Annotated in this window: 54 protein-coding genes and 2 pseudogenes (1 of these 56 cut by a window edge); 31 read left to right on the forward strand and 25 right to left on the reverse strand. The window is 63.7% G+C overall.

Going from position 1 to position 55,399, the window contains the following annotated elements:
* Positions 1-338 precede the first annotated feature (338 nt).
* Positions 339-1,256: a LysR substrate-binding domain-containing protein gene (locus tag NKJ91_RS19250; protein ID WP_352456841.1), complete on the reverse strand. Its 918-nt coding sequence runs from the start codon at positions 1,254-1,256 to the stop codon at positions 339-341.
* A gap of 120 nt (positions 1,257-1,376) precedes the next feature.
* On the opposite strand from NKJ91_RS19250, the gene NKJ91_RS19255 reads away from it, so the two are divergent.
* The 7 genes from NKJ91_RS19255 (at position 1,377) to NKJ91_RS19285 (ending at position 6,923) form a co-directional block, all read left to right on the forward strand.
* Positions 1,377-2,696 (forward strand): MFS transporter, encoded by a 1,320-nt coding sequence (locus tag NKJ91_RS19255; RefSeq protein WP_352456842.1) that lies wholly within the window; start codon positions 1,377-1,379, stop codon positions 2,694-2,696.
* A gap of 107 nt (positions 2,697-2,803) precedes the next feature.
* Positions 2,804-3,988 (forward strand): cell wall hydrolase, encoded by a 1,185-nt coding sequence (locus NKJ91_RS19260; RefSeq protein WP_352456843.1) that lies wholly within the window; start codon positions 2,804-2,806, stop codon positions 3,986-3,988.
* Between the two features lie 255 nt (positions 3,989-4,243).
* Complete coding sequence (locus tag NKJ91_RS19265) at positions 4,244-4,642, forward strand: AtpZ/AtpI family protein (RefSeq protein ID WP_352456844.1); 399 nt, start codon at positions 4,244-4,246, stop codon at positions 4,640-4,642.
* Between the two features lie 70 nt (positions 4,643-4,712).
* Complete coding sequence (locus NKJ91_RS19270; protein ID WP_352456845.1) at positions 4,713-5,471, forward strand: F0F1 ATP synthase subunit A; 759 nt, start codon at positions 4,713-4,715, stop codon at positions 5,469-5,471.
* A 68-nt stretch (positions 5,472-5,539) separates the two neighbouring features.
* Entirely contained in the window at positions 5,540-5,764 is a 225-nt protein-coding gene (locus tag NKJ91_RS19275) for a F0F1 ATP synthase subunit C (RefSeq protein ID WP_006206606.1), read from the forward strand.
* Positions 5,765-5,845: 81 nt separating this feature from the next.
* Entirely contained in the window at positions 5,846-6,421 is a 576-nt protein-coding gene (locus NKJ91_RS19280) for a F0F1 ATP synthase subunit B (protein ID WP_352456846.1), read from the forward strand.
* A gap of 10 nt (positions 6,422-6,431) precedes the next feature.
* Complete coding sequence (locus tag NKJ91_RS19285; protein ID WP_023674071.1) at positions 6,432-6,923, forward strand: F0F1 ATP synthase subunit B; 492 nt, start codon at positions 6,432-6,434, stop codon at positions 6,921-6,923.
* Between the two features lie 253 nt (positions 6,924-7,176).
* Here the strand turns inward: NKJ91_RS19285 and rnhB are convergent, their stop codons facing one another.
* Together rnhB and NKJ91_RS19295 are read right to left on the reverse strand one after the other, a co-directional pair.
* The gene (gene rnhB, locus NKJ91_RS19290; protein ID WP_352456847.1) at positions 7,177-7,872 is read right to left on the reverse strand and encodes a ribonuclease HII; all 696 of its coding nucleotides are present in this window, start codon (positions 7,870-7,872) and stop codon (positions 7,177-7,179) included.
* Positions 7,873-8,037: 165 nt separating this feature from the next.
* Positions 8,038-9,192, reverse strand: a complete 1,155-nt coding sequence (locus tag NKJ91_RS19295; protein WP_254818651.1) for a PA0069 family radical SAM protein — start codon at positions 9,190-9,192, stop codon at positions 8,038-8,040.
* Between the two features lie 151 nt (positions 9,193-9,343).
* On the opposite strand from NKJ91_RS19295, the gene NKJ91_RS19300 reads away from it, so the two are divergent.
* Together NKJ91_RS19300 and NKJ91_RS19305 are read left to right on the forward strand one after the other, a co-directional pair.
* Complete coding sequence (locus NKJ91_RS19300) at positions 9,344-9,847, forward strand: glycosyltransferase (RefSeq protein WP_292664385.1); 504 nt, start codon at positions 9,344-9,346, stop codon at positions 9,845-9,847.
* A 185-nt stretch (positions 9,848-10,032) separates the two neighbouring features.
* Positions 10,033-11,007 (forward strand): phytanoyl-CoA dioxygenase family protein, encoded by a 975-nt coding sequence (locus NKJ91_RS19305; protein WP_352456848.1) that lies wholly within the window; start codon positions 10,033-10,035, stop codon positions 11,005-11,007.
* 33 nt (positions 11,008-11,040) lie between these two features.
* Here NKJ91_RS19305 and moaB read toward each other — a convergent pair whose 3' ends face one another.
* From moaB to NKJ91_RS19335, 6 genes are all read right to left on the reverse strand, one after another.
* Entirely contained in the window at positions 11,041-11,583 is a 543-nt protein-coding gene (moaB, locus tag NKJ91_RS19310; protein WP_352456849.1) for a molybdenum cofactor biosynthesis protein B, read from the reverse strand.
* Complete coding sequence (locus NKJ91_RS19315; protein ID WP_352456901.1) at positions 11,570-12,472, reverse strand: 4-(cytidine 5'-diphospho)-2-C-methyl-D-erythritol kinase; 903 nt, start codon at positions 12,470-12,472, stop codon at positions 11,570-11,572. The genes moaB and NKJ91_RS19315 overlap by 14 nt, the downstream gene beginning before the upstream one ends.
* A 26-nt stretch (positions 12,473-12,498) precedes the next feature.
* Entirely contained in the window at positions 12,499-12,684 is a 186-nt protein-coding gene (locus NKJ91_RS19320; RefSeq protein ID WP_023674078.1) for a membrane protein, read from the reverse strand.
* Between the two features lie 81 nt (positions 12,685-12,765).
* Complete coding sequence (locus NKJ91_RS19325) at positions 12,766-13,623, reverse strand: S49 family peptidase (RefSeq protein ID WP_352456850.1); 858 nt, start codon at positions 13,621-13,623, stop codon at positions 12,766-12,768.
* Positions 13,624-13,710: 87 nt separating this feature from the next.
* Positions 13,711-14,511, reverse strand: coding sequence for a tRNA1(Val) (adenine(37)-N6)-methyltransferase (locus tag NKJ91_RS19330; RefSeq protein WP_352456851.1), 801 nt, complete (start codon positions 14,509-14,511; stop codon positions 13,711-13,713).
* On the reverse strand, positions 14,511-14,735 hold the full coding sequence (locus NKJ91_RS19335) for a putative signal transducing protein (protein WP_023674082.1): 225 nt from the start codon (positions 14,733-14,735) through the stop codon (positions 14,511-14,513). The genes NKJ91_RS19330 and NKJ91_RS19335 overlap by 1 nt, the downstream gene beginning before the upstream one ends.
* A gap of 323 nt (positions 14,736-15,058) precedes the next feature.
* On the opposite strand from NKJ91_RS19335, the gene NKJ91_RS19340 reads away from it, so the two are divergent.
* On the forward strand, positions 15,059-16,075 hold the full coding sequence (locus tag NKJ91_RS19340) for a polyprenyl synthetase family protein (RefSeq protein ID WP_254818409.1): 1,017 nt from the start codon (positions 15,059-15,061) through the stop codon (positions 16,073-16,075).
* Between the two features lie 26 nt (positions 16,076-16,101).
* Here NKJ91_RS19340 and NKJ91_RS19345 read toward each other — a convergent pair whose 3' ends face one another.
* Entirely contained in the window at positions 16,102-17,535 is a 1,434-nt protein-coding gene (locus tag NKJ91_RS19345; protein ID WP_352456852.1) for an MFS transporter, read from the reverse strand.
* 53 nt (positions 17,536-17,588) lie between these two features.
* On the opposite strand from NKJ91_RS19345, the gene NKJ91_RS19350 reads away from it, so the two are divergent.
* A complete protein-coding gene (locus NKJ91_RS19350; RefSeq protein ID WP_352456853.1) occupies positions 17,589-18,194 on the forward strand; it encodes a TetR/AcrR family transcriptional regulator in 606 nt (201 codons plus the stop codon).
* A gap of 19 nt (positions 18,195-18,213) precedes the next feature.
* Here the strand turns inward: NKJ91_RS19350 and NKJ91_RS19355 are convergent, their stop codons facing one another.
* From NKJ91_RS19355 to NKJ91_RS19365, 3 genes are all read right to left on the reverse strand, one after another.
* A complete protein-coding gene (locus NKJ91_RS19355; RefSeq protein ID WP_352456854.1) occupies positions 18,214-18,804 on the reverse strand; it encodes a hypothetical protein in 591 nt (196 codons plus the stop codon).
* Positions 18,805-18,856: 52 nt separating this feature from the next.
* Complete coding sequence (locus NKJ91_RS19360; protein ID WP_352456855.1) at positions 18,857-19,795, reverse strand: YadA-like family protein; 939 nt, start codon at positions 19,793-19,795, stop codon at positions 18,857-18,859.
* A 412-nt stretch (positions 19,796-20,207) separates the two neighbouring features.
* Positions 20,208-21,302, reverse strand: a complete 1,095-nt coding sequence (locus NKJ91_RS19365; RefSeq protein ID WP_352456856.1) for a helix-turn-helix transcriptional regulator — start codon at positions 21,300-21,302, stop codon at positions 20,208-20,210.
* 322 nt (positions 21,303-21,624) lie between these two features.
* Between NKJ91_RS19365 and NKJ91_RS19370 the strand changes: the two genes are divergently transcribed.
* From NKJ91_RS19370 to NKJ91_RS19380, 3 genes and pseudogenes are all read left to right on the forward strand, one after another.
* Positions 21,625-23,400, forward strand: a complete 1,776-nt coding sequence (locus tag NKJ91_RS19370) for a tetratricopeptide repeat protein (RefSeq protein WP_352456902.1) — start codon at positions 21,625-21,627, stop codon at positions 23,398-23,400.
* A 275-nt stretch (positions 23,401-23,675) separates the two neighbouring features.
* Positions 23,676-24,389 (forward strand): annotated as a pseudogene (locus NKJ91_RS19375) (glycine--tRNA ligase subunit alpha); the annotation flags it as partial.
* 147 nt (positions 24,390-24,536) lie between these two features.
* Positions 24,537-24,719: pseudogene (locus NKJ91_RS19380) on the forward strand (glycine--tRNA ligase subunit alpha); the annotation flags it as partial.
* Here NKJ91_RS19380 and NKJ91_RS19385 read toward each other — a convergent pair.
* The gene (locus tag NKJ91_RS19385; protein WP_352456857.1) at positions 24,716-24,889 is read right to left on the reverse strand and encodes a hypothetical protein; all 174 of its coding nucleotides are present in this window, start codon (positions 24,887-24,889) and stop codon (positions 24,716-24,718) included. The pseudogene NKJ91_RS19380 and the gene NKJ91_RS19385 overlap by 4 nt on opposite strands.
* Positions 24,890-25,166: 277 nt before the next feature.
* Between NKJ91_RS19385 and NKJ91_RS19390 the strand changes: the two genes are divergently transcribed.
* Positions 25,167-27,923 carry a glycine--tRNA ligase subunit beta gene (locus NKJ91_RS19390; RefSeq protein ID WP_352456858.1) on the forward strand — a complete coding sequence of 919 codons (2,757 nt, stop codon included), beginning with the start codon at positions 25,167-25,169 and terminating at the stop codon, positions 27,921-27,923.
* Positions 27,924-27,952: 29 nt separating this feature from the next.
* Here the strand turns inward: NKJ91_RS19390 and NKJ91_RS19395 are convergent, their stop codons facing one another.
* Positions 27,953-28,384 (reverse strand): hypothetical protein, encoded by a 432-nt coding sequence (locus NKJ91_RS19395; protein ID WP_352456859.1) that lies wholly within the window; start codon positions 28,382-28,384, stop codon positions 27,953-27,955.
* A 159-nt stretch (positions 28,385-28,543) separates the two neighbouring features.
* On the opposite strand from NKJ91_RS19395, the gene NKJ91_RS19400 reads away from it, so the two are divergent.
* The 3 genes from NKJ91_RS19400 to NKJ91_RS19410 all read left to right on the forward strand — a co-directional run bounded on the left by NKJ91_RS19400 (position 28,544) and on the right by NKJ91_RS19410 (position 31,726).
* Complete coding sequence (locus NKJ91_RS19400; RefSeq protein ID WP_352456860.1) at positions 28,544-29,524, forward strand: L-threonylcarbamoyladenylate synthase; 981 nt, start codon at positions 28,544-28,546, stop codon at positions 29,522-29,524.
* An 18-nt stretch (positions 29,525-29,542) separates the two neighbouring features.
* The gene (locus NKJ91_RS19405; protein WP_352456861.1) at positions 29,543-30,973 is read left to right on the forward strand and encodes an FAD-binding oxidoreductase; all 1,431 of its coding nucleotides are present in this window, start codon (positions 29,543-29,545) and stop codon (positions 30,971-30,973) included.
* A 186-nt stretch (positions 30,974-31,159) separates the two neighbouring features.
* Positions 31,160-31,726 carry a DUF6101 family protein gene (locus NKJ91_RS19410; protein ID WP_352456862.1) on the forward strand — a complete coding sequence of 189 codons (567 nt, stop codon included), beginning with the start codon at positions 31,160-31,162 and terminating at the stop codon, positions 31,724-31,726.
* Between the two features lie 190 nt (positions 31,727-31,916).
* Here NKJ91_RS19410 and ubiA read toward each other — a convergent pair whose 3' ends face one another.
* A complete protein-coding gene (ubiA, locus tag NKJ91_RS19415; protein ID WP_352456863.1) occupies positions 31,917-32,900 on the reverse strand; it encodes a 4-hydroxybenzoate octaprenyltransferase in 984 nt (327 codons plus the stop codon).
* Between the two features lie 156 nt (positions 32,901-33,056).
* On the opposite strand from ubiA, the gene purD reads away from it, so the two are divergent.
* The gene (gene purD, locus NKJ91_RS19420; RefSeq protein WP_352456864.1) at positions 33,057-34,334 is read left to right on the forward strand and encodes a phosphoribosylamine--glycine ligase; all 1,278 of its coding nucleotides are present in this window, start codon (positions 33,057-33,059) and stop codon (positions 34,332-34,334) included.
* Positions 34,335-34,355: 21 nt separating this feature from the next.
* Here purD and NKJ91_RS19425 read toward each other — a convergent pair whose 3' ends face one another.
* The 3 genes from NKJ91_RS19425 to NKJ91_RS19435 form a co-directional block, all read right to left on the reverse strand.
* Positions 34,356-35,513 carry a glycoside hydrolase family 25 protein gene (locus tag NKJ91_RS19425; protein WP_502903611.1) on the reverse strand — a complete coding sequence of 386 codons (1,158 nt, stop codon included), beginning with the start codon at positions 35,511-35,513 and terminating at the stop codon, positions 34,356-34,358.
* Positions 35,514-35,651: 138 nt separating this feature from the next.
* Positions 35,652-36,155: a GNAT family N-acetyltransferase gene (locus NKJ91_RS19430; protein ID WP_352456865.1), complete on the reverse strand. Its 504-nt coding sequence runs from the start codon at positions 36,153-36,155 to the stop codon at positions 35,652-35,654.
* Positions 36,152-36,529 (reverse strand): type II toxin-antitoxin system TacA family antitoxin, encoded by a 378-nt coding sequence (locus NKJ91_RS19435; protein ID WP_352456866.1) that lies wholly within the window; start codon positions 36,527-36,529, stop codon positions 36,152-36,154. Before NKJ91_RS19435 ends, NKJ91_RS19430 begins: the two co-directional genes overlap by 4 nt.
* Before the next feature lie 159 nt (positions 36,530-36,688).
* On the opposite strand from NKJ91_RS19435, the gene NKJ91_RS19440 reads away from it, so the two are divergent.
* A complete protein-coding gene (locus NKJ91_RS19440) occupies positions 36,689-38,452 on the forward strand; it encodes an acyl-CoA dehydrogenase family protein (RefSeq protein WP_352456867.1) in 1,764 nt (587 codons plus the stop codon).
* Between the two features lie 53 nt (positions 38,453-38,505).
* A complete protein-coding gene (locus NKJ91_RS19445; RefSeq protein WP_352456868.1) occupies positions 38,506-39,258 on the forward strand; it encodes a crotonase/enoyl-CoA hydratase family protein in 753 nt (250 codons plus the stop codon).
* A gap of 72 nt (positions 39,259-39,330) precedes the next feature.
* Here the strand turns inward: NKJ91_RS19445 and NKJ91_RS19450 are convergent, their stop codons facing one another.
* Both NKJ91_RS19450 and pdxH read right to left on the reverse strand, forming a co-directional pair.
* On the reverse strand, positions 39,331-39,606 hold the full coding sequence (locus NKJ91_RS19450; protein WP_023674100.1) for a hypothetical protein: 276 nt from the start codon (positions 39,604-39,606) through the stop codon (positions 39,331-39,333).
* A gap of 258 nt (positions 39,607-39,864) precedes the next feature.
* Positions 39,865-40,482: a pyridoxamine 5'-phosphate oxidase gene (pdxH, locus tag NKJ91_RS19455; RefSeq protein WP_292663882.1), complete on the reverse strand. Its 618-nt coding sequence runs from the start codon at positions 40,480-40,482 to the stop codon at positions 39,865-39,867.
* 39 nt (positions 40,483-40,521) lie between these two features.
* Between pdxH and NKJ91_RS19460 the strand changes: the two genes are divergently transcribed.
* Positions 40,522-40,980 carry an RT0821/Lpp0805 family surface protein gene (locus NKJ91_RS19460; protein WP_352456869.1) on the forward strand — a complete coding sequence of 153 codons (459 nt, stop codon included), beginning with the start codon at positions 40,522-40,524 and terminating at the stop codon, positions 40,978-40,980.
* A 100-nt stretch (positions 40,981-41,080) separates the two neighbouring features.
* Positions 41,081-42,010 carry a DnaJ C-terminal domain-containing protein gene (locus NKJ91_RS19465; protein WP_352456870.1) on the forward strand — a complete coding sequence of 310 codons (930 nt, stop codon included), beginning with the start codon at positions 41,081-41,083 and terminating at the stop codon, positions 42,008-42,010.
* A 76-nt stretch (positions 42,011-42,086) separates the two neighbouring features.
* On the opposite strand, the gene NKJ91_RS19470 is transcribed toward NKJ91_RS19465, so the two are convergent.
* Positions 42,087-43,262, reverse strand: coding sequence for a YcaO-like family protein (locus NKJ91_RS19470; protein ID WP_352456871.1), 1,176 nt, complete (start codon positions 43,260-43,262; stop codon positions 42,087-42,089).
* Positions 43,263-43,494: 232 nt separating this feature from the next.
* Between NKJ91_RS19470 and NKJ91_RS19475 the strand changes: the two genes are divergently transcribed.
* A complete protein-coding gene (locus NKJ91_RS19475) occupies positions 43,495-45,225 on the forward strand; it encodes an adenylate/guanylate cyclase domain-containing protein (protein ID WP_352456872.1) in 1,731 nt (576 codons plus the stop codon).
* 10 nt (positions 45,226-45,235) lie between these two features.
* Here the strand turns inward: NKJ91_RS19475 and NKJ91_RS19480 are convergent, their stop codons facing one another.
* Positions 45,236-45,814: a hypothetical protein gene (locus tag NKJ91_RS19480; protein WP_352456873.1), complete on the reverse strand. Its 579-nt coding sequence runs from the start codon at positions 45,812-45,814 to the stop codon at positions 45,236-45,238.
* A gap of 173 nt (positions 45,815-45,987) precedes the next feature.
* Here NKJ91_RS19480 and NKJ91_RS19485 point away from each other — a divergent pair, with 173 nt between their 5' ends.
* The 4 genes from NKJ91_RS19485 to NKJ91_RS19500 all read left to right on the forward strand — a co-directional run bounded on the left by NKJ91_RS19485 (position 45,988) and on the right by NKJ91_RS19500 (position 50,462).
* Positions 45,988-47,355 (forward strand): S8 family serine peptidase, encoded by a 1,368-nt coding sequence (locus tag NKJ91_RS19485; RefSeq protein WP_352456874.1) that lies wholly within the window; start codon positions 45,988-45,990, stop codon positions 47,353-47,355.
* Complete coding sequence (locus tag NKJ91_RS19490) at positions 47,346-48,503, forward strand: DUF1501 domain-containing protein (RefSeq protein WP_352456875.1); 1,158 nt, start codon at positions 47,346-47,348, stop codon at positions 48,501-48,503. The genes NKJ91_RS19485 and NKJ91_RS19490 overlap by 10 nt, the downstream gene beginning before the upstream one ends.
* A gap of 521 nt (positions 48,504-49,024) precedes the next feature.
* Positions 49,025-49,843: an enoyl-ACP reductase FabI gene (fabI, locus tag NKJ91_RS19495; RefSeq protein ID WP_031211054.1), complete on the forward strand. Its 819-nt coding sequence runs from the start codon at positions 49,025-49,027 to the stop codon at positions 49,841-49,843.
* Positions 49,844-49,874: 31 nt separating this feature from the next.
* The gene (locus NKJ91_RS19500; protein ID WP_352456876.1) at positions 49,875-50,462 is read left to right on the forward strand and encodes a histidine phosphatase family protein; all 588 of its coding nucleotides are present in this window, start codon (positions 49,875-49,877) and stop codon (positions 50,460-50,462) included.
* 63 nt (positions 50,463-50,525) lie between these two features.
* Here the strand turns inward: NKJ91_RS19500 and NKJ91_RS19505 are convergent, their stop codons facing one another.
* Positions 50,526-50,789, reverse strand: coding sequence for a DUF1344 domain-containing protein (locus NKJ91_RS19505; RefSeq protein WP_023716902.1), 264 nt, complete (start codon positions 50,787-50,789; stop codon positions 50,526-50,528).
* Between the two features lie 275 nt (positions 50,790-51,064).
* Here NKJ91_RS19505 and aroC point away from each other — a divergent pair, with 275 nt between their 5' ends.
* On the forward strand, positions 51,065-52,174 hold the full coding sequence (gene aroC, locus NKJ91_RS19510) for a chorismate synthase (protein WP_352456877.1): 1,110 nt from the start codon (positions 51,065-51,067) through the stop codon (positions 52,172-52,174).
* 100 nt (positions 52,175-52,274) lie between these two features.
* Positions 52,275-53,375, forward strand: a complete 1,101-nt coding sequence (ribB, locus tag NKJ91_RS19515) for a 3,4-dihydroxy-2-butanone-4-phosphate synthase (protein ID WP_023674113.1) — start codon at positions 52,275-52,277, stop codon at positions 53,373-53,375.
* Positions 53,376-53,434: 59 nt separating this feature from the next.
* Here ribB and NKJ91_RS19520 read toward each other — a convergent pair whose 3' ends face one another.
* Complete coding sequence (locus tag NKJ91_RS19520; protein WP_352456878.1) at positions 53,435-54,658, reverse strand: MFS transporter; 1,224 nt, start codon at positions 54,656-54,658, stop codon at positions 53,435-53,437.
* Between the two features lie 118 nt (positions 54,659-54,776).
* On the opposite strand from NKJ91_RS19520, the gene NKJ91_RS19525 reads away from it, so the two are divergent.
* Positions 54,777-55,399: the 5' portion of a TetR/AcrR family transcriptional regulator gene (locus NKJ91_RS19525; RefSeq protein ID WP_352456879.1), read on the forward strand. Its footprint extends 31 nt past the window's final position; the window shows 623 of its 654 coding nt (coding positions 1-623); the start codon lies at positions 54,777-54,779; the stop codon falls past the right edge of the window.

The following is a 55,399-nucleotide window of genomic DNA, read 5'->3' on the forward strand; positions in this document are numbered from 1 at the left end:
TCATTCGTCACGTCTGCGACCCACCAAGACGGCGCAAAAACCAATCCGCCGCAGCAAGGATAGCTGCCATGCCCTAAGTTAGCGCTTATGGGACAGCGCCCCCTCTGCCCTGCCGGGCATCTCCCCCACTTGGGGAGAGATTGGCCGTCCTCTCCGCTTTCGCCAATCTCCAACACTGAAAGAGGGGCGGGACGGGCGAACCTGCCAATCTCCCCCCTCGTGGGGGAGATGTCCGGCAGGACAGAGGGGGGCGCGAAGGATCGCGGCGCTCGTTCTGCGTTTCTGGATTCTTCAACTGACGAAGCTACGAGGCTTGCGGTCATTTCGGCTCATCGGCCTTAAGCCACCTTCCTCAGACCATTCGCATCGCCGGTTCCGGGCAGCGCCGCCAACGCTGCCTGCAGCAGGATGTCGCCAAGCCGCGCTGCAACGGGGTCGGGCTCGGCCTCCTTGCGATGCAGGAATAGCGCCATCTTGGGCAAGGCGGGCAGCCCGGCGATCTCCGGCGTCATCGCCCTGACGGTGGCCGGCAGGCCGATATCGGTGCGGATCGTCAGTCCGAGCCCGGCGGCGACAGCTGCCCAGATGCCGCCAAGGCTCGGGCTGGAGAAGGCCATCCGCCATGCCAGGCCGGCGCGGTCGAGCGTTTCGGTCGCCACGCTGCGCAGCAGGCACGGCGCTTCGAGCGCCACCAGCGGCAACGCCTCGCCATCGCGCAGGCTGGTCTCGATCTGTTTTGCCGGGCCGATCCAGCGCATCTGGACGTCGGCGACATGCCGGCTGTAGGGCAGCGTCGCGCCATTGTGCCAGGCAAGCGCGATATCGAGGCTGCCCGAAATGATCCGTTCGGCAAGCTCATGGCTGCGTGCGATCCTGGCCTCGATCTTGACCTTGGGATGGGCGCGGGCGAAGCGCCCGAGCACCTCCGGCAGCACCGCCTCGCCGAAATCCTCCTGTAGCCCAAGCCGCACCCAACCCTCCAGCTCGACATCGTGGATCGCTGAGGCGGCCTCGTCATTGAGCTCGATCAGCCGCCGCGCGTAGCCGAGCATGGTCTCGCCCGCGTCCGTCAGCGCCAGGCCACGTCCAGATTTGCGGAAGATCGGCGTCGCCGCCTGGTCCTCCAGCTTCTTCAATTGCGCACTGATTGCCGAGGTCGAGCGGCCGAGCCGGTCGGCGGCCTTGGCGAAGCTGCCCAGCTCCATGCCGGTAACGAAGCTGCGCAGGACGTCGAGATCGAATGTCACGCGTCGCATGCCATTAATCCTGATATTCGGGACATTACGTCAAAAACTTCCTGATATTCAGTACGAAGCTATGGCGGTAGAGAGAGCGCGTCAAGACCGAATGCAGCCGACCCATGCAGGAGCTGAACCATGTCCGCTGTCGCCACACGAGCAGAATGCAAACCGCTTCGCACGGCCGCCGTTACCACCCCGTCAGAGGCGGCGGCACTTCGAGCCAATCATCGCTGGAAGGTGCTGGGCATCGGCGTCGCCGCCAATGCCTGCTTTTCTGCGACCTTCTCCGGCATTCCGGCGACGGCGGTGTTCCTGCGCTCGGGCTACCATCTCTCCAATGGCGAGCTCGGCCTGGCGCTTGGCCTTCTCGGCCTGGGCGTGGCGCTGAGCGAATTGCCGTGGGGGCTGCTGACCGATCGCTGGGGCGACCGCCGCGTGCTGCTGACGGGGCTCGGCGCAACCGCGGTTTGGCTGCTTGTCATGGCTGCGCTGGTCGTGCCGTCACCGGCCCATATTCCCGGCATCGCGCTTCTCGCCGCTGCCCTGCTGGTCACCGGATTGCTCGGCGGCAGCGTCAACGGCTCCAGCGGCCGCGCCATCATGGCCTGGTTCGGCGAAGGCGAGCGCGGCTTTGCCATGAGCATCAGGCAGACGGCGGTGCCGCTTGGCGGCGGGCTTGGCGCGCTCGTGCTGCCATCGCTCGCTTCAGCCCATGGCTTCACGGCAGTCTTCGGACTTCTGGCGGCTGCATCCGCGGTCTCGACCTCGCTCGCCTGGCGCTGGCTGCATCAGCCGCCGGCGCATGACGATGCCAATTCGGGCAGCATGGCATTGTCGGCCGGCCCGGCGCCGCTGCGCAACCCGGCCGTCTGGCGCATCGCAACAGCCATCGGCCTGCTTTGCTTTCCGCAGGTGGCGGTGCTCACCTTTGCTTCCGTGTTTCTGCATGATTTCGCCGGCATGGGAACAGCCGTGGTCAGCGCTAGCCTGGCTGCCGTGCAGGTCGGCGCCATGGCCATGCGCGTCTGGAGCGGCCGCTACACCGACCGTCACGGCAACCGCCGGTCGTTCCTGCGTCTGTGCAGCATGCTGAGCGTGGCCGCCTTCACCGTGCTTGCGGCGCTCGTCTTGTTTTCGGCCCAATTCTTGTCAGGCCAAGCGCCGATGCTGTCGCCGGCGATCGTCGCGATGCTGGTCGTGGCCGGCATCTGCGTCTCCTCCTGGCATGGGGTCGCCTACACCGAGCTTGCGACGCTGGCCGGCGCCAGCCAGGCCGGAACGGCGCTCGGCCTCGCCAACAGTCTGGTCTTCATTGCCTTCTTCCTGGTGCCGATCGCCATTCCCGGGCTTCTCGTGCTCTGCTCGTGGGCAGGCGTCTGGCTGGGTGCGGCTATTTGCGCGCTGATCGCGTGGCCGATCTTTCTTCCGCCAACGGATAGCCGCAAAAGCGCCTGACTTCGACACGAGATGGGAAAACAACGTTCTAAGCTGTTAACGCCCCATCAAGGTTAATGCATCATTGTAGCTCTCCAGTGGGGTCCGTTGCGTTTCTGGAGAGTTCCGTGCATCGACGTGTTTTGACGCGGCTTGTCGCCGCCGCCGGTGAGAAAAAGCGTTCCTTCCTGTCTCCGTTCATTATTGGCCTTGGCATCTGGATCGGCTTTCCGACGGTCGCTGCCTATCAGGACATGACAAGCCTGGTCTCCGGTCTTGAGGCGCCGAGCGTCCGCTGGAACGCCTATGTCGAGAAATCCGTCGCCGGCTCCGTTCACGCAGCCGAAATGCCCTTCCTCGATTCCAGCAGCACCGGCTCGCTCTCCGGCTCCGGTGTCCAGTTGCCGGGCGTCGGCGCCGTCTCCTTTCGCGGCAAGGGCGGCATCGCCGGCACGACGCCGGACGAGAACCGCATCACGCGTGCCGAAAAGAAGGGCCGCATCATCCAGGTCTCGCCCGTCTCGCCGCCGAAGAACTTCAACGCCGGCTCTATCTTCGAGCGCACCTCTTCGCTGCTCCGCCCAAGCATGGATAGCGGCTTGAGGATGGCCTTCGCCAAGCCCGAGATCAAAGGCAAGGAAATCCAGATCGCCGCCGCCTTCCACACGCGCGTCGACAAGAAGCCGGATCCCGGCGTGCCGGCGATGCTTGCCGCGCTGGTCAACAATGATCATCCTGACGTGCTGGCGACCGCCTACGCCTCGTCCGCTCCCGATTATGCACAGGCGTCGCCTTTCGAGGCCTTGCTGCAGGACGAGGACCCGAACGATGGCCGCTTCATTCCGCCGCTGAGCAAGGGCGATCATTCTTGGATGCAGACGCCGCTGCCAGCGAGCGTCTTTTCCAAACCGGAGCAGGCCTGTCTCGCCAACGGCATCTATTTCGAGGCGCGCGGCGAAGCCGTGCGTGGCCAGGCCGCCGTTGCCCAGGTCATCCTCAACCGCGTCCGCAACCCCGCCTATCCGAACTCGATCTGCGGCGTCGTCTACCAGAACGACAACTGGTTCAACCGCTGCCAATTTTCCTTTGCCTGCGACGGCAGGAAGAAGCGCATCGACAACGCCGCCGCCTACAAGACCGCCCAGGATGTCGCCATGGCCGTCACAGCCGGCAAGATCTTCATTCCGGAAGTCGGCTCGTCGACCCATTATTACGCCAACTACGTCCATCCGGGCTGGGCGCGGACGATGCAGAAAATGACCAGGATCGGCCTGCACATCTTCTACCGCACCTATGGCGGCGGCTGGAGCTGAGTGCTCGGGCAGCCCTTGCATCTTTCGCGCGAGAGCGGCCGATCGAAGGCCCGTCGCCGTAGGGATTCGGCCGCAGCCCGCCAGAGGCCGCGTCGGGCACGATGTCGCACCCGAGCAAGTAGCTGATTTATAACAAAAAAATACTTGAGCTTGAACGTCCGCCCGTGGCTTGACGGGCGCGGACCCTCTAACTATGTTGCCGGCGACTTTAAGAAGCGGACGGACGGTGACGGTCTGACCGGGCAGGGGGGTTGCGTGGCCGACAAGAATGGGCCAGACGGAACCGGAAAAACCGGCCGCGGCAAGCAGCATGAAGCCGATATCCGCGACGAGGATCTTGAGCGCCGCCGGCGCGACCTTGAAGCATCGCTTGCGGCAAGGCGGCCGGACCGGCTCGAGGGGAAAGACGACGCGAAAGCGGGCAGTGCGGCCGGGTACGGCCAGGCGCTCAAGCTGTCCAGCGAGTTCATCGCCGGGATAGTGGTCGGTGCGGCTCTCGGCTGGTTTATCGATCGCGTGGCGGGGACAACGCCATGGGGTCTGATAGTCGGGCTGCTGCTGGGTTTTGGCGCCGGCGTGCTCAATGTCCTGCGTTCAGCCGGGCTTGTGTCGGAATTCGGAACGGGCGACAAGCCGCGCGATCCGAAAGAATGAATTGAGGCGCCGCATGCCGGCGCATTGAACAGGATACTGAAGCCGTCTGCGGCTTTGATGGGGATTTAAAGTGGCTGCTGACAAGGTCGATCCGATCCACCAATTCCAGATCCATCCGATCATTCCGATTCACATCGGCGGCTACGACCTGTCTTTCACCAATTCGGCTCTGTTCATGCTTGCGACGGTTGCTGTCGCATCGGCGTTTCTCTACCTCAGCACGTCGAGCCGCAGCCTCGTCCCGGGCCGCCTTCAGTCGGTCTCGGAAATGGCCTATGAATTTGTCGGCAATATGCTGAGGGACGCCGCGGGAACGCAAGGCATGAAGTTCTTCCCCTTCGTGTTCTCGCTGTTCATGTTCGTGCTTGTCGCCAACCTGCTTGGCCTGTTCCCGTATTTCTTCACCATCACCAGCCACATCATCGTCACTTTCGGCCTTGCGGCGCTGGTGATCGGAACCGTGATCGTCTACGGCTTCATGAAACATGGCCTTGGCTTCCTGAAGCTGTTCGTGCCGAAGGGCGTGCCGATCGTCATGATGTTGCTGGTCGTTCCGATCGAGGTGATTTCCTTCGTCTCGCGTCCGGTCAGCCTCTCGGTTCGTCTGTTCGCCAACATGCTCGCCGGTCACATCACGCTGAAGGTGTTCTCGGGCTTTGTCGTCAGCCTGAGCGCGCTCGGCGCGGTCGGCGTGGCGGGCTCGGTTCTGCCGCTGGCGATGGCCGTGGCGCTGACGGCGCTGGAGCTGCTGGTCGCGTTCCTGCAGGCCTATGTCTTTGCCGTGCTGACCTGCATGTATCTCAACGACGCCCTGCATCCCGGGCACTGACAAGGTTTTCCGGCATTGCCGCCGGATCGAATTTGCAACCGAATTTTAGATCCAAAGGAGTTGAACAAATGGACGCAGAAGCAGCAAAGTACATCGGCGCCGGCATCGCATGCCTCGGCATGGGCGGCGCGGGCATTGGCCTCGGCAACATTTTCGGCAGCTATCTGGCGGGCGCGCTGCGCAACCCGTCGGCCGCCGACGGCCAGTTCGGCCGCCTGATTTTCGGCTTCGCCGTGACCGAAGCGCTGGGTATTTTCTCGCTTCTCATCGCGCTTCTCGCTCTGTTCGGCTGAATGCTTGTTCGGCTGAACATTGGGAAGAATTGAACAGGCCGGCCGCGATCCTGCGGCGGGCCTGAATTTCGGGGATAGCCCATGTTCGTGACATCTGCCTTTGCGCAAGAGTCCGCGCCCGCCGTCGAAGGCGGCAGCGCTGGGACCGGCGTGCCTGCCGAAGCGCACGGCACGTTCCCGCCCTTCAATCCGGCGACGTACCCGTCACAGCTGGTGTGGCTGGCAATCACTTTCGGGCTGTTCTACCTCTTCTTGAAACGGGTCGTGATGCCGCGCGTCGGCGGTATCATCGACGTGCGCAACGACCGCATCACGCAGGATCTCGATCATGCTGCCCGGCTGAAAAGCGAGGCCGACGCCGCCGTTGCCGCCTATGAGCAGGAATTGGCGGAAGCCAAGGGCAAGGCCAATGCGATCGGCCAGCAGGCCAACGATGCGGCCAAGGCGGAAGCCGAAGCTGCCCGCAAGACGATCGAGGCAGCGCTTGACCAGAAGCTTGGCGAGGCCGAGGCGCGCATATCTTCCATCAAGGCCAATGCCATGAAGGAAGTCGGCACGATCGCCGAGGACACCGCTTCGGCCATCGTCGAGGCGCTTGTCGGCGGCAAGGCCAGCAAGGCCGAAATCGCGGCCGCGGTCAAATCCGTGGCCGGGTGAGGAGCGCATCATGGACGCCACATCTCTCGCGACGCTTTGGGCAACGGTTGCCCTCGTAATCTTCCTCGGCATCGCCATCTACATCAAGGTGCCGGGCATGATCGCCAAGGCGCTCGATGCGCGTGCCGACAAGATCAGCTCCGAGCTCGAGGAGGCGCGCCGGTTGCGCGAAGAGGCCCAGCAGTTGCTTGGCCAATACCAGCGCAAGCGCAAGGAAGCCGAGCAGGAGGCGGCGGCCATCGTTGCCGCCGCCAAGCGTGAAGCCGACATGCTTGCCGCCGAGGCGCACAAGAAGACCGAGGACTATGTCGCCCGGCGTACCGCTTTGGCCGAGCAGAAGATCGGCCAGGCCGAGCGCGAAGCAATCGGCGAAGTGCGTGCCAGCGCCGTCGATATCGCGGTGGAAGCCGCGCGCGCGCTGCTGGCCGGCAAGATCGACGCCAAGGCCGGCGCCGACCTGTTCAATGCCTCACTGCAGGATTTGAAGTCGAAGCTGAACTGAACGGCTGCATCTACAAGTCATCGAGGCCGCCCGGGAAACCTGGCGGCTTTTTTGTTAGCGAAAGCGGCAGAGCGCGTAATCTCCCCCCTCGAGGGGGAGATGGCCGGCAGGCCAGAGGGGGTCGCCGCGCGTGAAGCGCCAGCCTTCTCTTTCGTCCCGCATGGCGTCGCGCCAGGACGTACCGACCCCCTCTGTCGCCTTTGGCGACATCTCCCCCTCGAGGGGGGAGATTACGCCTAGCCGACAGGGTCGCTCAATCCAAACCCGAAAAACCCTCTTCCTCCAGCACCTCGGTGCCGCCGAACCGGAACGGCGCGAAGGAGGCGCGGTGCAGCCGTGCCACTGGCCCGTGCAGATCGATCGCCGTGCGATGGCGGACAGTGGCGTAGCCCATATGCAGTTCGAAGCCGTAATGCGCATGATGGCTGCCGCAGCCGCACATCATGCGGTCGCGCAACACCTTGGCGACGATCGAGGCTGCGGCGATCGACTGCGAGCGCTGGTCGCCCTTGATCAGCGCTTTGCCCTCGCAGGGCAGGCCGGGCGGCACGTCGCGGCCGTCGGCCAGTGCCAGCTTCGGCCGGATTGACAGGCCGGCCACGGCACGGCGCATCGCCTCCAGGCTGGCCTTGAGGATGTTGGAGGCATCGATGCCTTCGGCGCTGACCGACGCCATCGATACGGCGAGCGCGGAGCCGAGGATTTTCAGGAACAGCGCCTCACGCTGCAAATGCGTCAGCCGCTTGGAATCGTCGAGGCCGTCGGGGATGTTGGCTGGATCGAGCACCACCGCTGCAGCCACTACCGGCCCGGCGAGCGGGCCGCGGCCGGCCTCGTCCATTCCCGCCACCGGCCAAAGGCCTTCGGCCATCGCCCTCGTCTCGAACGAGAAGTCGGGTTTCTCGACAATTTCGAAGAGAAGCGGAGAATCGGAACGCGGGCGAGCCATGGTGCGGCGAGGTTCGCATCGGCTCCGATTCTCCGCAAGTCCCTCCGGGTCGGGCGGGGCACCGGACCAGGAGGGGCTACCGTCTGCAAGCCCGGGGACAGGACAGGCCGGACGGGATTTTTGCCTGTTGCCGGCCGTTTCAACCGGCTGGCGCGAGACGCTTTGTCACAGCAGCATCAACTGCTCGGTTGCCTTGGCGGCGGGGACGAACTGGTCGGTCCTCAGCGAGCGCCGCTCGGCGTTGAGGCCGAGCCGTTTGGCAGCGATTTCGAAACGCCGGCCGATCTGCCAGGCATACGGGCCGGAGCCTTTCATGCGCTTGCCCCATTCCGAATCGTAGTCCTTGCCGTCGCGCATCGAACGGATCAGCGACATGACGTGGCGATAGCGATCGGGATAATGGCGCAGCAGCCAGTCCTTGAAGATCGGCGCGACCTCCAGCGGCAGGCGCAGCAGCACATAGCCGGCCTCGCGTGCCCCCGCTGCCTGCGCCGAATCGAGGATGCGCTCCATCTCCGGGTCGGTCAGTCCGGGGATGATCGGCGCGACCATGACCGAGGCCGGTATGCCGGCATCCGAAAGCTGCCTGATCGCCTCCAGCCGCTTGGTCGGCGTCGACGCGCGTGGCTCCATGGTGCGCGCCAGCATGCGGTCGAGCGTCGTCACCGACAACGCCACCTTGGCCAGCCCGCGTTCGGCCATGCGTGACAGAATGTCGATATCGCGTGTCACCAGCGCCGATTTGGTGACGATGCCGACCGGATGCCCGCGCGCCTCCAGCACTTCGAGGATCTCGCGCATGATCCGGTATTGCTTCTCTATCGGCTGGTAGGGATCGGTATTGGTGCCGATGGCGATGGTGCGCGGCTGGTAATTATCCCTGGACAATTCCTTGTCGAGCAGCCGCGCCGCATCCGGCTTGGCAAACAGCTTCGATTCGAAATCCAGCCCCGGCGACAGGCCCATGAAGCTGTGCGTCGGCCGCGCGAAACAATAGACGCAGCCATGTTCGCAGCCGCGATAGGGATTGATCGAGCGGTCGAAGGAGATATCGGGCGATTCGTTGCGGGTGATGATGGTGCGCGGCTTCTCGACCTGTACCTCGGTCTTGAAGGGCGGCAGCTCCTCCAGCGAATTCCAGCCGTCGTCGAACACGTGCCGGCTGACCGGCTCGAAACGGCCGGACGGATTGATGCCCGCCGACCTGCCGCGATTGCGGTCCGGGCGGACGCGCATGCCGCTCTGCTCGATCATCGCATTCGCCATCTCGGCCCTGCCAGCGCCGAAGGCGGCAATATCGGCACGCACGATCTGTTCCATTTTGGCCCTTTCCCAGGGACTGTCCGCCCGCTGTCGATTCGCTCTGCTCATGAATGTATTCCTATCGTATCGATGAGAACAAATCAAGAACTTTCTCGCGGCGCGCCGCAAAAACTGGCGCTGCCCACCGCTTTCCGCTATTCGGCTAAACATGCTCAGCGTCCTGATCGAAACCCTGAATGACGAGGAGGGCCTTGCCCGCACGCTCGCCTCGCTGATCGGCGGCGCGGTCGAAGGCGTGGTGCGCGACGTTCTCGTCTGCGACACCGGCTCGACCGATCAGACGCACCGCGTCGCCGAACATGCCGGCTGCCACTATGTCAGCGGCGGCATCGCCGCCGGCATCAGGCAGGCCAAGGGCGACTGGCTGCTTTTGCTGGAACCGGGCGCGCGGCTGGGAGAGGGCTGGATCGACGAGGTCGTCGCTCATACGGCGAGGCAAACCATGGCGGCGCGATTTTCGCGGGCACGCGGCAGCCGCGCGCCGTTCCTGTCGCGGGTCTTTGCCGGAAATCGCGCTCTCGCCGAAGGCTTGGTGATCAGCAAGCGACAGGCCGCGGCGCTGTCGAAGAACGCCCGCAGCGCCGAAGCGATTGCCCGCGGGCTGGCGACCAGGAGGCTCCACGCCGAGATCTGGGTCGCGCCGCGGAAGTGACGGCTTACCGTCCCGGTCCGGGGAACGCCCAAGCAAATTTTCTGGCGGGTCGTGGTTTATTGTGCATTGCACAAAATCTGGCCGGGGGTTACCATTCCCAGCGATATGGGCGAATAGGGTTTGGGGTGTGCCGGAGCGGCGACGACTAACGTCGATGCTGTTCCCTCGACATTTTGAGGACCCCGATGACCCTTTCAAGCCCTGACAAGTCCGGCGCCGCAAGCCTCGAGGCGATCGCACGCAACGGCGGCACGCTGCGCCGCATCGCCGCCCGCATCCCGACCTATCTTTCCGACCTTCGCGAGAATCCGGCATGGCTGCCGATGTTCATGCTAGCCCGCACCATGCCGGCGCGGCGGCTGCACTGGCGCGGTGCAAAGCCCGTTCGGCCGGCGCGCAACGTCGGTGAAACGATGTTCGCCGGCGTCGATCGCGATGCCGTCGTCGGCGCGCTGCGCACCGAGGGGCTCTATTCGGGCCTGATGCTGCCGGCCGCCATCCATGAGGAGATTGCCCGCTTCGCCGAGCGCACGCCATGCTTCGGCAATTTCGACCGCCGGCTGGAATTCCTGCCCGAAAAACACGCCGATGCCGAAAAGCATTTCGGCCGCCCGCTGCTCAGCGGTCACTATTTCGAACGGGTCCTCGACTGCAACGCTGCGGTCGCCGTGCAGCGCGATCCGCTGCTTCTCGATATCGCAGCGCACTATCTCGGCAGCCAGGCCAAGCTGATCACGACCCGCGTCTGGTGGAGCTTTCCGACCGGTGGCGTCTCGGACGCCGACAAGAACATGGCCTCGCTCGGCAAATACCATTTCGACCTCGACGACTGGCGCATGCTGAAGTTTTTCTTCTACTTGGTGCCGGTCGACAACGACACCGGGCCGCATGTCTATGTCCGCGGCTCCCACAACCGGCGCATCCTGAAGCACCAGCTGACGCTGCTGGTCGGCCATTCGGCGGAAGAGGTGCTGGGCGTCTATGGCGAGCAGAGCCCGGTCACGCTGACCGGGCAGGCCGGCCTCGGCTTTGTCGAGGACCCGTTCGGCTTCCATATGGGTACCGTGCCGACGCGCACCCCGCGGCTGATGATGGAAGTCGGCTTCGGCGTCTCGCCGCCGTCGCGCCGGCGTTTTCACGGCGAGCCGGTCATTCGCTAAACCGAGGTCGCTTGGCTGATACCTCGGTTCGTCTCAGCCGCGCCGCAAATGCTCGTCCAGCCGCGGCATGATCTCGACGAAGTTGCAGGGCATGTGCCGGTAGTCGAGCTGCGGCTTCAAGATGCCGTCCCAGGCGTCCTTGCAGGCGCCGGGCGAGCCCGGCAGCACGAAGACGAAGGTGGCATTGACGACGCCGCCGGTCGCCCGGCTCTGGATCGTCGAAGTGCCGATCTTGTCGTAGGAGATGCGGTGGAACACTTCGGAAAAGCCGTCCATGCGCTTTTCGAAGATCGGCTCCAGCGCTTCCGGCGTCACGTCGCGGCCGGTGAAGCCGGTGCCGCCGGTGGTGATGACGACATCGATCGCATCGTCCTTCGACCAGCCCAGGACCTTGTCGCGGATCTTGTCGCGGTCGTCGGTGACGATGTCGCGGGCGGCCAGGACATGGCCGGCCTCGGCAATGCGGTCGGCCAGCGTCTGCCCGGATTTGTCGTCGGCGAGGCTGCGCGTATCGGAAACGGTCAGCACCGCGATGCGCACGGGAACGAAGGGGCGGCTCTCGTCAATCCTGGCCATGGGCATCAACCTCCGATGTCACGCTTCGCGTCGCTGCAACAAACCAGTCGGGATGGCGGCTGCGAATATCGACAGCCGCGCGCTTGGCCACATTGCCGGTCTCGAACAGCCCGAAGCAGGTGGCGCCTGAACCGGACATCCTGGCAAAACCGGCTCCGGCCTTGTTGAGCACGGAAATCGCCTTGCCGATGGCGGGCTGGATTGCGCGCGCCGCAGGCTCGAGATCGTTGCGGGTGATCTCCAGCCAGTTGCGGATGCCGTGGAAGTCGAGGTTGCGCGGCAGCGGCGGCAGCCCCGCATTGTCGCGGCGGCCAAGCGCCTCGAACACGTCGGCCGTCGAGACGGCAGTGCCGGGATTGACGAGCACCAGACCCAGCGCTGGGAAACCCGGCACGAGCGTCAGCTCGTCGCCGACGCCGCGGGCTATCAGCGGTCTGGCTGCGAGGCACATCGGCACGTCGGCGCCGAGCGACAGGCCGATCCGCGCCAGTTCGGCATCGCCGACATCAAGTCCCCAGGTCTGGACCAGGGCGCGCAGCACAGCCGCCGCGTCACTCGATCCGCCGCCGACACCGGACGCGACCGGCAGGTTCTTTTCGAGCCTGATGGCGACAGCCGGTGCGTGCTGGGGACCGGCCTCGCGCCGCAGTGCATCGCGCGCTCTCACCACCAGATTATTGTCGTCGACCGGCACCGCGGAGGCGTATTTGCCGGACACGGAAAACCCATCGCTGTCGGCAAGTTCCGTCTCGATGCGATCGCCGAAGCGCGTGAACACAGCCAGGCTTTCGATCGTGTGATAACCGTCGGCGCGCCGACCGGTGACGTGCAGCGCGAGATTTATCTTGGCGTGCGCATGCGACGCCCGGATGCTGGCCTCGGCGTTCACTGGCTCGGCCGCGAGGGGGACGACGGTCAATCCTTGGCCAGACGGTATTCGCCGGTCTTCGGGTCCTTGACCAATGTTCCCATTGTACCGTTGGCGGCCTGCTTTTCGGTACGCCGCACCTTGGCGGTCACCCGCTCGGCTTCTCTGACGAAGGAGCGGTAGCCGAAATAGGCGGCAATGCCGACGACGGCGAAGAAAATGATCTGGGGCATGTCAAACTCCTCCCTCGCAAGGCCGGCAAGGCGGCCGGTCGGGTCGGTTAATGATTTATGCTAGACGCTTTCACCGGCTTTTCAAAGCCCGAAGCGCGCCCACAGCGCGCGCTCTTCCGCCGCATCGATGACGCCGCTTGCCGCGGCGGCGGCGATATCGGGCGCCGAAAAGCTCGAGCCGAACAGGCCGAAGCGGCCGAACAGGCCGCGCGGTGCGGTGATCAGCTTGAGCTGGGTTTTCGGCCCGAAACGGCTCTTCAGCACGCTGCGCATGTCGCCGAGCGCATCGACCAGCCCGAGCTCCAGCCCCTTTTTGGCCGTCCAGAAAAGTCCGGTGAACAGGTCGGGATCGTCCTTGAGCTTGCTGCCGCGCCTGTCCTTGACGAGATCGATGAAGGTCTCGTGGACCTCGAGCTGCAGCGCCTTCAGGCGCTCGACGTCTTCCTTCTTTTCCGGCTTGAACGGGTCGAGCACCGCCTTGTTCTGGCCGGCGGTGTGGACGCGGCGCTCGACGCCGATCTTCTTCAACAGCTCCGGAAAGCCGAACGAGGCCGACACCACGCCGATCGAGCCGACGATGGAGGACGGGTCGGCAAAGATCTCGTCGCCGGCGACCGCGATCATGTAGCCGCCCGAGGCCGCCACGTCCTCGACGAAAACCAGGACTTTCTTGTTCTTCTCGCTCGCCAGGTCGCGGATGCGCCTGAAGATCAGCCGCGACTGCACCGGCGAACCACCTGGCGAATTGATCGAGATGGCGACCGCCGGCGCGTCGAAGGAAAACAGCTTTTCGAGAAGGCCGGCGGTGGAAGCGAGCGACAGGCTCGGCCGGAACTGGCCGCCGCCGGGCATGATCGTGCCGTGCAGCCGGATGACCGGAATGGTGACGACGGTGGAGCGCCAGGACTTCGGCAGCAGGCGGTTGAAAAGGCGTTTCACGAGGGGGCTGTCTCCGGTCGATATGCTTGAGGCATGTAGGAATTCGCCGGCCAACGGCAATGCCGTCACCCCGGCAATCAAAATGGATCAGTCTCCGAACAGCGACGCCAGCCCGTTATTGATCAGCTCCGCCCGTTCCGAGGGGCCATTGCCTGAATAGGCATGCAGCATCAGCGGCGGCCGGATCGACAGTTTGCCGCGTGCGCCGAGAATTGCCCGGACGACGATGCGGATCGCTGCCGCCTCGGGGCGAGGGTGGACGGCCAGCATCTCGGCGTCGCCGAAGCGGCCGGCAATGGCATCGAGGATGGCGCCGAGCTGTTCCGGCCGGGCGATGACGGCCAGCTCGCCGCCCGGCCTGACCACCGCGGCCGCGCTGCGGATCCAGCTGTCGAACAGCCCATCCTCCGAGACATGCGCGGCCTTTCTCAGCGGATCGGGCGTCGCGCGATCCTCGGCGGCATTGAACGGCGGGTTCATGATGACGAAATCGAAGCTGTTGTCCTCGAGGCCGGCGGCCGTTCGCGCCCGGCCCGACAGCGCGACATCGGCGACGAGCACCGAAGCGCGGTCGCTGAGATGCGCATTGCCGGGATGGGTAAGCGTGGTGGTGGCGAAGGCCGCCATTTCCGGGGAACGCTCGACGAGCACGGCCGCGGCACCGGGGCAGCGCGACAGGACCGCCAGGCCGGCGGCACCGGCACCCGCGCCAAAGTCGGCAAGCCGCCCGGCGAACGAGGACGGCACGGCAGCCGCCAGCATCATCGCATCCATGCCGGCGCGGTGGCCCGCCTTTCTCGGCTGCACCAGCCAGAAGCGACCGCGATGAAAGGCATCGACCGTATGAGCCGGCATGTCCGGGACAAGGGCAGCGGGCGACGCGGACATTATTTTTGGCGGATCTCGTTGGCGATGCCAGCATCCGTCAGGATGCGCCGCGCCGCATCGGCCTTGTCGGCGTCCACCATGACACGGCGGGGCAGGATGCCGATCGAGCCGTCGAGAACGCTCATATTCTGGTCGGCGACGAAACAGCCGATGCCGGCATCGCGCATCAGCGATTCGACAAACGAAATGATGACGGCGTCGTTGGTGCGGATGAGCTCTATCATCGGATTAGGGCCATGATCTATCGATATTGGTCGAAATGGCGCCTGAAACGGCAAGAAGATGCGAGGAGAAGCGCGAAGGTCGGGGTCTTTCCCCCGGCCGAGCGGTTCGACGACGCAGCTTGCAGCCGTTTCAGGCGCCATTTCGACCATATCGATAGATCATGGCCCTAAACTCGCAGTTTGCGGCGTTGATGTAAACGTAGGCGTGATCATGTACCAGAGCCGGCGCGCCAATTCGCCTCTTGCCGCGCCGGTGGGTGACACCCTAGAGTCTGTCCAGGGACCATGTTGCCGTCGTGCATATCGAGGTTGGGAGTTTTGCCGTGGGTGTCGTTCTCAACATTGAAAACGGGAAGCGCGAAGCCGCCTCGATAAAGGACCTCATCGACCTGACCGCGGCCGACATGGGGCGCGTCAACAAATTGATCCTGTCGAAGGCCGGCTCCGATGTCGAGATGATTCCGGAGATAGCCAACCATCTGATCTCGTCGGGCGGCAAACGGCTGCGGCCGATGCTGACGCTCGCCGCCGCCCAGATGTTCGGCTATTCCGGCGACGGCCATGTCAAGCTCGCCACATCGGTCGAATTCATGCATACCGCGACACTTCTCCACGACGACGTCGTCGACGAAAGCGGCATGCGGCGCGGCAAAAAGACGGCGCGTATGATCTGGGGCAATCAGGCCAGTGTTCTGGTCGGCGATTTCCTGCTCGGCCAGGCCTTTCGCATGATGGTCGATGTCGCCTCGCTTGAAGCGCTCGACATCCTGTCGAGTGCGGCCTCGGTGATTGCCGAAGGCGAGGTGATGCAGCTTGCCGCCGCCAAGAACCTCGAGACCACCGAGGACGAGCATTTCGCGGTGATCAAGGCCAAGACCGCGGCGCTGTTTTCGGCCGCCGCCGAGGTCGGCCCGGTCATCGCTCAGGCGACGCGCAATGATCGCGCAGCACTCCGCTCGTACGGCATGAATCTCGGCCTTGCCTTCCAGCTGATCGATGACGCGCTGGATTACGGCGGCACCAGCAAGGACCTCGGCAAGAATGTCGGCGACGATTTCCGCGAGGGCAAGGTCACGCTGCCGGTGATCCTCGCCTATCGGCGCGGCACCAAGGCCGAGCGCAGCTTCTGGAAACGCGCCATCGAGGACAATGCCGCCGACGATGCCGGGCTGGAAAAGGCAATCGGCCTGATGCTCCGCCACGGCGCAATTGCCGACACCATCGGGCGCGCCCGCCATTTCGGCGAGATCGCCCGCGACGCGCTGGCGCCGCTCGAGGCGACGCCGCAGAAATCGGCGCTGATCGACGTCATCGATTTCTGCATCAGCCGGGTGAATTGAAAGGCATCGGCGCCCCGCGCTTGTTCTCATCGAGCCTTTGCCGGAAGAACCATTGCTGCCAGCAGGCTAACGACGATGCCCGCCGCCGCGAGCCAGAAGGCGACCTGGATGCCGTCGGCGACGGCAATTTTCAACGCATTGCCGGACAATTCGCCGATTTGGCTGTTCGCAATCGCAATCAGCACGGCCATGCCGATGGCGTTGCCGACATTGAGCGTCGTCGAAGCCATCCCCGAGGCGACGCCTTGCTGGTCATGGGCAACGCCGGAAGCGGCGGCAATCCACATTGCGGTCCAGACGATGCCTTGTCCGACGCCGGAGACGATCAGGCCAGGTACGAGGGCCAGATAGCTGCTCTCCGCGGTCGCGCCTGATACCATCAATGCTGTCCCGACCGCGCCGACGATCATGCCGCCGACCAGCGTGCTGCGCGTCGAAAAGCGCGTTGCCAGACGCTCGCCGGCTTGCGTACCGGTGGCGATGGCGACCGACGGCACGAGAAAGGCGAGGCCCGTCTGCAAGGCAGTGAAGCCGTGCACGTTCTGCAGCAGCACGGTGAGGAAGTAGGGCAGCGCTCCGAAAGTGGCCATGTAGAGGAAGGTTATCGTCATGCCGGCGACAAGGCTGCGGTTGTGGAACAGGCGCAGCGGCATCAGCGGGTCGGCGCTGTTGGCCTCGATCACGGTGAAGGCAATCAGAAACAATGCCGCCAGCAGCGCGCTGGCGATGATTGCGCCAGAGCCCCAGCCATATCCGGGCCCTTGAACCAGGGTGAAGACAAGCAGCGTCGCGCCGGCGGTGACGGTCAGGGCGCCCGGCAGATCGAAGCTGCGCTGCTCGTGCCACTTGCGATCGCGCGGGATGATGGCGAAAGCCGCGATGATGGCGATCCCGGCCAGCAGCACGTTGACATAGAAGACCGACGGCCAGCCGAAGGCGCTGGTCAGAAACCCGCCGGCAAGCGAACCGAGCGTCAGGCCGCTGGCGCCCGCGCCGCCCCAGACGGCGAGCGCCCGGTTGCGTTCCGGCCCTTCGGCGAACAGGCGGTTGATCAGCGACAGCGTCGCCGGAAACAGGAACGCGGCGCCGATGCCTTGCACGGCGCGTGCCGCGATGATGATTTCCGGCGACCAGGCCAGGCCACCGACGAGGGACGAAAGTGCGTAGAGCCAGAGCGCGAAGATGAAGACGCGGCGCTGGCCGATCAGGTCGGCGGCCCGGCCGCCGAACAGCAGGAAGCCGCCGGTGAACACGGTGTAGGCGCTGACCACCCACTGCAGGGTCTGGCCTGAAAATCCGAGGCCGGCGCCGATCTCCGGCAGCGCCACGAAGACGATGTTGAGGTCGAGCGAGATGATGAGCTGCGCGAAGGCGAGCAACGCCAGCGTTGCGCCATGTTTCGCCCTGCTTGCTCCCTGCGTTATCGCCCCGAGCGGCGCGCCTTGATCGAGTGAACTCATGTCGGACTCCTTGTCGACAATTATTTAATGATCGACAAAAATTGGAGACCGCCATGGCAGGCAGGCCAAGGGAATTCGACCGCGACCAGGCGCTGGAGAAAGCCCGCGACGCTTTCTGGAGGCGCGGCTACGAGGGCACCTCGATGGCCGATCTCGTATCGGCGCTTGGTCTCGCATCGGCGCGCATCTATGCCGCCTTCGGCTCGAAGGAGGATCTGTTTCGCGAAGCGGTGGCGCTTTACGAGGCCAATGAGGGCGGCTTTGCCACGCGCGCGCTGCAGGAAGAACCAAATGTCCGGCGCGTCATCGAGCGCATGCTTCGCGACGCCGTAGAAATTTATACGAGGCCCGGGCGGCCGCAGGGCTGCATGGTGGTGGCGGCCGCCACCAATTGCGCCGTCGAAAATGACGCCGTGCTGCAATGGCTGGCGGAGCATCGGCTGGCGCGTACCGCGTCGATCGTCGAGCGATTGAAAAAGGCCGTGCGCGATGGCGAATTGAAGCCGGATACCGATGCCGAGGCGCTGGGTGACCATTACGCCACGCTGATGCACGGCCTTTCGGTGCAAGCACGCGACGGCGTGCCGAAAAAGCGGCTGCACGATCTTGTCACCGTCGCCATGCAGGCGCTGGACGCAAGCCTTTCGCAAGCCCCCTGAGGTTCGGGGCCATGACGCCTCATTTGCCGGCTTGTTCGGCGGCCCTTCTGGGATTGACCGCCGGCGTCGGCGGGTCGGGTATTTCGGTGGCGACAGGCTTTGGCGGTTCCGGCTCCGTCGCCGGCGCTTCCGGGCCGGCCCTGCCGAGCGCAACCGAGATGCCGAACACCTTCCATTGTCGCTCGACCGGCGCAAACAACAGCTCGAAATTGACCTGCATCGGCACCGAGGGAAAGAAACCGGCCATATGCAGCATGCCGTTGGGCTCGATCTGCGGCAACAATGTCAGCTGCGGCTCCAGCACCGCGACGCCGCCGAGGTCGATGCCGTCATTGCGGTGGCTGGCGAAGATCTCGGCCAGTTTGGCCGCATTGTTGGCCTGGAAGCCCGGCGCGCCGAGATCGCGCAGCACCGTATAATTGCCGGTTTTGTTGGCCTGGTCGAGCGCCAGCAGCGAGGCGCGCACCAGGATCAGCACGCCGTTGCGGTCGATATTGGCCGGCTTCGGCGCTTGCGGCTTGGCGGATTTCTGGGTTTTCGACGTTTGCGCCAGGGCAGGCGGGACAAGCAGCTGAACGGCCGTCGCCAGCACGAAGGCTGCCAGCAACATTCTGCCTGCCGATCGAACCGATCCCGGCAGCATCGAGCTCATGCCGGCTGCATCAGTTCAGTGTCCACGATGCGCCGACGCTGACGCCGACATCGCCGCGGTTTGTCGAGGCCGACACGGCGGCGTTGAGGCGGAAATCCAGGCTTGTGCTATAGCCGAAACCGAGCGCCAGGCCCGATTGACCTTTGAAGTGGCCAAAGCCGCCGGCCATCGACAATTTGCCGGGCCTGTCGTCGTAACGCAGTCCCGCCGTCGCCAGGGCAAGCGCCGTTCCGGCGCGGGCTTCCGAGCGGTTTTCGCTGACCTGCTCGCCAAGATCCTGCAAGCCGCCCTCCAGCGCGCCGACGCGGCCGTCGAGCAAGGCGATATTGGTCTCGTTGATCGTGGTGCGGCTGTCGAGGCTGAATATCTGCGCGGTGTGCAGGTTGAGCGTATTGGTGTTGTCGGTGATGCGCGTCTCGTGATCGGCAAGCTGCGTCGTGTGACCGCTGACTGTGGTGTTTAGCGAGGCGATCTGGGTGGTATGGGCTGCAACGTCGTCGACCAGGCCCTCGAGCTCGTCGATGTTGACGGATGCCGTCGCTAGATTGCCCGCGGCGTCGGACGTCACCAGATATTTCGGTCCGCTCTGGGCATCCTTGCTGGCTTGACTGTTGACGCCCGCGAGCGTGTAGGTGGCATCGCTGTCGCCGATAGCCACCTGATTGGCGCGTGTCGTGGTCACACCCTGGCCTATGGCGACTGAGTCGGAAAAGTTGGCCTCGGCGTGATTGCCGAGCGCTGTGGCATTCTCCGCATTCGCCTTGGCGTTGGTGCCAAGCGCAGTGGCACCGGCCTGGTTCGGGCCTCCCGCGCCAGCCTCAGCAAAGGCGCCGATTGCCGTTGTACCTGGATTATCATGGTTGACGGGATACCCGGCCCGTGCCCCTACGCCAACAGCGGTGCTGGCCTGTCCATTAGAACGGGCAGTATCTCCGACCGCAGTAGCCAAGATGCCATCGGCGTGGGCGCCGGAGCCGCACGCCATGCCTAGCGCTGGAGCTGTAGCGCCGTCACCGCCACCGCCTACCTCCTCGCATACAAAGGCGCTTGCCGGTGTAGGAGCAAAGGCCAGGCAGAGGGCTGCCGTGACGACTACGCTCCCGGCGACGGGCACGCAGATGGCCGACATTCGTCCAATGCTCTTTCGCGCATAAGCCTGCATCGCAATCAATCCCCTTTTCGCCGGCCGCGCCGAGCGCGTTTCCAAAATCCGCCATCAGTGGATGAGAGACTGCATGGAACCGGCGCGCTTCGGACAGTCGGCAAATGCCTACAGTTCACCGAAAAATCCCTGTTTTTGCAGCGTTTCCAGTCCTGGCCGTTGCAATCTTGCAACATCAGAACCGGTCGGCTGACCGCGATCATGGGAACGGCCTCGCGCTTTTCAGCAAGGCCATCAGCTGGCTTTGGCGGCTAGTGCCGGTTTTTCGGAAGATTCGCTCGAGATAGGTGCGGGCCGATTTGACGGCGATGCCGATTTCGAGGGCGGCCTCCTGTACGGAACGGCCGGAGGCAAGCGCGACGGCGAGCCGGGCTTCGGCCGGCGTCAAGTCGAACAGGCCCGAAAGGATGTCGGGCGACGGAACGGTCGTGCTGGTGCTGAGCGCGGTTGCCGCAACGAGAATATCGGCGCCCGAAAAAATATCATGTGCGGCACGGCGCAAAGGCAAAAGGTGAACGATCAGCGCAGGCCGCCCCTCGACGGCTGGGACAGGGATGGACCGCACAACGCGATGGTCGTCGTTGTGCATGATGGCTTGCTGGAAAAGCGCGTTTGCAGATAGGTCCGCAAGCACCATGCCGCCGCCGGCTTGGGGGATGAACACGTCCTTCATATCTTCCAGCAGGCGGTTGACCGTCAGCACGCGGCCTGATCCGCTCATGACAGCGGCCGGCAGTCCGATTTCGCCCAGCGCCGATGCGGCGGTCCTGGCCCGTTCCGTGCCAAGACGCGCGGCAACAAGGCCGGCCCGCGCCAGATGCGGACGCAGTCCGTTCAGCAGGTCGATCGCCGCTTGATCGTACTTGCCGTCCTTCAGCCAGCGCTGGAAGACGAACAGGACAAGCTCCCCGCTCGGCATGGGAATCGACGTGCAGACGGGCGATCCGACGCCGAAATTTCTTGCCCACGCATAGATCGGGTCCCGCTCGATCTCCTCTCCCGTCATGAAGTCGTCGACCCGCACGAAGCTTGCCGGCTGAGTGCTGCACATGCGCTGCACGCTCTCGGAAAATTTCCAATCTGCCATGAAAGCGTCGATCAAGGGCTCGGCCTGCGCCTCGCCGATGGCGCGAAGCGGGGAATGATCGCTGATCATGAAAATCGAGCCGCTTGCCGAGCGCGTGATCGCACTGGTCGCTTCCAACGCTCCCGGCCACAGCTCGGCGGCGAACGCTGCTTCGTAGATACGATCGACGATGGCGAAGGCTTCTTCGTCGCGCGGCACTTCCAGCATCGGCGCCCCCATGGCTGGCGAAGTAAGAATTGAAATCTCATCCTGCCACGCAAAGTTGCATGGCGGAAGCTTTCAACCGTTGGCGCTTATGGATCGCTTACGGCGTCGGGAAATAGCACCGCACAGGCAGCGCCAAAGCGGACGCCACGCGGTCAAGGGTCGCAGTTCAGGCCCTTTCGGCATGGTTTATTAATTGCTTGACCCGATTGTGAATTCGGGCCGGGTTGAAGCCCGACCCCAAAAAGGCCATGCTTTACCTGTAAAAATCGAGTCTACGGCGATCCCGCTGACGCGGAGATGGCGTTTGGCTGAAAGGGATATGATGCGGCAAGGATATGCGCGCTGGCTGACGGGGCTGGCAATCGCGACGGGCATGGCGATCTCGGCTTTGCCGGCGCATGCCAAACAGACCGCCGAGCCGGTCAGGATCACATCCTTCTCGGGGGCCTATCTCGCCGCCAGGATTGCCGACGGCGACAACGACCTCGACAGCGCCATTTCCTATTACAAGCAGGCGCTTGCCTTCGATCCGAACGATACGGGACTGCAGCAAAGCCTGATGCTGTCGCTGATCGCGCAGGGGCGCTTCGACGAATCCCTGGTCTATGCTGACAAGCTCAAGGCGGTTCCCGACGTCGAGCGCTTCTCGCGCCTGGCGCTGGCCATCGATTCCTTCCACAAGAAGGATTTCTCCAAGGCCGAATACTGGCTCAAGCTGTCGCTCGAATCCGATCTCGACCGGCTGATCTCCGGCGTCATGACCGGCTGGGCCAAGCAGGGTGCGGGTGACGCCGGCGAGGCCATGGCTTCTATCGACAAGCTGCAGGGCCCCGACTGGTTCAGCCTGTTCAAGTCCTTCCACCGCGCCTTGATTGCCGACGCCTCCGGCCTGCCCGACAGGGCGGATGCGCTCTACACCGCCACCGTGCAGGACACGGCGGCAGGCGGTGCGGCCCCCGAAACATGGATGCGCAACGCGCAGGCGTACGCCTCTTTCCTCGCCCGCAAAGGCGACAAGGCCAAGGCGCTGTCGGTGCTCGACAAGGCCGAGGCGTTCGCCCCCGGCAAGGTCGAGATTGCGGCCCTTCGCGACAAGATCAACAAGGGCGAAAAGATCGAGCCCTTCGTTGCCGGTCCGTCGGACGGCGCCTCGGAAATCCTGCTCGATCTCGCCACCGCGCTCAACCGCGGCGGCGGCGAGCCATTCGTGCGGCTTTATCTGCAATATGCCCTGGCGCTGCGGCCCGACAACGACGCGGCGCTCGTTCAGCTTGCCGCCGTTGCCGAGCAGTTGAAAGATGGCGAGGGCGCCATCGCGCTCTATCGCCGCATTCCCGCTGGCTCGCCGCTGAAGGAGCTTTCGGACCTGCAGCTTGGCCTCAACCTTGCCGATCTCGACCGCAACGATGAGGCGATCGCTCACCTCAAGGCCATCGTCGATGCGCATCCCGACGACATGCGCGCCTATCTGGCGCTCGGCGGCGTCTATTCCTCGAAGGAGGATTTCCGCTCCGCCGCCAATCTTTACGACAAGGCAGTCGAGGTGCTGAAGACGCCGACCGCCGCCAACTGGAACATTTTCTACCAGCGCGGCATCGCCTATGAGCGGCTGAAGGAATGGCCGAAGGCCGAGTCGAATTTCCGCAAGGCGCTGGAGCTCTACCCCGACCAGCCGCAGGTTCTGAACTATCTCGGCTATTCCTGGGTCGACAAGAACATGAACCTCAAGGAAGGCCTCGCGATGATCCAGAAGGCCGTCGACCTGAGGCCGAGCGACGGCTACATCGTCGATTCGCTGGGCTGGGCCTATTACCGCCTTGGCCAGTTCGACGACGCGGTGCGCGAAATGGAACGCGCCGTTTCGTTGAAGCCGGAGGATCCGGTGCTCAACGATCACCTCGGCGACGTCTACTGGCGCGTTGGCCGCAAGCTGGAAGCCACCTTCCAATGGAACCAGGCCCGCGACCTGAAGCCGGACCCGGACGTGCTTGCCGCCTTGCAGCAAAAGCTGATGAAGGGCCTGCCGCCGATCGAATCCAACACGGCGCAGGAAACCCCGAACGTAAAGCCCGTGCCGGCGCCCGCGCCGAAGGGGTGACCCTTCTTTCCTTCTCCCCTTGTGGGAGAAGGTGGATCGGCGCGCAGCGCCGAGACGGTTGAGGGGTGTCGGACGGATTGCCGTCGGTGCCAAGCTGGAACACTCCTCATCCGACCGAGCTTCGCTCGGCCACCTTCTCCCACAAGGGGAGAAGGAAACACCTTCAAAGGCCTGACTCCGCTCTGCCTTGACGCTTGCTGGCCAGGCATCTAGGACGTGCCGGCATCCCGCCTTTCCCGCCGGAGGCCGCCGTGACCGTTGATATCCCTGCCCACATGCACCCCAGCCGCTCGTTCCAGGAGCTGATCCTGACCTTGCATAATTACTGGGCGGACTATGGCTGCGTCGTCCTCCAGCCTTACGACATGGAAGTCGGCGCCGGCACCTTCCATCCGGCAACGACATTGCGCGCGCTCGGCCCAAAACGCTGGAACGCGGCCTATGTCCAGCCCTCGCGCCGCCCCAAGGACGGCCGCTATGGCGAGAACCCGAACCGGCTGCAGCACTATTATCAGTACCAGGTGATCCTGAAGCCCAATCCGCCCAATCTGCAGGAGCTATACCTCGGCTCGCTGGCGGCGATCGGCATCGATCCACTGCTGCACGACATCCGCTTCGTCGAGGACGACTGGGAGAGCCCGACACTGGGCGCCTGGGGGTTGGGCTGGGAGTGCTGGTGCGACGGCATGGAGGTCTCGCAGTTCACCTATTTCCAGCAGGTCTGCGGCATCGAATGCGCGCCGGTGGCGGGCGAGCTCACTTACGGGCTGGAACGGCTGGCCATGTATGTGCAGGGCGTCGACAACGTCTACGACCTCAACTTCAACGGTCGTGAAGGCGCCGACAAGGTGACCTATGGCGACGTCTTTCTGCAGGCCGAGCAGGAATATTCGCGCCATAATTTCGAATTTGCCAACACCGCGATGTTGCTGCGCCATTTCGAAGACGCCGAAGCCGAGTGCAAGGCGTTGCTACAAGCCGGCGCGCCCATCTTCCCCCTTGAGGGGGAGACGCCCGCGAAGCGGGCAGAGGGGGTCGCCTCAGAAGGCACCGCAGGTCAGGCGTCGAGCACTGCACCAGCGACCCCTCCCGGCCAGACCTTGTCTGGCGACTCTCCCCTCAAGGGGGAGGGATATCACCGCATGGTCTTCCCAGCCTACGACCAGTGCATCAAGGCCAGCCACGTCTTCAACCTGCTCGACGCACGCGGCGTCATTTCGGTCACCGAGCGCCAGAGTTACATCTTGCGGGTGCGCAATCTGGCCAAAGCCTGCGGCGAGGCGTTTCTGCTGACGCAGGCGGGCGGAATGGCGGCTTAGCTCCAGGCGATTTCGGCAGGGGCGCTGACTGGCAAGGTGCCTTGGCCGCTTGCACCGGCTATTGTCCGCAGCGCTTGCCTGACGCCGGGCATCGAGAACGTGCCATGCACCTGCGCTGTAAAACAGGCGCTGAGCGCAAGGATTTGCAGGAATGTCGATGCCGTTTTCATGCTCGTTCAGCCAATAGCTCTCTGCCTGAGCGTTGGTCGCTTCAGCGCTGCGTTCGGTTCATGGAAATCTTTGATCCAAGGACGGGCGGATCGGCGCGTGTCCGACAGGCGGCTGAATTTTTTCGGAAATCGCCGTTGGACGCCTTGATCGTGCTGGCCCGATCTTGCTGGGAAGGGTGACAGCAGCCGACCGAGTTGCTATGCCCCGCTTACCTTCGCCTCGATGGGGGAGGACGCCGCGAAGCGGCGGCTGTTTCTTGTCGCGTGAGCTCTTTCAATGCCTGACCTGCTTCTAGAACTTCGTTCCGAGGAAATCCCCGCTCGCATGCAGCGCAAGGCGGCCGGCGACCTCCGAAAGCTGTTGACCGACGGTCTGGTCGACGCCGGGCTGACCTATGAGGCGGCGCGCGAATATTGGACGCCGCGCCGGTTGGCGCTCGACATCCGCGGCCTGACCGCCCGCTCGAAGGACATCAGCGAGGAGATCAAGGGGCCCTCGACCAAGGCCCCCGAGCAGGCGGTGCAAGGTTTTCTGCGCAAGGCCGGCCTTGCCTCGATTGCCGAGGCGCATGTTCATTCCGATCCGAAGAAGGGCGACTTCTATGTCGCCCATATTGCGAAGCCGGGCAGGCCGGCGGAGCAGATCATCGCCGAGCTGGTGCCGGGCATCATCCGAAACTTCCCCTGGCCGAAATCGATGCGTTGGGGGCCGGCTTCGGCCAAGCCCGGCTCGCTGCGCTGGGTGCGGCCATTGCAATCGATCCTGTGCACCTTCGGCCCAGAAACCGAGGAGCCGGTGGTGGTCGATTTCGAGATCGACGGCATCCGCTCCGGCAATGTCACCTACGGCCACCGTTTCCATGCGCCGGGCGCCATCACGGTGCGCCGCTTCGACGATTATGTAGCCAAGCTTGAGGCGGCCAAGGTCGTGCTCGATGCCGACAGGCGCAAGGAGATCATTCTTGCCGATGCCAGGAACCTCGCCTTCGCCAGCGGGCTCGACCTTGTCGAGGACGAGGGGCTGCTGGAGGAAGTGTCGGGCCTGGTCGAATGGCCTGTCGTGCTGATGGGCGAATTCGAACAGGATTTCTTGGCCATTCCGGCCGAGGTGATCCGGCTCACCATCCGCGCCAACCAGAAGTGTTTTGTGACGACGCGCCAAATCTCCCCCCTCGAGGGGGAGATGTCGCCGAAGGCGACAGAGGGGGTCGCCTCGCGTGGATCGGCGGCATCCCCCGTCCGCGATAGGGAGTCGCGTCAGGTCGTGCCGACCCCCTCTGGCCTACCGGCCATCTCCCCCTCAAGGGGGGAGATCAGCCAATCGCCGCTCTCCAACCGCTTCATCCTGACCGCCAACATCGAGGCCAAGGACGGCGGCAAGGAGATCGCCCACGGCAATGGCAAGGTGGTGCGTGCCCGCCTGTCCGACGCGCTCTATTTCTGGAAGACCGACCAGGGCGACCTGCCGGACCTCGACCAGCTGCAGGCATCGGCGCAAAAGTTCGGACTTGATCTCAAAAAGCCGCTCGACCAGCGCATGGCCCGCCTCGACCATCTCAATGTGACGTTTCATGCCAAGCTCGGCACGCAGGGCGAGCGTGTGGAGCGGATCAAGCGATTGGCTGAGGAATTGGCGCCGCTCGTGGCGAGTTCAATCTCCCCCCTCGAGGGGGAGATGGCCGGCAGGCCAGAGGGGGTCGCCGAGCGTGAATCGCCGGCATCCTCTGTCCGCGATAGGGCGTCGCGTCAGGACGTGCCGACCCCCTCTGTCGCCTTCGGCGACATCTCCCCCTCGAGGGGGGAGATTACCGCGCTCGCACGTCGTGCTGCTGTCCTCGCCAAGGCCGATCTCACCACCGAGGTGGTCGGCGAATTCCCGGAACTGCAAGGCGCCATGGGCCGCAAATACGCGCTGCTGCAGGGCGAGCATCCTTCGGTCGCCGCCGCGATCGAGGAGCACTACAAGCCGCAGGGCCCGTCCGATCGCGTGCCGACCGATCCGGTATCGGTCGCCGTGGCGCTCTCAGACAAGCTCGATACGCTGGTCGGCTTCTGGGCGATCGATGAAAAGCCGACCGGATCGAAGGACCCCTATGCGTTGAGAAGAGCGGCGCTGGGAGTGATCAGAATCTTGGTCGAGAATGAGGTCCGATTGCAGATTGCTATGCAGTTTATCCGTTCAGGGCGTCATCTAATGGCGCAACTGCTTCAAAAGGAGGCCGGCAAAGCCGAGGCTCGGCTTGCACCCATGCGAGCAATGGAAGAACTGTCCGGAAAAGGCTTGTTGAGCCAACTGACCAGCCTATCCGAACGCGCCTCTCAACTGATGTTTAGCGACGCCGATGTACCGCCTCAGGATTGGGAGATTGATCGCGCCCGCGACCTCCTCGCCTTCTTCCACGATCGCCTGAAAGTCTATCTCCGCGATCAGGGCGCGCGGCACGACCTGATCGACGCCGTACTCGCGGCGGGTTCGCGCCCAATCTCCCCCCTAGAGGGGGAGATGTCGGCGAAGCCGACAGAGGGGGGCGCTGTCCCGCCAGCCTCTCATTCTGTCGCGCCCCCCTCTGCCCTGCCGGGCATCTCCCCCTCAAGGGGGGAGATCGGCCAGAACGACGATCTTCTCCAAATCGTCCGCCGCGTCGAAGCACTCGGCTCCTTCCTCGACACCGAGGACGGCAAGAACCTGCTTGCCGGCGCCAAGCGCGCTGCCAACATCGTGGCTGCCGAAGAGAAGAAGAAAACGACGATCGCCGACTATGTTGAGCCGGCTCTGTTCCGGGAGGACGCGGAGAAAGCCTTGTACGCCGCGGTCAATCAGGCCGAGAGGCAAGCCGGCGAAGCAATTCAAAACGAAGACTTTTCCGCCGCCATGCTGGCGCTTAGCGTGTTGCGCGAGCCGGTTGATTCATTCTTTGAGAAAGTCCTGGTAAACGATGAGGACCAGGCCGTGCGCGCCAATCGCCTGGCGTTGCTCGCCCGCATCCGCGCGGCGACCGACCGGGTCGCGGATTTCTCCAAAATAGCCGGCTGACGTCCGGGAAAAAATCATCGCTTGTGGCGCTATTTCGGCTGGTCGGGAGCTGCTAGCGGCGCAGGCTGCGGCGCGGCCGGCTCAGGGGTTTTGCTGGCGACCTTTGGGTCGGCTTTGCTGTCCGCGGCGGGCGCGGCAGCGGTGGCCGGCGCGGCTTTGGGCGCGGGCGTTGCAAAGGCATCGCCGACGATACCGCCGCGAATGATCATCGGGCTTCCGGTGAAGCCATGGTTCGGCTGGCTCGGGATTGCCGCGACCTTTTCATCGGTGACGTTTTCATTGACGTCAGGCAACTTTTCGCCGAGCGCGACGATCGACGGTGTTTTCGCCCGTTCGAGCGCGCCGGCACTTACAACCGAAGGCGTCGCCGTCGTTTGCCCGAGAAAAACCAGCGACGAGGCCTGTGCCGTGCCGGCCATAAACGCCAGACCAAGCGCTCCAAGGATACGCATCGAAAGCATGATAATTCCCCTTGCCCAACAAGACGGCACCCTAGCCGAGGGCAGTTGATGCCGGCTTGCGGGGAAACATAGCATTTTAGCGATTTGCGATTCGCCAATGCCTGGGCTTGCTCGCCCGGCGTCAGCGTATTAGGCACCCGCATCCGTGAGGTGACGACAGTGACTGAAATTCGTGCCGTCGGCGAGGCGATGGAAAGGGCGTTGGCGCTGCTCGAGAGCGGCGATGTCGTCGCCATCCCGACCGAGACCGTTTATGGGCTGGCCGGCGACGCGACCAATGGCGTTGCCGTGGCTCGTATCTTCGAAGCCAAGGGCCGACCTCGCTTCAACCCGCTGATCGCCCATATAGCCGATCCGGCGATGGCCGAGCGCATCGCGCTGTTCGACCCGCTGTCGGAAAGATTGGCGCAGGCATTCTGGCCGGGGCCGCTGACGCTGGTGCTGCCGCAACGGCCCGGCAACGGCATTCATCCGCTGGTCACCGCCGGCCTGGAAACGATCGCGCTGCGCATGCCGAAAGGCTTTGGCGGCGAGCTGATCGCCAGGTTCGGCCGCGCGCTGGCGGCGCCCAGCGCCAATTCCTCGGGCAGGATCAGCGCCACGACGGCCGAAGCCGTGGCCGCCGATCTCGGTCCCCGGATCAAGCTTGTGGTCGACGGCGGCGCGACGCCGGTCGGGCTGGAATCGACCATCGTCAAGGTCGAAGCTGGAAAGCTGCGGCTGCTGCGGCCGGGCGGCATTGCCGCCGAAGAGATCGAAGCAGTGGCCGGGACAAAGTTGCTGCGCGGCGCTTCGGGCATCGAGGCGCCCGGCATGCTCGCCTCGCACTATGCGCCGGGTGCGGCGGTGCGGCTCAATGCTGCGGAGGTCGCACCGGGCGAAGCCTTGCTGGCCTTCGGCCGCCGCCGTGCCGAAGGCTGGCGCGATGCAGCCGCACTGCGCAACTTGTCGGAGACCGGCGACCTGCGCGAGGCGGCAAGCAATCTCTTCGCCCATCTGCAGGATCTCGATCGCAGTGGCGCCAAAACCATCGCCGTCGAGCCGATCCCGTTCGACGGGCTGGGCGAGGCGATCAATGACCGGCTTTCGCGCGCCGCCGCCCCGCGTGACAAGATCGCCCCGCGTGACAAGATGGATTGAGCACCATAGTTTCCACCCATGAACGACATTTCCCCCGATCTCGACCCCGCCGTCGTCGCGCGCTTTGCGGCAATCGTCGGCGACAAATATGCGCTGCGCGACCAGCAGGACATCGCGCCTTACCTCACCGAGCGGCGCGGACTTTGGCACGGCAGGACGGCTTTGGTGCTGAGGCCGGGGAACGTCGAGGAGGTCAGCAGCATCATGCGGCTGGCGACCGAAACCGGCACGCCCATCGTGCCGCAAAGCGGGAACACCGGGCTGGTCGGCGCCCAGGTGCCGGACGCATCCGGCCGCGAGATCGTGCTGTCGCTGTCGCGGCTGAACCGCGTCCGCGAAATTGATACGCTGTCCAACACGGTCACGGTCGAAACCGGCGTCATCCTGCAGACGCTGCAGGAAGCGGCCGATGCTGCCGACCGGCTGTTTCCGCTGTCGCTTGCCGCGCAAGGCTCCTGCCAGATCGGCGGCAATCTCTCGTCCAACGCCGGCGGCACCGGCGTGCTTGCCTACGGCAATGCGCGCGAGCTCTGCCTCGGCGTCGAAGTGGTGCTGCCGACCGGTGAAGTGTTCGATGATCTGCGCAAGCTGAAAAAGGACAATACCGGCTACGATTTGAAGAACCTGTTCGTCGGCGCCGAGGGTACGCTCGGCATCATCACCGCCGCCGTGCTCAAGCTGTTCCCCAAGCCCAAGGGGCGCGAGGTGGCGTTTGCCGGCCTGTCATCGCCGGAGGCGGCACTGTCGCTGTTCAGCCTCGCGATGGACCGTGCAGGGGCAGCGCTCACCGCCTTCGAGCTGATCGGCCAGAGGCCCTACGACTTCACGCTTGCCCACGCGCAAGGCGTGGTGCGGCCGCTGGCCGGCGATTGGCCGTGGTATGTGCTGATGCAGATCTCGTCGGGCCGTTCGGCCGAGGATGCCAGGGCCCTGATCGAGGAGGTGCTGGAGGCAGGCCTCGAGCAAGGCATCGTCGGCGATGCGGTGATCGCGGCAAGCATGGCCCAGGGCGATGCGTTCTGGAATTTCCGCGAGGTGCTGCCCGAGGCGCAGAAGCCGGAAGGTGCCTCGATCAAGCACGACATCTCGGTGCCGGTGGCGTCAATCCCGCCCTTCATCGAAAAGGCCGCCGGCGCCGTGCAATCGGTCAGTCCCGGCGCGCGCGTCGTCTGCTTCGGCCACATGGGCGACGGCAATCTGCACTACAACATTTCCCGGCCGGTCGACGGCGATGACGAGGCGTTTCTCGGCCTTTACCACGTCATGAACAAGGCCGTGCACGACGTCGTGCGCTCGTTTCATGGCTCGATCTCGGCCGAGCACGGCATCGGCCAGTTGAAGCGGGACGAATTGATCGCGACGGCGCCGCCGATGGCGATCGAGCTGATGCGCAGGGTGAAGGCCGCGTTCGACCCGGCCGGCATCATGAATCCGGGTAAGGTTATCTGATCCTTTCGCCGGCCTGCGCCGGTTCGCATTCCGATAACCATCTGCCTCGGATCAGCAAAATTTAACCGACTTTCTTAAGCGCGAGGATAAGAAGCTCGCGCTAATGTTTCTCCACAAACGAGGCTGGGAAAACCGGCCCGGAGAACCGGAAACACCGGCTCTCAGGAGAAACAGGAAAGGCACGATATGAACACTGGACTGAAGCCAGTCTGGGCCGGCCGCAATATGCGTCTCGACCCATTCCGCCTGCCGCAGGTGGTGAGCTACGCCACGCGCGACGACTATGGCGACGTCACCTTCACCATCGACCAGCGCGGCGTGGTTATCCGCCGCACGCTGGAGATGAGCGGCGTGCCGGCGATCATCGCTCTGCCCGCCAACGCGTTTCGCGGCGTCGCCGCCCGCGCCATGGAGGATCCGGATGGCAATGTCACAGTGACGCTTGAGCTTCTGCACAATGACCCGATGCTGTCGGTGCCGCTGCTGGTGGCCGACGATCTCGACGATGTCGCCGCCGACTGGCGCGCCTGGGCCGATGCCTACCGCCTGCCGATGCTGCTGATCGAGGCCGACGGCATTGCCCGCACGCTCGAAGAATCGCTCGGCGCTGCTATCAAGGCGCTGCCGGCGCAGGAGCGCCGCAAGGGTCGCGTCTCGACTATGCGCCGCCCGCGCTTCCTCGCCCGCCGCCGCGCCGGCGATCTCGGCCTCAGGCTGGTCATCGGCGGCGAGGAGCTCATTTCGCGGGAATAGCATGGGCTTGGCGGGCTTGCGCCGCCCTTCTTTCCTTCTCCCCTTGTGGGAGAAGGTGGCCGAGCAAAGCTCGGTCGGATGAGGGGTGTTCCAGGAACACCAACGTCTCGTTTCTTCCAACACCCCCTCAACCGTCTTGGCGCTACGCGCCAATCCACCTTCTCCCACAAGGGGAGAAGGGAACAGGCCGCTAAACCAGCGGCTTCAGCGCCACCCAGGCCGCGCCGCCGATCAGGCCGAGGAAGATCAGCCAGCCGACCTGGTTGTTCGATCTGAACAGCCTCAGGCACTGGTCCGGATCGTCGATGTCGAGCACGGCGATCTGCCGTGCCATATGGGCGCCGGCGGCGATCAGCCCGGCGAGTGCAGGCACCGGTGCCTGTGCCGAGGCGAAAGCAATGGCGAAGCAGACCAGCGCTCCGCCATAAAGTCCGGCCAGCCAGGCTTTGGTGTTGTCGCCGAACAGGCGCGCCGTCGAGCGCACACCGACGATGGCGTCGTCTTCCTTGTCCTGATGCGCATAGATCGTGTCGTAGCCGATCACCCACAGGATCGAGCCGATATAGAGCATGATTGCCGGCCCATCGAGATCGCCGAACTCGACCGCCCATCCCATGACCGCTCCCCAGGAAAAGGCAAGGCCGAGAACGAGTTGCGGCCAATTGGTGTACCGCTTCATGAATGGGTAGACGGCGACGATGCCCAGCGAGCCGATGCCGAGCGAGATGGCGAAGCTGTTGAACTGCAAAAGCACGGCAAGGCCGCCCAGTGCCTGCACGACAACAAACATCCAGGCCTGCCGGCGCGTGACCTTGCCGGCCGGCAGCGGCCGCGAGCGCGTGCGTTCCACCTGGTTGTCGATGTCCTCGTCGACCAGGTCATTGTAGGTGCAGCCGGCACCGCGCATGGCGAACGCGCCAAGAAAAAACAGCAGCAGGTACCACGGCGACGGCAGCAGCGAGAGCAGCGGATCCGCCGGACGCGGATAGGCGCTCGCGGCAAGGGCAGCCGACCACCAGCATGGCCACAGCAGCAATTGCCAGCCGATCGGCCGGTCCCACCGGGCAAGCTGCGCATAGGGCCACAACCCCCGCGGCAGCACGCGATAGACCCAGTGGCCGCTCGGCGCATCGGCGACGCGGCCCTGGGCCGCTTTCGACTGGACGGTTTCCATTTTGCTGGAGTGGCAGCAGAGGCGAATGCCGTCAAGCGTCAAGCAGCCCCCGCACGCTCGCCACGCGCAATCGGCGCTTCGGCAGCCAAATGTCTTGACCCGTCGCGCGCGGCGCAATAGCGCAGTCCTGGTCTTGGAATGACGAGGAATCTGGACATGCGTGTTTTGCTGATCGGCTCCGGCGGACGAGAGCATGCGCTGGCCTGGAAGATCGCGGCGTCGCCGCTGCTGACCAAACTCTACGCGGCGCCCGGCAATCCGGGCATCGGCCACGAAGCCGAACTGGTGAGGCTCGATACTGCCGATCACGCAGCGGTGGTCCGGTTTTGCCGCGAGAATGAAATAGACCTCGTGGTGATCGGGCCGGAAGGGCCGCTGGTCGCCGGCATCGCCGACGACCTGCGCGCCCAAGGCATCCGCGTCTTCGGCCCGTCAAAGGCAGCGGCATGGCTGGAAGGCTCGAAAGGTTTTACCAAGGATCTCTGCGCCAGATACGACATTCCGACGGCCGCCTATGGCCGCTTCGGCGATCTGGCTTCGGCCAAGGCGCATGTCGAGAAAATGGGTGCGCCGATCGTCATCAAGGCCGACGGCCTCGCTGCCGGCAAGGGCGTCACCGTCGCCATGACGCTTGACGAGGCGCTGGCCGCGCTCGACGCTTGTTTTGAGGGCTCCTTCGGCCAGGCCGGTGCCGAAGTGGTGGTCGAGGAGTTTCTCAGCGGCGAAGAGGCAAGCTTCTTCTGCCTTTGCGACGGCACCACCGCGCTGCCCTTCGGCACCGCGCAGGATCACAAGCGCGTCGGCGAGGGCGACACCGGCCCGAACACCGGCGGCATGGGCGCCTATTCGCCGGCCCCGGTGATGACGCCGGAGATGATCGACCGCACCATGCGCGAGATCGTTGAGCCGACCATGCGCGGCATGGCTGAAACAGGCGCGCCGTTTTCCGGCGTGCTGTTCGCCGGGCTGATGATCACTGACATGGGGCCGAAGCTGATCGAATACAACACCCGTTTCGGCGACCCGGAATGCCAGGTGCTGATGATGCGGCTGAAGGACGATCTGCTCGTCCTGCTCAACGCAGCCGCGGACGGGCAGCTGGCGCATACTTCGGTGCGCTGGCGCGACGAGGCGGCGCTCACCGTGGTGATGGCGGCCAGGGGTTATCCCGGCACGCCGGAAAAGGGCTCGGTCATTCGCGGTGTCGAGGCGGCGGCAGGCGATGGCGTCGAGATCTTTCACGCCGGCACCGCCATCAACGGCGGCGCACTCGTCGCCAATGGCGGCCGCGTGCTCAACGTCACGGCGACCGGCAGCACCGTCGGCGAGGCGCAGAAGAAGGCCTACGCCGCGCTCGACCGGATCGACTGGCCGCAAGGCTTTTGCCGCCGCGACATTGGCTGGCTGGCGGTGGCGCGCGAGCAGGCGAACTGATGCTTCGGGCGGCCTTCGGCCTCAGCGCAAGCCGTGGTCGAATTCGGTCGAGACGCTGCTGACCGCATCGGCGGTGGAGACAAATCCTGGCACCGATGCCGCACGCTTTTCGTTTCGCGTCCAGGCGACATATTCGGCAATCCCGCGCGGAAGGCCCGGCGCCGCTTTCGCCGCAGGCATTTGAAAGCCGCTGCTGAACCTGGCCAGGCGCGCCCTGAATACCGCGACCATCTCCTCGAAGCTTGCTGGCGTCACGCTGGCGTAAGTGATGGTGCCGCCGGCGAGCCCCGCCTCGCGTGAGAGCGGCACCGGTATCGAGGTGAGATAATCCGGCTGCACGTCGATCAGGCCGCCGAACGGCCACTGCGCGCGCAATTCCGTGGCGTTCATCGGCGCGACGCTGACGTCGATATCGTTGGGTGTGCCCGCGACCCTGTAAGGGCAGCGGAACCGGCCGCAGTTTGCTCGCGCCGAAAACTGCCAGAGCGCATAACCCTGCCAGTTGCCCATCGGAAAATGCACGCCGATGTCTGGCTTGTAGCGCGCATACCACAGCGGCAGCCGGGACAGGAGCGGGTATTTATACTTGTTGTCGGCGATATGCCTGGCTGTCGTGCCGTTGGTGTAGAGCACTGGAAAGCGGCCAACCCGACGATGCACATGGCGCACGAATTCCTCGGCATCCTCGAGCGACATCCATTGGGTGGGATCATCGTCCTCGATGTCGAGGGCAAGCAGGTCATCCGGCCCGGGTTCGGCGAACTCGATGAAATGATTGGCCTGGCCGACCGGGTTGCCGGGGCGGGCGAGATGATAGGCACCCCATTTCAGGCCCAGCGCCTTGGCCACCACCTTGCGCGTCTGGAACAGTTCCTGTGCCATCGCATGGCGCTTCCAAAGCGTCTTGCACAGCCGCGTCTCGGTCTCGTCGCCGAAACAGAAATAGGGTGGCGGCATTCCGTCGGATGCCTTGTTGATGAAGCCGACAAGACGCTTGTCGGCGGCTAGCCGGGTCCAGTCGATGGAATTGTATTCGTAGGCGTCGACGACCAGCGCCCGGTCGGCATCCTTCCAAGGTTCGGAGAAATCCGAGGCCTTTGCCGGCGTCAGCGCCAGGGTCATCGCGGCCGCGACAAGGAGAAGCGCTGAGCGGACAAGGGGGCGCGCCGGCGTTTTCAAACAGCAGATCCTTGCTGGCCAAAGCCAAATCCTGAACCGCCATGGTTAAGGAAATGCTTCGGGTGCCGAGTGGGCGAGTTGGTGCGCTGGCGACGTGACCCCTGGTGCTCCTCAAGAGCAAAGCGATGGTTGCGATTGTCAGTCAAATAGCTTCAACGCTGTTGCTATGGGCAGGAACAGTGATAGCGGGCGGCTCTGAAATGGGGTGAAGCCATGCTTGCGATAATACGCGACCGCCTGGTCATCCTTGGCATCGACAATCAACGCGAAGGCTGCTGGGGCAGCGCTAACGCTGCGTCGCAGCGCATCCACGATCAGCGCCGACCCGACCCGCCGCCGCTGGTATCCGGCATCGACGGCCAGCCTGCCGACCAATATCGCGGGCAGAACCGGGTAGCGTGGCAGATGTTTTGTCTGTTCGTCAGGCAAGGACGCGATCGGTATGCTCGCCGCCGCCAAAGTGTAATATCCGGCGATCGCGCCGACATCGCGATCCACGGCAACGAAGCAGTTGCCGACTCGGCGTTTGACATCCTGGCTGGCTTGCTCCCGGATATAGCGGTCGAGCGCCGACACCCCGCAGCTGAACGCCTTGCGATTATGCGATCCGCCGAGCGGTTCGATGACGACGGTGAAATTCACCGGGATTCGACGACAAGCCGTTTGTGGGCGTCGGCGGCTTTGCGCAGTGCTTCATTGGGCTCGGGCGGATTGAGAATCGCCTCCATCATGGCGCGCTGATCCTCGACGGAAATACGCATGATGGTGGTGTTCTCGATAGTACGCTGCGCCGCCTCTTGAGCGGCGGCGACCACGAAGTCGCTGACGCTGCGGCCCTGGATTTCGGCGGCACGTTTCACCACGTCCAGCATATCCGGCGAAATACGCGCTTCGAGACGGGCGGTGCGGGTCTGTTGGTTTGGCATTATCGTCATCCCTGATGCTTTGTACGGGAAATAACCGTACAAATCAAGTGCGAGGTCCGGCTCTAAGTAATTTTGCATACGAGCCAGCAATTGCAAAATCCGCGTGACAAAGTTTGACGTTTACGTAAAAAGAAGATGGACAGGGAACTCCGAAAGCAGATGATTTTGCATCGGCACGGGTCTTAAGTAGACCTGCCAGACTGGGGAGGGCCAGACTGGGGAGGGCCGGGCTGAGGAGGAGCGAACGCCATGTATCGGGCACCGGTCGAGGAGATCGCCTTCACCCTGAAGCATGTCGCCGGCTTGAAGCCGGCGCTCGATGCCGGCAATTTTGGCGAACTCGGCGAGGACCTTGTCGACGCCATTCTGGCCGAGGCCGGCCGCTTCGCCAGCGAGGAGGTGGCGCCGCTCTACACGGTCGGCGACCAGCACGGCGCGGTGCTCAACGGCGCTGCCGTCACTACCCCGCCCGGCTGGAAGGAACTTTATCGCCGCTGGATCGGCGGCGGCTGGAATGCGCTGTCCGCGCCGGAAGCGTATGGCGGCCAGGCGCTGCCGGCCATGCTCGGCGTCGCCGCGCTCGAAATGTGGAACTCCGCCTCGATGGCGTTCGGCATCGCCCCGACGCTGACCATGGCCGCGGTCGAAGCACTCGACAAGCATGGCTCGAAGGCACTCAAGGTCAAATATCTGGAAAAACTGGTCTCCGGCGAATGGATGGGCACCATGAACCTGACCGAGCCGCAGGCAGGCTCGGACCTGAATGCCTTGCGAACCCGCGCCGAACCGGCCGGCGACGGCACCTACCGCATCTTCGGGCAAAAGATATTCATCACCTATGGCGAGCACGATTTCACCGACAACATCATCCATCTGGTGCTGGCGCGGCTGCCGGACGCGCCGGCCGGCACGCGCGGCCTGTCTTTGTTCCTGGTGCCGAAATTCCTCGTCGGAGACGATGGCGCGCTGGGCGCACGCAACGACGTCTTCTGCTCCGGGCTGGAGCACAAACTGGGCATCCACGCTTCGCCGACCTGCACGATGATCTATGGCGACGGCTTCGAAGGCAGCAGGCCCGGCGCGATCGGCTGGCTGGTCGGCGAGGAGAACAAGGGCCTCGCCTGCATGTTCACGATGATGAACAATGCGCGCCTTGCCGTCGGCATGCAGGGCGTCGCGGTCGCCGAGGCGGCGACGCAGAAGGCGCTCGCCTATGCAAACGACCGCCGGCAAGGCAAAGCGGCGAGCTATCGCGGTGCCGGCATGGCGCCGATCGTGCATCACCCCGACATCCAGCGCAGTCTTCTGACCATGAAGGCGCTGACCCAGATTGCCCGTGCCATCTGCTATTCCTGCGCCCACGCCATCGATCTCGCGTCACAGAACGAAGATGCAAAGCACTGGCAGGAGCGCGCCAATCTGTTGACGCCGCTGGCCAAGGCCTTTTCGACCGATGTCGGCGTCGAGGTCGCCTCGCTTGGGCTGCAGGTGCATGGCGGCATGGGGTTCATCGAGGAGACAGGCGCCGCAGCACTTTATCGCGACGCGCGCATCGCGCCCATTTACGAAGGCACCAATGGCATCCAGGCGATCGATCTGGTGACGCGCAAGCTGCCGCTCGGCGGCGGTCGGCATGTGCATGGCTACATCGCCGAACTCAAGGCCGTCGCCGATGCGGCGCGAGCGTCGAACCTTGAAGGCTTCGGCCGCACCGCCGATCGCCTCGACCAGGCGCTCGACGAGCTCTCCCAGGCAACCCGTTTCCTGCAAGACCTGCAGGCCGAAGGCCGTTCGGACGAGGCGCTGGCCGGCGCCACACCTTATCTCAGGCTGATCTCGCTTGCCGCGGGCGGCGCCTATCTGGCGCGCGGCGCGCTTGCCGACCAAAACCGCATCGCGCTTTGCCGGTTCTTCGCCGAGAACCTGCTTGGCGAAGTGGGCGCGCTGAAGGAGCGCGTCATCGGCGGCGCCGACAGCCTTGCCGTTGCCGGCAAGGCGCTGATTTCAGCCTGACGTTCGCAACGCCCGAAATTCACCAAGGCCCGAAATTCACAAAGGACCAATCCGTGACAGACCACATCCTCGTCGAACGCCAGGGTGCCATCCAGATCATCCGCATCAACCGTCCGGACAAGAAGAACGCCCTGACCCGCGCCATGTACGCGACGATGTCGGCGGCTCTTGCCGGCGGCGACGCCGATCCGGCGATCCGCGTCCATGTCTTTCTCGGCGTGCCCGGTGCCTTCTCGTCCGGTAACGACCTTGCCGATTTCATGGTCGTCGCCTCGGGCGGCGAAAGCGGTACCGAAGTCTGGGATTTCCTGATGGCGCTGGCCAAAGCGGAGAAGCCGATGGTTTCCGGCGTCGACGGCATTGCGGTCGGTATCGGCACCACGCTCAACCTGCATTGCGACCTGACCTTCGCCACGCCGCGCACAATATTCCGGACGCCCTTCGTCGATCTCGGCCTTGTGCCGGAGGCCGGTTCGAGCCTGCTCGCGCCGCAGATCCTCGGCCGCCAAGGCTCCTTCGCGCTGCTTGGCCTCGGCGAGGGCTTTTCGGCCGAGAGGGCGAAGGCCGCCGGGCTGATCTACGAGGTGGTCGAGGAGAGGGAACTCGAAGCATCGGTATTGGCGGCGGCGGGCCAGATCGCCGCCAAGCCGCCGCAAGCGCTGAAGATCGCGCGCGACCTGATGCGCGGCTCGCGCGACGCCCTTGTCGAGCGCATCGGCCAGGAAAGCCAGCATTTCCGCGAGCGGCTCAAATCCGACGAGGCCCGCGCAGCCTTGACGGCCTTCATGACCAGGAAGAAGGCCTAGACCTTCTGGCCTTGTCTCGCATCGTGGACCCGCCGGCAGCAACCGGCGGGTTTTCTTGCCTTGATCTCTTTGTCACATCGCCATTTTTTTACATTCGGCCTGGGCCTTTGCCGAAGACGTGTCGATCATGAATGTCTTGCCTTTGGCGTCGGTCATCAACATCATGCAATGCTTGATTGGTTTCGCCATTTTCATCATTTCGGCGCTCATCTTCGCGTCGGGCATCATGGTGCCCATATGCCCATCGGGCATGATCGCCATGACCTCCCCACCCTTCATCACCGTCATTGTCCCCATCGCGTCCTCCGCAAAGGCTTGCGAAGCGAAAAGGCAGGCAAGACCGGCCATCGTGACCAACCTGAGTGAATGCATTGCTTCCTCCTGAATTTGCGCCAGCGGCGCGTTGAGCCCTTCCCTGGTTCGTCCACGCAAGCTGGAACGTTTCACGCACACGAGATCGTGATAGTGGGAATTGGCAATCCGGCAGAAGCGGCCCGGCCTTGGCCGCCTTCATGACCAGGAAGAAGGGCTGAAAAAAATGGGCGCCGGTGCGGAAGCTGCCGATCTCCCCCCTTGTGGGGGAGATCGGCGCTCCACCGTCGTGCCCTACGGATAAAGCCTCACCTTGTCCCAACCGCCCTCGGCGTTGCGCGAAAACACGACACGGTCGTGCAGCCGGAACGGACGGTCGTGCCAGAACTCGATGGTCTGCGGCACGATGCGGAAGCCTGACCAGTGTTTTGGCCGCGGGATGTCGCCGATCGCATGGCGCGCCGTGTATTCGGCGACCGCCTTTTCCAGCGCGAAGCGGCTTTCCAGCGGCCGCGACTGCTTGGAGGCCCAGGCGCCGATGCGGCTGCCGCGCGGACGCGTCGCGTAATAGGCGTCGGCTTCGGCGTCGGTGACGATCTCCACCGGGCCGCGCGCTCGCACCTGCCGGCGCAGCGATTTCCAGTGGAAGCACATCGCCGCTTTCATGCTGCCAAGAATCTCACGGCCCTTGGCGCTCTCGAAGTTCGTGTAGAAGACAAAGCCGCCCTCGTCGAACCCCTTGAGCAGCACCATACGCACATTCGGCATGCCTTCGGCATCAACGGTCGCCAGCGCCACGCTGTTGGGGTCGTTGATCTCGCTCTTCGTCGCGTCGTCGAGCCACGCCGCAAAGAGCCGGAACGGCTCCGCCGCCTCGGTAAAGTCACCGCTTGTTAACCCGGTTTCGCTCATAGTTTTCCCAAATTTGTCGCCGGCTGGGGAGATTGCCGATTGTCGCGTATCGCGCAAGCTTTTGACAGTGGGCAATGGAGCGTTATCGCTTCGGCCAGCGCCAAAGCCATGATCGTGACAATCATCCTGCCGCTTGCCGCGTGTGGCGGCGGCTTCAGCCTGGAGCAGGCGGAGGTCGACCGTTCGGTGCTGACATCGAGCACGCCGGCCTCAGTCACGCCGCTCGATCAGGACCGCGCTTCCGACCAGGCCACGATCCGCAATGCCGTGTCCTCCGCCGACGTCGAGCAACTGGCCGGGCAGGCCGTTCCCTGGGCGAATGCCGACACCGGCTCGCGCGGCTCCATCACCGAGCTGGCGGAAGTCAGGGCTAACGGCGAGACATGTCGTCGCTTCACCGCGTCGCGCGAAAGCTTCGACGGCGTCGCGCTGTTCAAAGGCGAAGTATGCCTGGCCGGCGGCAGCGCCTGGCGAATGCAGGACTTCAAGGCGCTCTGATTTTCCGCCGGCGATATAGTGGTAAGCCACTGGAATTTCTTCCTATGCAAGCGCATATAGGAGGCGATCATGGAACCACTCCTTCTCCAGGGCAGTAAGCATGCGCGACCCCTATGAGGTGCTGGGCGTTGCCAAGAACGCATCGGCCAAGGACATAAAATCCGCATACCGGAAGCTCGCCAAGAAGTATCATCCGGACCAGAATCCGGATGATCCCAAGGCGAAGGACCGTTTTGCCGCCGCCAACCAGGCTTACGAGATCGTCGGCGACGAGAAGAACCGGGCGGCATTCGATCGCGGCGAGATCGACGCCGATGGCAAACAGCGTTTCCAAGGTTTCGAAGGCGCGGCTGGCGGCGCCGATCCTTTCGCCGGTTTCCGCCGGCAGCAAGGGCCGGGCGGCGCGCATTTCGAATTCCGCACGGGCCGTCCCGGCGGCGATCCGTTCGACGGCAACAGCGACATCTTCAGCCAGATCTTCGGCGATGCTTTCACCCAGCAGCGCGGCGCCGGCACCGGCGGCCGCCGCCAGGCCCCGACCGCCGCCGATCTCAACGTGACGCTGGACGTCACCATCGAGGAAGCCGCCACCGCCGAGAAGGTGACGGCGATGTTCCCCGACGGCCGCAAGATGGCGGTCAAGTTGCCGGCCTATGTCGAGGACGGTCAGACCATCCGGTTGAAAGGCCAGGGTGAGCAAGGACCGGGGCAGCCGGGCGATGCGCTCGTTAAAATCCGTTTCCGCCGGCACCCGCGCTACCGCGTCGAGGGCCGCGACCTGCATGTCGACCTGCCGGTGGAACTGGCCGATGCGGTGCATGGCGCCAAGGTGGCGGTCGAAACCCCGACCGGCAGGATTGCGGTCAATGTTCCCCCTTGGTCGAGCTCGGACAAGGTTCTGCGGCTGAAGGGCAGGGGCCTACCGGAAAAGGCCGGCGGTCACGGCGACCTCTACGCACACGTGCGGCTGATGCTGCCGGAAGGCGGCGACGCCGAGCTCGAGGCGCTGATGCGCCGGCGAAAGGGCTGACGGTCGAAAAGGCTGGCGCTTGATGTCGTGTGTGAAAAGCGGGCACTCCGGGGGGGCATGCCCGCGACCATACGGATCACAATGGAAAGGGAACCTCGTTGACGGCCTGGGAAACTGATGGCTGCAAACCTAGGCGCACAGGAACATCATAGAGCCTGCCGCCGCCCAACCGGGGCTTGGTAGGACGAAGTCCAGGTACAAACACTCGTGCAACAGGCGATTCGGCGTTGTGCGTCAGGTTGACCGCGAAGATCTCAAGTTCCTGCTCGTGGCAGATGTCGAGGCAATAGTTCCAATCCAGTCGCAACTCGGCCGACGAGGCCTGAACTGCTGAATTGCCGGAAAGGTGAGGAAGGCGATGAATGTTCTCGTCCATGTGCCACCGATAGAGGTGCAGCGCGCCGGGGGTGAAGGCCGCCGTGCCGGACGTATCGGCGTTCCGTTTGAGCAGGGTAAGGTTCGCCTCACATTCTGCAAGTTCCCCCACCGCGCGCCGGGCCGCCTCCGACATGGATCGTCCGGCCGCAAATCCGAACGCAATCGCGCCACCCCCGACGTGATGAGAAATTGCAGCGACAATGGGGATGGGCAGGTCAAGCGTCAGGAGCAGAAGCCGCAATTCGCGGTTCTGCGTCAGCAGCCAATCGGCGTACTGGGACGCCAGTCCATCCGACAGCGAAGTCAGGTCTATCCGAGGCAGAATCAGCCGATTGTACCACCATATGGCTGTTGCATCGCGCTCCACGACTTCGCAGAAGCCGCGCACGACCGCGTCCTCTATGCTCGATCCCCTCGCAAGACCATTGGAGTCCGCCGGGGGCAGACCTGATGACTCATCGTTGGGATACCCGAGAAAGCACAATCCCGCAGGCACCCAGGCCTCGCTCGTGCTGAAGCGCGGATCGCTCCGGATCCAGTCCAGTGGCTGCGACCTGCGCCAGCGGATCGGGACCGCGCGGCTATCATCGACGTTTTTGTTCCAATGCAGCCGCTCGCAATACTGCGCATCACTGAAAAGTGTGAGTGCAGGCGGCTCGATCACGCGCCCGCGCAATTCGCCAGCGCGGGCGCGTGAGAGTCGCTCATGAGGGATCATCTGGGCGAAATAGGTTTCATCGGCCTCATACCCGCAGGCGGTTACCGCCTCCTGGGTGGTGTTGCCCCACCCTGACACAAAACGAGAAGGTCTGGCCCCTCGGACGGGGCCGACCGCGACCGTGATCGGGCATCTGAGCGTGGGATCGGTGATCACGATGGGGCCGTAAACCAGGCTTGACCCGCCGGCCCCTGCCTCGGACGCCCGCCGCTCCGGCATTATGGACCCTTCACCCAAGCACGGCCCTCACATGTTCAATCCTCTACAGTATCGGCACCAATTGCTCATTCGCACGCTGACACGCACTGGAGTATGATGCAAACTCCTGCGAGACGCTTTGATATCGTCAAGCCGACGTCGAACATAATATAACCCGCCGAGGGAGAGAATGAACGCGGGCGACAGCAATCTTCAGCGACGTCTGACGGCTATCCTGGCTGCTGACATGGTCGGTTACTCGTCGCTGATGGCCCGCGACGAAGAGCGCACCTTCGCGCTCGTCAAACATCTCATGCAGGACGAAATAGAGCCTAGGATCACGCAGCACCGGGGACGGGTTGTGAGAACGACCGGAGACGGGATGCTCGCCGAGTTTCCAAGCGCTTTCGGAGCCGTGCAGTCAGCAGTGGAAGTCCAGGAACTGCTTGTCGGCCAGTCTTCGGGGAAGGCCAGCCAGGAAATTTTTCTCCGGATTGGGATCAACTTCGGTGATATTATTGTCGATACCGATGGCGATGTGTTTGGAGATACCGTCAACATAGCCGCGCGCCTGGAACAGTTCGCCAGCCCGGGCGGTATCTGCCTTTCCGGAAAGGTACACGACGAAGTTCGCGACAAATTTAATCTTCCGTTTGAATATTGCGGCGAACAGCATCTCAAGAACATTCCACGCCCGATTCCCGTATACTCGTTGTTCCAAAAGCCCAAAGGGCTGCCACCTGCATCGACTGCGCAGATGGCTGGTCCGAGCAAGCCCTCCATCCTCGTTCGCCCGTTCAAGAGCGCGGGCGACGTCCAACCCTATTTCAGTGGCGGCTTCACCGAAGACATCGTCACGGAATTGACGCGCTTTACTCAGCTTACGGTTGCGTCCCATTATACGTCGACGCGGCTCAAGGATGTGGACCTGGTCGCGGATAACGGCGTGGATTTCGTCATCGAAGGCGGGATCCGCCGCATGGGCCGGCGGATGCGCATTACATGCGAGCTGGTCGACGCAACCTCGGGTGAGTGCTTGTGGGCCGAGCGCTACGACGGGGACGAGCAGGACATCTTCGATGTCCAGGACGAACTGATCGGGAAGATCGTCGGGACCGTTATCGGCCGTCTTACGGCCGCAGGCGCCGAGAAGGCGCGGCGTAAACCACCTGCCAATCTCGCGGCCTATGAGTGCGTGCTCCGGGGCAATGCCCTGCCCCTGGGCGACATCGCGGCCGAAATGGAGGCTCGACAGTGGTATCAGCGAGCGATCGAGCTCGATCCATCCTACGGGCGCGCGTACGCAAAGCTCGCCCACTATAAGCAGCTTGAATGGTTTCGTGACATGGGGCCGTCGGATGCGGTGCTTGCCGAGGCTTATGACATCGCCAAAAAAGCGGTGGCGCTTTCCCCCAATGATCCAGTCTGCCTGAACATACTGGGCTGGGTGCTCCTCCACCGTCGTGATTTCGACGTCGCATCTCAGCTATACACACGCGCGCTCGAACTCAATCCGCACGATCCCGAGCAGGTCTCCTATCAAGGGACTTATCAAACATTTGCCGGCGAGCCCCAAAGTGCCTTGGACTGGTTCGAACGGGCGCGAGTGCTCGATCCCCTATACGAGCCTTCATGGTATTGGCCGTTCCGCGGTGTTGCCCATTTCATTGCCCACCGTCCGGATAAGGCAGTTGTCGATCTTGGCCGCTCGTCCACCATGCCGACCTGGGTTAAGGTCTATCTGGCTGCAGCGAACGCCCTGCTTGGCCGAAGCCAAGAGGCGAAGAGCTACACGTTTCTGGTTCTGCGTGGCGCACCGGAGTTCTCCGGGCGGCGGTTCGCCACCAAGGAACCTTACAAGCTGGACGGAGACCGTAGCACGCTGCTCAACGGCATGCGGGAAGCGGGATTGCCCGAGTAGGGACTGGCGACTACCTGCAGCCGAAGAGCACGGCCGTGGCGAGCTCGTCATGGTAGTGCCTGCCCTGGGCGTATTTGTGGTAGTCGTGCAGATAATCGATCAGATCGCTGCGGGTCAGGACCCCCCTCGGCACCTGGGGCACCACCACATTGATCAAGTTCGGTTCGTCCACGTGAACTTCGACAGACACTCCCGTTTCCACGATGTCTTCCAGCACCATTTTGAGATCACGCTTCAGGTCCGCATAGGCGGCAGCATCCGGGATTGCGTCGCCCCCGTCGAGAGGGTCATCCTCGTATTTTGTGGGCTGCCCATTCAGATCTTCTATCGTCAGTGTCTGCGAATGTGGCGCTGTACCGGCGGCGGCGGTCCGGACCCTGATGTTGCCGATGGCACGGCCTGCTTCCGGCCGAAGTCTGATAGTATCACCGACGGCGAAAATCTGCCGATCAATGGTAATTGTTAGGGGATATGTTGAATCCATGGACAAGATACGTGACGAGGCCGGCAAAAGCTTGAGCCAGACCCCTACGATCGCTGCGCCGATCTCTTGGACTTGCCGACCTGGCTTCAATTCTGCCCTGGGCATCGCCGAGGCTCCCCTCCGAGGTCAATGCAAATAGCCTAAACGCATTTTGCATCTGTCGCAAGCAATGCGCAGGCGGCATGCTCGCATCGACTCGATGTTTTCATGGACAGAAAGCCGTATTGGGAGCATTCTGATCCTCGCGGTATCAGTAACGACAGCCGGAGGATGCACGAATGATACTTGCTCAACTTCGTGTGCTGTTGCTCGGCTGTCTCCTCGCCGCTGTCGGAACAGGGAGACCGGAAGCGTCAGGCCAGGAGGGCTTAACCGACAGCGGTGACATCGAAAAGACTTTCATCGTCGACATCGCCAGGGCGGCGGAGTTACGCAAGGATATCGGCGCGCTGAACAAGTTCATCGCAGGCAAGGGCAAGCTGGAAGCGGTGGACATGCCGGATATCGGTATCAGCATCGTGACGGGGACCTTTTCCGAGAGCGAGATCGAAGAGCTGCGCTCCAGAGGATATGAGGAGCCGGATCCTTTCGTGGTGAACCTGTTCGATGGTGCCACCTGCGAGGGGCCGGAACTCCTGGGCATCTCGCCGACTGCGGACGTTGTCCCTCCCAGCGTCTGCAGGGTCGTCGGGTCACCACAGCCGGTGGCTTCAGGATCGCCCACCGTATGGATCATCGACAGCGGAGTGGATTGGAACGTTGTCACCGCCGGGCTCCTCAAGGTTCAGGAAGCCATCGATTGCACGAGCAGCCCATGCCAGACCGTGTCGAGCCTCGACGACACGGTAGGGCACGGGACGATGGTGGCAGCAGTTATCGGCGGAAAGCGTGTCAAGCAGGGCGACCAGTATATAGGTCTGGTTGGTGTCAGCCCCGACGCCCCGCTCAAGATCGTAAAGGCCTTCAGTAAGCTGAAGACCGAAATTTTCGGCCCGCCTCTTCTCGCGCTTCGCCATGTTCGGGACAACGCGGTCGCTGGGGATATTCTGAACGTGAGTTGGGGTGCATTATATCTGGAGAGCACCAGACGCGGAAGCACGTTGCAAGATCTTAAATTTCTCGACGCCCTTCTTTATCAGATCGCCGACCGTCAGGTGCGCGTTGTGGTAGCTGCGGGCAACCCCCGGGAAGACGAAGAGGGCCCTTGGGTACAGTCTTATTTCCCGGCCAATGCGGCGACTTATTTTTCGCCTGTGACGACAGGAAACAAGGTGGGAGCGATATACAGCGCTTCGGCTTCTAACAGCGAATATATTCAGGTGGCAACTCCTGGGAAATGCCAAGGCATCAGCAACGCCTGGTGCGACACGCTATGGCGCGGGGGGGCGTTCGGCGCGTCCTATGCCGAACCGGGCGTCAATGTCCTGTCACTGTGGAAGAGCCGAAAGAACGGCAAGCTCCGGAGGAACATCTGTTCGGGCACATCTTTCGCAGCCCCGGCACTTGCCGGCCTTTTGGTTCGCAACGCGCAGCCGACTAACAAGGCTCTGACAACGGGAAGTCTTAGCCCGAATACGGATCTGCTAGGGTATATGACCGCGGGTACGCCGGTGAACCCAAGTTCGGACGAGCCTAAATGCAACTGACCCGAAGGGCAGCGCTGCAAGGTTTGGCCTTGGCGTCCGCGTTCGGTAGCGTGCGTCTGGCCGGTGCCTCGCTTGTGGACGAAGATCCTCGCCTTCTGCTCGTCCACGTGCGTGGCGGACTCGATGCACTAGCTGCCGTGCCGCCCTACGGCGATCCGCATTTTGCCTCGGCGCGCGGGCCCCTCGTGCCTTTCCCGAACTCTGGCGTCGCCGAGATGCTCAAGCTCGACGAGCTCTTCGCGCTTCATCCGGCGCTCGGGCCCCTCCTGCCCTACTACTCGTGCGGCGAGTTGCTCATCGTGCCCGCGACCGCCATTCCGGATGCGGGCCGGTCCCACGCGGCCGCCCAGGCGGCGCTGTTCGACGGCGATATCGACGGCGGCAGCGCCGGATGGCTCGACCGGGCTTCTTCTGTACTGTCGCGCCGGCAGAAGGCGGTGTGGCGGGCCAGACCGGCCGATCGATCGATGGACATGCTGGCCGATCTTGCGCTGGCCAATCCTCGGCTCGACCTCGTCCGCCTCTGCGCCGAGGGCACTTGGCCGTCCGGCGCAAAGGGCAGCGAAAGCCTGCTGGAACAACATGCCGCATGCGACGCGGCTCGCTTCGGCGACGCGGCCAGGAGCGCGGCGCTTGCCCTGTCAGCTACGGGCGGGCCGCGGATTGCGATGCTCGAGGTGGCCGGCTTCGACACGCATGTGGCGCAGGGAGCGGACTTCGGAAGGCTGGCGCGGAGTTTGAACGGGCTGGCGCGGGGCCTCATTGCATTTGCCCAAGCGTCCGGGCCTGCCTGGAACAGGACGGCGGTGCTGGTGGTCACGGAGTTCGGCCGTTCCGTGGTGCCCAACACCGACGGCGGCACTGATCACGGCGTCGCGAGTGTCACCTTGTTAATGGGTGGCGCCGTTGCCGGCGGGCGAGTAGGCAATCGCTGGCCCGGTCTTGCTCGAGACCTGCTTCATGGCGGAACAGACTTGGCTGCTACGACGGACGTACGATCGATCATAAAGGGCGTGCTGACGGAACACCTGCGTCTTCCTGACCGAGCAATGGCTGAAATTTTCCCAGGCGCTGCCGGGATACCGGCGGTGCGTGGACTGTTTATCGGGAGCCGTTGTCCAGGCGGAGGTCGACTGGCTTCGATGTGATCTCCAGCGCGGTTTAGCTTCTTATCCGCGTCGGCTACGGGACGCATCGGACTGCAGTAGGCGACGCCTAATCTTAAGTGGCCGCTTCTAAGAACCTTCCGGAATCACGGCTATTGTGAAGGGTTTCGAATGCCGGCCTCCCAGCGCGGTCGCCTATAATGTCCGGTTTAAGGCAATGGCCGAGCTAACTTGAATGGCCGAGATGAGGCGCAAAGCGGTCGCCAACGGCCCAAAGTATGGAAGTCGGCTTGGGGTCATGAGCGAGACTTCGGCCGCTGGCCAACGAAACTTCCGCCAAAGGGTCATCTTCCGCCGTGACACCGATACTGGCGTCGGATTTTTCCACTGGCCCACGACTGCAAGGTCAAGGCGCTACAGCGTCCTTTGCGCGCCCAAACGACGCGCGACTCTGTAGACCAGCGGCTTTGTCCCCCGAACTGTCCGCTTTGAACGCTTGAAGGGGCACTGTGGCTGTGCGATAGGCACTCCACAAAGTAGAGAACCTTGCGGAGAGCGCTGACATGGCGGGTGGACGGGGCCTTATGGCCGGCAAGCGCGGCCTTATCCTTGGCATCGCCAACAATCGCTCGATCGCTTACGGCATCGCCAAGGCCTGTGTCGACCATGGCGCCGAGATCGCGCTGACCTATCAGGGCGAGGCGTTCAAGAAACGCGTCGAGCCGCTCGCCGCGGAACTGGGCGCGCATGTCGCCGGCCATTGTGATGTGACCGACCCGGCCAGCCTCGATGCGGTGTTCGCCGACATCGCCAGCCATTGGGGCAAGCTCGATTTCCTCGTCCACGCAATCGCCTTTTCCGACAAGGACGAACTGACCGGCCGCTATGTCGAGACGACGCGCGACAATTTCCTGCGCACAATGGATATTTCGGTCTATTCCTTCACCACCATCGCCAAACGTGCCGAGGCGCTGATGACCGACGGCGGCTCGCTGCTGACGCTGACCTATTACGGCGCGGAAAAGGTGATGCCGCACTACAACGTCATGGGTGTCGCCAAGGCGGCACTCGAAGCCAGCGTGCGCTATCTGGCCGTCGACCTCGGCGCCAAGAAGATCCGCGTCAACGCGATCTCCGCCGGCCCGATCAAGACGCTTGCCGCATCTGGCATCGGCGATTTCCGCTATATCCTGAAATGGAACGAATACAATTCGCCGTTGAAGCAGACGGTCACGCAGGAGGAGGTTGGCGATTCCGGCGTCTATTTCCTGTCCGACCTTTCGCGCGGCGTCACCGGCGAGATCCATCATGTCGATTCCGGCTATCACGTCGTCGGCATGAAGGCGGTCGACGCGCCGGATATTTCGACGGTCAAGGACTGACGCCACCGCCTGACCTCTTCCGGAAGACCTGATGTACCCGCTCGTCTATATCGTGCGCCACGGCCAGACGGCGTGGAACGCCGAGGCCCGGCTGCAGGGGCAGGCCGATACCGACCTCAACGAGCTTGGCCGCGAGCAGGCTAGCCGCAACGGGCGCAGACTGGCCGAACTCATCGACAAGCCCGAAGATTTCGACTTTGTCGCCAGCCCGATGCGGCGCACGCGCGAGACGATGGAGCGCCTGCGCGCGGCGATGAAGCTCGATCCGCACGCCTATCGTACCGAGCCGCTGCTCGTGGAATTGAGCTTTGGCGACTGGCAGGGTTTCACCTTTGCCGAACTCGAGGCGAACAATCCCGGTTCGACCAGGCGCCGCCGCCTCGATAAATGGAATTTCCAGCCGCCCGGCGAGGGCGCCGAAAGCTACCAGATGCTGCTCGAACGGGTGAAGCCGTGGTTCGACGCGCTCGATCGCCAGACGGTCTGCGTAACCCATGGTGGCATCATGCGCGTAATGTTCCGCTTGGTACTGGGGATGTCCGAACAAGATGCGGTCAGCATGGAAGTGCCGCAGGACCGCGTGCTCAGACTGGACGGCCGGCGCCTGGAGTGGCTTTGAGACCGATGATGTAGCGTATGTTGAGATCAGGTCGGGCCGGCATCAGCTGAATATCGACGCGTCCTACTCGGTCGATCCGGTGTCCGGCAGTTCCATGTCGGTGACGACGTTCTCGCCATTCGTCACGTCGTAGGCGAGGACGATGTCCATGCCTGGCTTCAGCGCATCGAGGTCGGTTTCGGCGTTCAGCTTGTAGGACTTGCCGTCGTCCAGCGTCAGCGTCAGCGCATCCTTGTCGACCTTCTTGATCAGGCCTTCGGTCTGGCCGGCGAAGGCGGCGGTGGAAATCAACAGCGTGGCGGCAACAGCGCCAATCAGAATACGCATCATCGTCCTCTTTAATCATTGCCGGTACAGCGGCTCGGTCCAACGGAACGGAACTGAGCAGAAACCAATCGAATGTGTCAAAACTAAATCCGCGGGATCACAGTTTGACCACTGTGGAAAACGCCAATAGAAGGCAGGCGACAGCGCCACGCGTCCTCCTGGACGCGCAAAGGACGCTGTAGCACTTTTGATTTTGTGCATGATCCTTTCCGAAAATCGCTCCGATTTTCGGGGTCATGCGCTGAGCCGGCTCCGACGCCGGCAGGGCTGGTTCCATGTCGCACAACACGTTCGGCCATCTTTTCCGCGTCACCACCTGGGGCGAAAGCCATGGGCCGGCGCTGGGCTGCGTCGTCGACGGCTGTCCGCCAGGCATCCGTTTCACTCGCGACGAGATCCAGGCCGAACTCGACAAGCGCCGCCCCGGCCAGTCACGTTTTGTGACGCAGCGTCGCGAACCTGACGAGGTCAAGGTCCTGTCCGGCTTCATTCTCGATGAGGACGGTGAGACGATGGTCACCACCGGCACGCCGGTGTCGATGCTGATCGAGAATGTCGACCAGCGCTCCAAGGATTATGGCGACATAGCCCGTCAGTTCCGGCCGGGCCATGCCGATTACACTTACGAGGTCAAATACGGCCTGCGCGATTACCGCGGCGGCGGCCGCTCCTCGGCGCGTGAGACGGCGGCGCGGGTGGCGGCCGGAGCGCTTGCCCGCAAGGTCGTGCCCGGCATGGTGGTGCGCGGCGCGCTGGTGTCGATGGGCGATAAATCGATCGATCGCGCCAATTGGAACTGGAATTTCGTCGGCGACGCTGAAAACCCGTTCTTCACGCCTGATCCGGCGTCCGTCGCCGTCTTCACCAAATATCTGGACGGCATCCGCAAGGCGGGCTCCTCGGTCGGTGCGGTCATCGAGATCGTCGCCGATGGCGTTCCGGCGGGGCTTGGCGCGCCGATCTATGCCAAGCTCGACCAGGACATCGCCGCCGGCCTGATGTCGATCAACGCCGTCAAGGGCGTCGAGATCGGCAACGGTTTCGAGGCCGCCCGCATCACCGGCGAGGAGAATGCCGATGAGATGCGCATGGGCAATGACGGCAAGCCGGTCTTCCTGTCCAACAATGCCGGCGGCATCCTCGGCGGCATCTCGACCGGCCAGGCGATCGTCGCGCGTTTCGCCGTCAAGCCGACCTCGTCGATCCTGACGCCGCGAAGGTCGATCGACAAGGACGGCAACGACGTCGAGATCATGACCAAGGGCCGGCACGATCCATGCGTCGGCATCCGCGCAGTACCGATCGGCGAGGCGATGGTTGCCTGCGCCATTGCCGATCATTATCTGCGTCATCGGGGACAGACAGGTAAGGGAGTAGGGGAGTAGGGCAGTATGTTTATGTTAATGCCGCCAGGCAGCCATTTTCGCTTTCCCCTACTGCCGTACTGCCCTACTCCCCTATTCCCTGCGAGCGAAGCGAGCACCCATGCCTTACGACCAGAAGAAGATCGTTGAAGCCCTGCGCGCCTTCGAGCGCGGCGAGATCGTCGTCGTTATGGACGATGACGGCCGCGAGAACGAGGGCGACCTGATCGTCGCCGCCGTCCATTGCACGCCGGAAAAGATGGCGTTCATCGTTCGCAACACGTCGGGCATCGTCTGCACGCCGATGCCGCGCGAGGAAGCAAAGCGGCTCAACCTGTCGCCGATGGTGGCCGACAATGATTCCGCCCACACCACTGCCTTTACCGTCAGCGTCGACTTCAAGCACGGCACCACGACCGGCATTTCGGCCGACGACCGCACGCTGACGGTGCGCAATCTCGCCAACGGCAATGTCGGCGCCTCCGATTTCGTCCGCCCCGGCCACATCTTTCCGCTGATCGCGCGCGAAGGCGGCGTGCTGATGCGTTCGGGCCATACCGAAGCCGCTGTCGACCTCTGCAAGCTCGCCGGCCTGCCGCCGGTTGGCGTCATTTCCGAGCTGGTCAATGATGACGGCACTGTCATGCGTGGCCCGCAGGTGCAGGCCTTCGCGGAAAAGCACGGGTTGAAGCAGATTTCGGTTGCCGACCTAATCGCCTACCGGCAACGCAAGGAAACGCTGGTCGAGCGCGTCGCCTGTTCGGACATCGAGACGCCCGGCGGCAAGGCACAGGTCTTCACCTACACGCTGCCCTGGGATTCCATGCATCACGTGGCGGTCGTCTTCGGCGATATCCGCGACGGCGTCGAGGTGCCGGTGCGCCTTCATTCCGAGGACGTGGTCAGCGACGTCTTCGGCACCAGCCACAGGCTGGACGCCATCATGAAGGCGATGGGCGAGCGCCAGCGCGGCGTCATCGTCTATCTGCGCGAAGGCTCGGTCGGCGTCGCCCATCAGGAACGCAAGCGGCCGGCTGCCGGCGACCGAGAGGATCATGAAGAGGCGCGCCGGCGCGAGAACGAATGGCGCGAGATCGGCCTCGGCGCGCAAATCCTCAAGGATCTCGGCATTTCCTCGATCAATCTGATCGCCTCGCGCGAGCGCCATTATGTCGGCCTCGAAGGTTTTGGCATCCACATCGCCAAGACCGAGATTCTTTAGGCCATTCTCACGATGCTGGTATGCGTCCGGCCCCGCCTCGGGGCCGGACGCACCGGAAACTATTCCGCAGCGACCGCGGCTGCGTCGCATGCAGCCATCTCGCAGTTCGGCGCGGCAAGGCTGCGCTGGCCGGCGAGCACGATGACCAGCGCGATTGTGCCCGATGCCACCGATACCCAGAACCCGTTCTGCGCGCCGAAAGCGTCCACCACCCAGCCGGCGGCGAACGAGCCGAGCGCCATGCCAATGCCGATGCCGGTCATCACCCAGGTCACGCCTTCGGTCAGCACCGCCTCGGGCACGCGCCGTTCGATCAGGCCAAATGCCGTGATGAAGGTCGGCGAAATCGCCACGCCGCTGACGAAGACGGCCAGTGCCAGCAGCGGTACTGTGTCGGCGACGAGCAGCGGCAGCGTGGTAAGCGCAATGATGGCGATTGCGATGGCAAGCTGAATTTGCAGCGGCAGTTTCAGGTTCAGGGCGCCGATGATGATGCCGACGACGAACGATCCGAGCGCGTAGACGCCGATGACGAAGCTGGCGGCCCCTGGCTGGCCAAGCTCCTTGGTGATCGCCACCGTGCTCACCTCCGTGGTGGCGAAGGTCGCGCCGATGAAGATCAGGGCCAAGGTGATGATCTGGACCGGCCGCAGGCGGATTGCCGAGCCGCCTGAACCATGTTCCACCGGTCGGGCTCGCGGTTCGGTCGAGCGCTGCAGGATGAAGGCCGTCGAACCGAAGGCGAGGAACAATGTGCTCGCGAGCACTCCCGCTTCCGGGAAAAGCGCGACGCTCAGCCCTACCGACAGCGATGCGCCGGCGATGTAGACCAGTTCGTCCGCCGCCGACTCGAAGGCGAACGCCGTGTTCAGCTCGGGGCGGTTGCGAAAAATCTCGGTCCAGCGTGCGCGCACCATTGCCGGGATGCTGGGCATGACGGCGGCGAGCAGCGCCGAGACGAATAGCGTCCATATCGGCCAATGCTGATTGGCCGCCGCAATCAGGATCGCGAAAGCGAGCGTGGAAATCACAGTGGTCGGCACCACAATCCGCGTCTGGCCGAGGCGGTCCACCAGCCGTGATACCTGCGGGGCGACGAAAGCGTTGGCCAGCGCATATGTCGCGGAGACGGCGCCGGCCAGCCAGTATTCGCCATCGGTCTGCGACAGCATCGCGACGATCCCGATCGGAGCCATGGCGATCGGCAGCCGGGCAGCGAAGCCGGCGGCGGCAAAGCCCTTGGCGCCGGGCGCGCGAAAGATCTGGGAATAGGGATTTTGCATGGTCTGGCTCCTCGACAACGGTCGGTTCGGCGATTACATACGTGGCGTATGAGTTTAAATAGATCATACGCGGCGTATGTCAATTGGCATACGAGACGTATGTTAATAGGGCCAGAGCATGCATAGACCACGCAAGGAGATGATTGCCGAAACCCGCGCCAAGCTGATCGGGGCGGCGCGCCAGGCCTTCGGCACGCTCGGCTATGCCGAAGCCTCGATGGACGATTTCACGGCATCGGCCGGGCTGACGCGCGGTGCGCTCTATCATCATTTCGGCGACAAGAAGGGCCTTCTCCAGGCGGTGATCGCCGAGATCGACGCCGAAATGTCGGCCCGGTTGAAGGTCGTTTCGGCCAAGCCGGACAATCTCTGGCAGGGCTTTGTCGACGAATGTACCGCCTATATCGAGATGGCGCTGGAGCCGGAGATCCAGCGTATCGTGCTTCGTGACGGGCCGGCGGTGCTCGGCGATCCATCGCAATGGCCAAGCCAGAGCACATGCATCCGCTCGATGACAGAGAGCCTGCTAAGACTGAGCGACGAGGGGACAATTCTCGCCGTCGATCCCGAAGCCGCGGCAAGGCTGGTCAGCGGCGCCTCGTTGCATGCGGCGCAGTGGATCGCAAATTCGAACGATCCCGAAGCGACGTCGAAGAAGGCAGTGAAGGCGTTCAAGGTTCTTCTGGAAGGGCTGCTCAATCGCACCGGCAAGCTGCCTAAGCCTGATCGATCGTCAGCGAA

The sequence above is a fragment of the Mesorhizobium sp. M0040 genome, assembly GCF_040323505.1.
Classification (GTDB): Bacteria; Pseudomonadota; Alphaproteobacteria; order Rhizobiales; family Rhizobiaceae; genus Mesorhizobium.

Bases quoted from the DNA above. Each gene is read 5' to 3' on its own strand.
- NKJ91_RS19250 (WP_352456841.1), bottom strand. From the start codon at position 1,256: ATGCGACGCGTGACATTCGATCTCGACGTCCTGCGCAGCTTCGTTACC.
- NKJ91_RS19255 (WP_352456842.1), top strand. From the start codon at position 1,377: ATGTCCGCTGTCGCCACACGAGCAGAATGCAAACCGCTTCGCACGGCC.
- NKJ91_RS19275 (WP_006206606.1), top strand. From the start codon at position 5,540: ATGGACGCAGAAGCAGCAAAGTACATCGGCGCCGGCATCGCATGCCTC.
- NKJ91_RS19280 (WP_352456846.1), top strand. From the start codon at position 5,846: ATGTTCGTGACATCTGCCTTTGCGCAAGAGTCCGCGCCCGCCGTCGAA.
- NKJ91_RS19285 (WP_023674071.1), top strand. From the start codon at position 6,432: ATGGACGCCACATCTCTCGCGACGCTTTGGGCAACGGTTGCCCTCGTA.
- rnhB (WP_352456847.1), bottom strand. From the start codon at position 7,872: ATGGCTCGCCCGCGTTCCGATTCTCCGCTTCTCTTCGAAATTGTCGAG.
- NKJ91_RS19295 (WP_254818651.1), bottom strand. From the start codon at position 9,192: ATGGAACAGATCGTGCGTGCCGATATTGCCGCCTTCGGCGCTGGCAGG.
- NKJ91_RS19300 (WP_292664385.1), top strand. From the start codon at position 9,344: ATGCTCAGCGTCCTGATCGAAACCCTGAATGACGAGGAGGGCCTTGCC.
- NKJ91_RS19305 (WP_352456848.1), top strand. From the start codon at position 10,033: ATGACCCTTTCAAGCCCTGACAAGTCCGGCGCCGCAAGCCTCGAGGCG.
- moaB (WP_352456849.1), bottom strand. From the start codon at position 11,583: ATGGCCAGGATTGACGAGAGCCGCCCCTTCGTTCCCGTGCGCATCGCG.
- NKJ91_RS19320 (WP_023674078.1), bottom strand. From the start codon at position 12,684: ATGCCCCAGATCATTTTCTTCGCCGTCGTCGGCATTGCCGCCTATTTC.
- NKJ91_RS19330 (WP_352456851.1), bottom strand. From the start codon at position 14,511: ATGTCCGCGTCGCCCGCTGCCCTTGTCCCGGACATGCCGGCTCATACG.
- NKJ91_RS19335 (WP_023674082.1), bottom strand. From the start codon at position 14,735: ATGATAGAGCTCATCCGCACCAACGACGCCGTCATCATTTCGTTTGTC.
- NKJ91_RS19345 (WP_352456852.1), bottom strand. From the start codon at position 17,535: ATGAGTTCACTCGATCAAGGCGCGCCGCTCGGGGCGATAACGCAGGGA.
- NKJ91_RS19350 (WP_352456853.1), top strand. From the start codon at position 17,589: ATGGCAGGCAGGCCAAGGGAATTCGACCGCGACCAGGCGCTGGAGAAA.
- NKJ91_RS19355 (WP_352456854.1), bottom strand. From the start codon at position 18,804: ATGTTGCTGGCAGCCTTCGTGCTGGCGACGGCCGTTCAGCTGCTTGTC.
- NKJ91_RS19365 (WP_352456856.1), bottom strand. From the start codon at position 21,302: ATGCTGGAAGTGCCGCGCGACGAAGAAGCCTTCGCCATCGTCGATCGT.
- NKJ91_RS19370 (WP_352456902.1), top strand. From the start codon at position 21,625: ATGCGGCAAGGATATGCGCGCTGGCTGACGGGGCTGGCAATCGCGACG.
- NKJ91_RS19385 (WP_352456857.1), bottom strand. From the start codon at position 24,889: ATGAAAACGGCATCGACATTCCTGCAAATCCTTGCGCTCAGCGCCTGT.
- NKJ91_RS19390 (WP_352456858.1), top strand. From the start codon at position 25,167: ATGCCTGACCTGCTTCTAGAACTTCGTTCCGAGGAAATCCCCGCTCGC.
- NKJ91_RS19395 (WP_352456859.1), bottom strand. From the start codon at position 28,384: ATGCTTTCGATGCGTATCCTTGGAGCGCTTGGTCTGGCGTTTATGGCC.
- NKJ91_RS19405 (WP_352456861.1), top strand. From the start codon at position 29,543: ATGAACGACATTTCCCCCGATCTCGACCCCGCCGTCGTCGCGCGCTTT.
- NKJ91_RS19410 (WP_352456862.1), top strand. From the start codon at position 31,160: ATGAACACTGGACTGAAGCCAGTCTGGGCCGGCCGCAATATGCGTCTC.
- ubiA (WP_352456863.1), bottom strand. From the start codon at position 32,900: ATGGAAACCGTCCAGTCGAAAGCGGCCCAGGGCCGCGTCGCCGATGCG.
- purD (WP_352456864.1), top strand. From the start codon at position 33,057: ATGCGTGTTTTGCTGATCGGCTCCGGCGGACGAGAGCATGCGCTGGCC.
- NKJ91_RS19440 (WP_352456867.1), top strand. From the start codon at position 36,689: ATGTATCGGGCACCGGTCGAGGAGATCGCCTTCACCCTGAAGCATGTC.
- NKJ91_RS19450 (WP_023674100.1), bottom strand. From the start codon at position 39,606: ATGGCCGGTCTTGCCTGCCTTTTCGCTTCGCAAGCCTTTGCGGAGGAC.
- pdxH (WP_292663882.1), bottom strand. From the start codon at position 40,482: ATGAGCGAAACCGGGTTAACAAGCGGTGACTTTACCGAGGCGGCGGAG.
- NKJ91_RS19465 (WP_352456870.1), top strand. From the start codon at position 41,081: ATGCGCGACCCCTATGAGGTGCTGGGCGTTGCCAAGAACGCATCGGCC.
- NKJ91_RS19475 (WP_352456872.1), top strand. From the start codon at position 43,495: ATGAACGCGGGCGACAGCAATCTTCAGCGACGTCTGACGGCTATCCTG.
- NKJ91_RS19480 (WP_352456873.1), bottom strand. From the start codon at position 45,814: ATGCCCAGGGCAGAATTGAAGCCAGGTCGGCAAGTCCAAGAGATCGGC.
- NKJ91_RS19485 (WP_352456874.1), top strand. From the start codon at position 45,988: ATGATACTTGCTCAACTTCGTGTGCTGTTGCTCGGCTGTCTCCTCGCC.
- NKJ91_RS19490 (WP_352456875.1), top strand. From the start codon at position 47,346: ATGCAACTGACCCGAAGGGCAGCGCTGCAAGGTTTGGCCTTGGCGTCC.
- fabI (WP_031211054.1), top strand. From the start codon at position 49,025: ATGGCGGGTGGACGGGGCCTTATGGCCGGCAAGCGCGGCCTTATCCTT.
- NKJ91_RS19500 (WP_352456876.1), top strand. From the start codon at position 49,875: ATGTACCCGCTCGTCTATATCGTGCGCCACGGCCAGACGGCGTGGAAC.
- NKJ91_RS19505 (WP_023716902.1), bottom strand. From the start codon at position 50,789: ATGCGTATTCTGATTGGCGCTGTTGCCGCCACGCTGTTGATTTCCACC.
- aroC (WP_352456877.1), top strand. From the start codon at position 51,065: ATGTCGCACAACACGTTCGGCCATCTTTTCCGCGTCACCACCTGGGGC.
- ribB (WP_023674113.1), top strand. From the start codon at position 52,275: ATGCCTTACGACCAGAAGAAGATCGTTGAAGCCCTGCGCGCCTTCGAG.
- NKJ91_RS19520 (WP_352456878.1), bottom strand. From the start codon at position 54,658: ATGCAAAATCCCTATTCCCAGATCTTTCGCGCGCCCGGCGCCAAGGGC.